General features: G+C 68.6%; 46 protein-coding genes (1 of these 46 running past the window's edge). 18 read left to right on the top strand and 28 right to left on the bottom strand.

Going from position 1 to position 51,807, the window contains the following annotated elements; genetic code table 11:
- Positions 1–193: 193 nt before the first annotated feature.
- Both QQK43_RS03645 and QQK43_RS03640 read right to left on the bottom strand, forming a co-directional pair.
- Positions 194–475, bottom strand: a complete 282-nt coding sequence (locus tag QQK43_RS03645) for a hypothetical protein (RefSeq protein ID WP_284306726.1) — start codon at positions 473–475, stop codon at positions 194–196.
- A gap of 79 nt (positions 476–554) precedes the next feature.
- Positions 555–1,610 carry an endonuclease/exonuclease/phosphatase family protein gene (locus tag QQK43_RS03640; protein WP_284306725.1) on the bottom strand — a complete coding sequence of 352 codons (1,056 nt, stop codon included), beginning with the start codon at positions 1,608–1,610 and terminating at the stop codon, positions 555–557.
- 186 nt (positions 1,611–1,796) lie between these two features.
- Between QQK43_RS03640 and fdhD the strand changes: the two genes are divergently transcribed.
- Positions 1,797–2,645, top strand: coding sequence for a formate dehydrogenase accessory sulfurtransferase FdhD (fdhD, locus tag QQK43_RS03635; RefSeq protein ID WP_234263432.1), 849 nt, complete (start codon positions 1,797–1,799; stop codon positions 2,643–2,645).
- Between the two features lie 105 nt (positions 2,646–2,750).
- On the opposite strand, the gene QQK43_RS03630 is transcribed toward fdhD, so the two are convergent.
- Complete coding sequence (locus QQK43_RS03630; RefSeq protein ID WP_284306724.1) at positions 2,751–4,505, bottom strand: DEAD/DEAH box helicase; 1,755 nt, start codon at positions 4,503–4,505, stop codon at positions 2,751–2,753.
- A gap of 278 nt (positions 4,506–4,783) precedes the next feature.
- On the opposite strand from QQK43_RS03630, the gene QQK43_RS03625 reads away from it, so the two are divergent.
- Together QQK43_RS03625 and ettA are read left to right on the top strand one after the other, a co-directional pair.
- Entirely contained in the window at positions 4,784–5,368 is a 585-nt protein-coding gene (locus QQK43_RS03625) for a hypothetical protein (RefSeq protein WP_284306723.1), read from the top strand.
- Positions 5,369–5,471: 103 nt separating this feature from the next.
- Positions 5,472–7,136: an energy-dependent translational throttle protein EttA gene (ettA, locus tag QQK43_RS03620; protein WP_234263429.1), complete on the top strand. Its 1,665-nt coding sequence runs from the start codon at positions 5,472–5,474 to the stop codon at positions 7,134–7,136.
- Here the strand turns inward: ettA and QQK43_RS23445 are convergent.
- Positions 7,037–7,867, bottom strand: a complete 831-nt coding sequence (locus QQK43_RS23445) for a sigma factor-like helix-turn-helix DNA-binding protein (RefSeq protein WP_370465212.1) — start codon at positions 7,865–7,867, stop codon at positions 7,037–7,039. The two genes, ettA and QQK43_RS23445, sit on opposite strands and share 100 nt — an antisense overlap.
- Before the next feature lie 27 nt (positions 7,868–7,894).
- Between QQK43_RS23445 and QQK43_RS03610 the strand changes: the two genes are divergently transcribed.
- Both QQK43_RS03610 and QQK43_RS03605 read left to right on the top strand, forming a co-directional pair.
- Complete coding sequence (locus tag QQK43_RS03610) at positions 7,895–8,449, top strand: DUF1415 domain-containing protein (RefSeq protein ID WP_284306721.1); 555 nt, start codon at positions 7,895–7,897, stop codon at positions 8,447–8,449.
- 120 nt (positions 8,450–8,569) lie between these two features.
- A complete protein-coding gene (locus QQK43_RS03605) occupies positions 8,570–10,657 on the top strand; it encodes a DUF1631 family protein (RefSeq protein ID WP_284306720.1) in 2,088 nt (695 codons plus the stop codon).
- A gap of 14 nt (positions 10,658–10,671) precedes the next feature.
- On the opposite strand, the gene QQK43_RS03600 is transcribed toward QQK43_RS03605, so the two are convergent.
- The 4 genes from QQK43_RS03600 to QQK43_RS03585 form a co-directional block, all read right to left on the bottom strand.
- The gene (locus QQK43_RS03600; protein WP_284306719.1) at positions 10,672–12,000 is read right to left on the bottom strand and encodes a TAXI family TRAP transporter solute-binding subunit; all 1,329 of its coding nucleotides are present in this window, start codon (positions 11,998–12,000) and stop codon (positions 10,672–10,674) included.
- A gap of 69 nt (positions 12,001–12,069) precedes the next feature.
- Positions 12,070–13,650 carry a methyl-accepting chemotaxis protein gene (locus QQK43_RS03595; protein WP_284306718.1) on the bottom strand — a complete coding sequence of 527 codons (1,581 nt, stop codon included), beginning with the start codon at positions 13,648–13,650 and terminating at the stop codon, positions 12,070–12,072.
- Between the two features lie 133 nt (positions 13,651–13,783).
- Positions 13,784–14,260, bottom strand: a complete 477-nt coding sequence (locus QQK43_RS03590; protein ID WP_284306715.1) for a DUF411 domain-containing protein — start codon at positions 14,258–14,260, stop codon at positions 13,784–13,786.
- Positions 14,261–14,300: 40 nt separating this feature from the next.
- Positions 14,301–14,600: a hypothetical protein gene (locus QQK43_RS03585; protein ID WP_234263420.1), complete on the bottom strand. Its 300-nt coding sequence runs from the start codon at positions 14,598–14,600 to the stop codon at positions 14,301–14,303.
- Between the two features lie 167 nt (positions 14,601–14,767).
- On the opposite strand from QQK43_RS03585, the gene QQK43_RS03580 reads away from it, so the two are divergent.
- Both QQK43_RS03580 and QQK43_RS03575 read left to right on the top strand, forming a co-directional pair.
- Positions 14,768–16,450, top strand: coding sequence for a long-chain fatty acid--CoA ligase (locus QQK43_RS03580; protein WP_284306734.1), 1,683 nt, complete (start codon positions 14,768–14,770; stop codon positions 16,448–16,450).
- 57 nt (positions 16,451–16,507) lie between these two features.
- Positions 16,508–16,777 (top strand): hypothetical protein, encoded by a 270-nt coding sequence (locus QQK43_RS03575; protein ID WP_284306714.1) that lies wholly within the window; start codon positions 16,508–16,510, stop codon positions 16,775–16,777.
- A gap of 7 nt (positions 16,778–16,784) precedes the next feature.
- Here QQK43_RS03575 and QQK43_RS03570 read toward each other — a convergent pair whose 3' ends face one another.
- Positions 16,785–17,666 carry a DUF2189 domain-containing protein gene (locus QQK43_RS03570; protein WP_284306713.1) on the bottom strand — a complete coding sequence of 294 codons (882 nt, stop codon included), beginning with the start codon at positions 17,664–17,666 and terminating at the stop codon, positions 16,785–16,787.
- Between the two features lie 88 nt (positions 17,667–17,754).
- The gene (locus tag QQK43_RS03565; RefSeq protein WP_284306712.1) at positions 17,755–18,198 is read right to left on the bottom strand and encodes a bacteriohemerythrin; all 444 of its coding nucleotides are present in this window, start codon (positions 18,196–18,198) and stop codon (positions 17,755–17,757) included.
- A gap of 144 nt (positions 18,199–18,342) precedes the next feature.
- Between QQK43_RS03565 and QQK43_RS03560 the strand changes: the two genes are divergently transcribed.
- Positions 18,343–19,086 carry a 2OG-Fe dioxygenase family protein gene (locus tag QQK43_RS03560; protein ID WP_234263413.1) on the top strand — a complete coding sequence of 248 codons (744 nt, stop codon included), beginning with the start codon at positions 18,343–18,345 and terminating at the stop codon, positions 19,084–19,086.
- A gap of 45 nt (positions 19,087–19,131) precedes the next feature.
- Here the strand turns inward: QQK43_RS03560 and QQK43_RS03555 are convergent, their stop codons facing one another.
- The 4 genes from QQK43_RS03555 to QQK43_RS03540 form a co-directional block, all read right to left on the bottom strand.
- Positions 19,132–19,407 (bottom strand): DUF1232 domain-containing protein, encoded by a 276-nt coding sequence (locus tag QQK43_RS03555; RefSeq protein WP_234263412.1) that lies wholly within the window; start codon positions 19,405–19,407, stop codon positions 19,132–19,134.
- 155 nt (positions 19,408–19,562) lie between these two features.
- Positions 19,563–20,747, bottom strand: a complete 1,185-nt coding sequence (gene bktB, locus QQK43_RS03550; RefSeq protein WP_284306709.1) for a beta-ketothiolase BktB — start codon at positions 20,745–20,747, stop codon at positions 19,563–19,565.
- An 88-nt stretch (positions 20,748–20,835) separates the two neighbouring features.
- Complete coding sequence (locus QQK43_RS03545; protein ID WP_234263408.1) at positions 20,836–21,585, bottom strand: FadR/GntR family transcriptional regulator; 750 nt, start codon at positions 21,583–21,585, stop codon at positions 20,836–20,838.
- Positions 21,582–22,523 (bottom strand): NAD(P)-dependent oxidoreductase, encoded by a 942-nt coding sequence (locus QQK43_RS03540; RefSeq protein ID WP_234263406.1) that lies wholly within the window; start codon positions 22,521–22,523, stop codon positions 21,582–21,584. Before QQK43_RS03540 ends, QQK43_RS03545 begins: the two co-directional genes overlap by 4 nt.
- A 63-nt stretch (positions 22,524–22,586) precedes the next feature.
- Here QQK43_RS03540 and QQK43_RS03535 point away from each other — a divergent pair, with 63 nt between their 5' ends.
- From QQK43_RS03535 to QQK43_RS03525, 3 genes are all read left to right on the top strand, one after another.
- Positions 22,587–23,372 (top strand): HpcH/HpaI aldolase family protein, encoded by a 786-nt coding sequence (locus QQK43_RS03535; protein WP_284306708.1) that lies wholly within the window; start codon positions 22,587–22,589, stop codon positions 23,370–23,372.
- A 222-nt stretch (positions 23,373–23,594) separates the two neighbouring features.
- Complete coding sequence (gene denD, locus QQK43_RS03530; RefSeq protein WP_284306707.1) at positions 23,595–24,587, top strand: D-erythronate dehydrogenase; 993 nt, start codon at positions 23,595–23,597, stop codon at positions 24,585–24,587.
- A gap of 47 nt (positions 24,588–24,634) precedes the next feature.
- Entirely contained in the window at positions 24,635–25,621 is a 987-nt protein-coding gene (locus QQK43_RS03525; RefSeq protein ID WP_284306706.1) for a Bug family tripartite tricarboxylate transporter substrate binding protein, read from the top strand.
- Positions 25,622–25,667: 46 nt separating this feature from the next.
- Here QQK43_RS03525 and QQK43_RS03520 read toward each other — a convergent pair whose 3' ends face one another.
- Genes QQK43_RS03520 through QQK43_RS03500 form a run of 5 tightly spaced genes read right to left on the bottom strand, consistent with a single transcriptional unit; the run spans position 25,668 to position 28,801 of the window.
- Complete coding sequence (locus QQK43_RS03520) at positions 25,668–26,435, bottom strand: SDR family NAD(P)-dependent oxidoreductase (RefSeq protein ID WP_284306705.1); 768 nt, start codon at positions 26,433–26,435, stop codon at positions 25,668–25,670.
- A gap of 22 nt (positions 26,436–26,457) precedes the next feature.
- Positions 26,458–27,108 carry an RluA family pseudouridine synthase gene (locus QQK43_RS03515; protein ID WP_284306704.1) on the bottom strand — a complete coding sequence of 217 codons (651 nt, stop codon included), beginning with the start codon at positions 27,106–27,108 and terminating at the stop codon, positions 26,458–26,460.
- Complete coding sequence (locus QQK43_RS03510; RefSeq protein WP_234263396.1) at positions 27,108–27,608, bottom strand: HugZ family pyridoxamine 5'-phosphate oxidase; 501 nt, start codon at positions 27,606–27,608, stop codon at positions 27,108–27,110. Before QQK43_RS03510 ends, QQK43_RS03515 begins: the two co-directional genes overlap by 1 nt.
- An 8-nt stretch (positions 27,609–27,616) precedes the next feature.
- The gene (locus QQK43_RS03505) at positions 27,617–28,222 is read right to left on the bottom strand and encodes an OmpA family protein (protein WP_234263395.1); all 606 of its coding nucleotides are present in this window, start codon (positions 28,220–28,222) and stop codon (positions 27,617–27,619) included.
- A gap of 51 nt (positions 28,223–28,273) precedes the next feature.
- Positions 28,274–28,801 (bottom strand): FecR family protein, encoded by a 528-nt coding sequence (locus QQK43_RS03500; RefSeq protein WP_284306703.1) that lies wholly within the window; start codon positions 28,799–28,801, stop codon positions 28,274–28,276.
- A 156-nt stretch (positions 28,802–28,957) separates the two neighbouring features.
- Between QQK43_RS03500 and QQK43_RS03495 the strand changes: the two genes are divergently transcribed.
- Together QQK43_RS03495 and gshA are read left to right on the top strand one after the other, a co-directional pair.
- Positions 28,958–29,923 (top strand): tRNA dihydrouridine synthase, encoded by a 966-nt coding sequence (locus tag QQK43_RS03495; protein WP_284306702.1) that lies wholly within the window; start codon positions 28,958–28,960, stop codon positions 29,921–29,923.
- Between the two features lie 178 nt (positions 29,924–30,101).
- The gene (gene gshA / locus QQK43_RS03490; RefSeq protein WP_284306701.1) at positions 30,102–31,667 is read left to right on the top strand and encodes a glutamate--cysteine ligase; all 1,566 of its coding nucleotides are present in this window, start codon (positions 30,102–30,104) and stop codon (positions 31,665–31,667) included.
- Positions 31,668–31,683: 16 nt separating this feature from the next.
- On the opposite strand, the gene QQK43_RS03485 is transcribed toward gshA, so the two are convergent.
- Entirely contained in the window at positions 31,684–31,971 is a 288-nt protein-coding gene (locus tag QQK43_RS03485; protein ID WP_370465211.1) for a 2Fe-2S iron-sulfur cluster-binding protein, read from the bottom strand.
- 359 nt (positions 31,972–32,330) lie between these two features.
- On the opposite strand from QQK43_RS03485, the gene ylqF reads away from it, so the two are divergent.
- Positions 32,331–33,314: a ribosome biogenesis GTPase YlqF gene (gene ylqF, locus QQK43_RS03480; RefSeq protein WP_284306700.1), complete on the top strand. Its 984-nt coding sequence runs from the start codon at positions 32,331–32,333 to the stop codon at positions 33,312–33,314.
- A 9-nt stretch (positions 33,315–33,323) separates the two neighbouring features.
- Here the strand turns inward: ylqF and QQK43_RS03475 are convergent, their stop codons facing one another.
- The 3 genes from QQK43_RS03475 to QQK43_RS03465 all read right to left on the bottom strand — a co-directional run bounded on the left by QQK43_RS03475 (position 33,324) and on the right by QQK43_RS03465 (position 40,515).
- Positions 33,324–34,313, bottom strand: coding sequence for a transglutaminase family protein (locus tag QQK43_RS03475; RefSeq protein WP_284306698.1), 990 nt, complete (start codon positions 34,311–34,313; stop codon positions 33,324–33,326).
- A gap of 4 nt (positions 34,314–34,317) precedes the next feature.
- Positions 34,318–36,906: a circularly permuted type 2 ATP-grasp protein gene (locus QQK43_RS03470; RefSeq protein WP_370465210.1), complete on the bottom strand. Its 2,589-nt coding sequence runs from the start codon at positions 36,904–36,906 to the stop codon at positions 34,318–34,320.
- Between the two features lie 102 nt (positions 36,907–37,008).
- On the bottom strand, positions 37,009–40,515 hold the full coding sequence (locus QQK43_RS03465) for a transglutaminase family protein (RefSeq protein WP_284306694.1): 3,507 nt from the start codon (positions 40,513–40,515) through the stop codon (positions 37,009–37,011).
- 175 nt (positions 40,516–40,690) lie between these two features.
- Between QQK43_RS03465 and QQK43_RS03460 the strand changes: the two genes are divergently transcribed.
- From QQK43_RS03460 to QQK43_RS03450, 3 genes are all read left to right on the top strand, one after another.
- Positions 40,691–43,144 (top strand): DNA internalization-related competence protein ComEC/Rec2, encoded by a 2,454-nt coding sequence (locus QQK43_RS03460; RefSeq protein WP_284306692.1) that lies wholly within the window; start codon positions 40,691–40,693, stop codon positions 43,142–43,144.
- A 130-nt stretch (positions 43,145–43,274) separates the two neighbouring features.
- A complete protein-coding gene (locus QQK43_RS03455) occupies positions 43,275–44,723 on the top strand; it encodes a circularly permuted type 2 ATP-grasp protein (protein WP_234263385.1) in 1,449 nt (482 codons plus the stop codon).
- A gap of 3 nt (positions 44,724–44,726) precedes the next feature.
- Positions 44,727–45,689: an alpha-E domain-containing protein gene (locus tag QQK43_RS03450; RefSeq protein WP_234263384.1), complete on the top strand. Its 963-nt coding sequence runs from the start codon at positions 44,727–44,729 to the stop codon at positions 45,687–45,689.
- Positions 45,690–45,767: 78 nt separating this feature from the next.
- Here the strand turns inward: QQK43_RS03450 and QQK43_RS03445 are convergent, their stop codons facing one another.
- The 5 genes from QQK43_RS03445 to QQK43_RS03425 are packed head-to-tail and all read right to left on the bottom strand — an operon-like array spanning position 45,768 to position 51,428.
- Positions 45,768–46,352: a DUF2062 domain-containing protein gene (locus tag QQK43_RS03445; protein ID WP_284306691.1), complete on the bottom strand. Its 585-nt coding sequence runs from the start codon at positions 46,350–46,352 to the stop codon at positions 45,768–45,770.
- A gap of 51 nt (positions 46,353–46,403) precedes the next feature.
- Positions 46,404–47,534, bottom strand: coding sequence for a lytic murein transglycosylase B (mltB, locus tag QQK43_RS03440; protein ID WP_370465209.1), 1,131 nt, complete (start codon positions 47,532–47,534; stop codon positions 46,404–46,406).
- Positions 47,534–49,537 carry a transglutaminase TgpA family protein gene (locus QQK43_RS03435; protein ID WP_284306690.1) on the bottom strand — a complete coding sequence of 668 codons (2,004 nt, stop codon included), beginning with the start codon at positions 49,535–49,537 and terminating at the stop codon, positions 47,534–47,536. The genes mltB and QQK43_RS03435 overlap by 1 nt, the downstream gene beginning before the upstream one ends.
- The gene (locus QQK43_RS03430; protein WP_234263379.1) at positions 49,531–50,511 is read right to left on the bottom strand and encodes a DUF58 domain-containing protein; all 981 of its coding nucleotides are present in this window, start codon (positions 50,509–50,511) and stop codon (positions 49,531–49,533) included. Before QQK43_RS03430 ends, QQK43_RS03435 begins: the two co-directional genes overlap by 7 nt.
- Positions 50,508–51,428: an AAA family ATPase gene (locus QQK43_RS03425; RefSeq protein ID WP_234263377.1), complete on the bottom strand. Its 921-nt coding sequence runs from the start codon at positions 51,426–51,428 to the stop codon at positions 50,508–50,510. The genes QQK43_RS03430 and QQK43_RS03425 overlap by 4 nt, the downstream gene beginning before the upstream one ends.
- Positions 51,429–51,455: 27 nt before the next feature.
- On the opposite strand from QQK43_RS03425, the gene QQK43_RS03420 reads away from it, so the two are divergent.
- On the top strand, positions 51,456–51,807 hold the 5' portion of the coding sequence (locus QQK43_RS03420; protein ID WP_234263375.1) for a histone deacetylase family protein. The gene runs 602 nt beyond the window's last position; 352 of the gene's 954 nt are visible here — the first part of the coding sequence; its start codon is at positions 51,456–51,458; its stop codon lies beyond the right edge, outside the window.

Raw genomic sequence — 51,807 nt, 5'->3', positions numbered from 1 at the left:
TTGCGCGAAGCGCTGCGCACGGGCGACATCGTGGCCGACGGCGACAGCGGCATGAAGCTCAACGAGCTCTTCCCCGGTCACTACCGCAACGTGCAGTGACGTTGGGTGGGCGCCTGAAAGGGCGCTCCTTTCCCTCCAAAAAAAAGAGAGCGGATGATCCGCTCTCTTTTTTTGCCTGACCGTTTCGAAGGGTTCAGGACTTCACAGCGTCGTGCGTTTCGTGGCGCTTCTTCGAGGCTGCCACGTGCTTCTTCTTGGCTTTTTTCTTGTGTTCCTGGGCCATCGGGGTAACCGCTTTGTGGGCGGGCTTCTCGGCCGCAGTCGGGACCGCCGGTGCCGGGGCGGCAGCGGTACTCGCCATCTCGGTCGCCGGTGTGGCCGGCGCCGTCGCGGCAGCCGGGGTGTTGGTGGCCGCGTGGGCGGCACCTGCGGTGAGCAGGGCAGCAGACAGCAGGGCGATCAGGTTCTTGCTCATGAGGACTCCTTGGAGGGTTGTGGATCGGTGGCAACCGCCACCGACGCCGCCATTCTTGGCGCCGACACTTAGAACAGGTTTAAACGTCCGGGACGGGCGCATCCAGCCGCAGACGCAACAGCGCGCGCACGAACCCATGGTCGCTGCGCCAGCGTTCACGGCCTTCGTGCAGGTGGTCGTTGAAAGCCTCCACGCGCCGCACATCGCCGATGCTGGCGCGGCTGGTGGCGACGAATTCTTCGCTGACCAGCACCTGGTCCAGCACCTCGGGGTAGCCCTGGTGGATGTGCGAGAAGGCCACGTCGCGGCGCAGGGCGCCTTCACCCTGCACATCCCAGGCGTTGTACAGCGCGGTGTCGCGCGCGCCCTTGTCGTAGGCCGCTTGCGAGGTGGCGGCGATCAGTTGCGTGGTGACGCTGTGCGGACTGTCGTTGAGATCGCCCATCACGATCAGTGGCAGCCGCGTGCGGTGCAGCAATTCCACCACCTTCAGCCGCAGCGCCAGGGCTTCGCCCGCGCGCATGATCAGCGATCGCAGCGAAGCCACCGCCTGCACCGCCGGGTCGTTGGGGTCTTCGAGCGGCCGACCTTCGGCGTCCTGCAGGAATTTCGGTCGCTTGCTCTTGAGGTGAGCGACCAGCACCGCCACGGGTTGTCCGTGTTTGAGGCGCAGGGTGGCCAGCAGGGGCGGGCGCTCGAACCGGCCATGGGCGCCCAGGCCGGGGACCTGCACGACGGCGGCGGGCGGAAAGTCGACCAGCGATTCGGTGTGCGCCACTTTCAGCCGGGTGGCCAGGCCGACGCGCGGCGTGCCCTGTGCACCGTGCTGCCCCGGACCGTTTTCAGCCCCGGGCACACCGACGAAGCCATATTGCAGCCCGCTGCGGGCGATGGCGGCGCGCAGGGCCACTTCGTCCCACACTTCCTGCACCGCCAGCACATCGGCATTGAGGGTGCGAAAGCGCTCGCCGAGCCAGTTCACCTTGCGCTCGAACTCATCCTGCCGGTAAGGGCTCTGGCCATCGTAAAAGTGGCGCCCGGGCTGCGCCAGGTTGAGTACGTTGGCCGTGGCCACCATCAGGGTGGCCCAGCGAGGAGGCAGGGATTCGTCGGGGGTGGGGGTGGCAGCGGGCATGCAAAAGGTGGTGAAAAGGGGCGGCGGGGCAGGCCAGCGTGCAGGGGCACTGGGTTACCCTATGCCTCACCAGCATACACACCCGCACTTTCGTGCCGGCGCGGTGTGCATGGCGCCGGCCGGGCATCGTGAAGAAGCCGTGCGGCGATCCTGGCGAGTGTCCCCGCGTCGATCACTGGAGACAGCATGACAACCCTTGAAGGCGCCCTCCCGGGCGAGAGCACGCCCGAAGGCGTCCGCGCAGCCCGTGTGGTTGCGTGGCGCGGTGGGCAGGCCGTTTCGCGCGGCGACTGGCTGGCCGAAGAGACGCCTGTGGCGCTGGTGTTCAATGGCATTTCGCACGCCGTGATGCTGGCCACGCCGGCCGATCTGGAGGCGTTTGCGCTCGGTTTCGCGCTGACCGAAGGGCTGGTGCGCGATGCGAGCGAGGTCTATGGCATCGAGGCAGAACCCACCTGTGATGGCATCGAGGTTCGGCTCGAGGTGGCTGCCGAATGCGAGTGGCGGCTCAAGGAGCGGCGTCGCAACCTGGCGGGCCGCACCGGCTGCGGCCTGTGTGGCACGGAAAGTCTTGACCAGGTCCGCCGCACGCTGCCAAGTGCATTGCCCCCTCTGGCGGTACCGCCCCAGGTACCGGGGCGGGCGCAGCGGTTGTTGCGCGAGCGCCAGGCACGCCAGGCGTTGACGGGTGCGGTGCACGCGGCGGCCTGGTGCGATGCCGAGGGCCACATCCTGCAGGTGTGCGAAGACATCGGTCGCCACAACGCGCTGGACAAGCTCGCCGGGGCGATGAGTCGCGCAGGTATCGACCCGGCCCAGGGCTGGGTGCTGGTGACCAGCCGTGCCAGTTTCGAGATGGTGCAGAAGACCGCCATGATCGGAGCCGGGCTGCTGGTGGCGGTTTCGGCGCCCACCACGGCGGCCGTGGACCTGGCCGAGCGGGCAGGGCTGGCGCTGGCTGGTTTTGCGCGGGGCGATGACTTTGTGGCCTACACCTACCCGGAGCGCTTCGGCCTGATGGCCGAGGCGGGTTGAGCGGCCAAGCCCGACGTTTTTTGGGGCGCCGTCAAGCCCTGGACCGAGATGGCCGGCGAGCGGCCGCCAGCAAAAATCCCCGCGAGCGGGGCTTTTTGAAGGGGGTCAGCCGATGCGGCCGTAGCTGGTGCGCAGCGGATCGGCACCGCCGCCGTTGCCACCCTGGCCACCACCACGGGGGCCTTTGTTGTTCTTCTTGTGCTTGCTGGTGCGCATCGAGTCGATGCTGGTGCGCAGCGGGTCGGGCTGACCGCCGGGAGCGGCCGCGCGGGGGCGCGGGTCGCGGATGCGCAACTGGCCCAGGTGGGCGTTGGGTCCGGGCTGGCGCTCGGGCCGGCCGCCTTCGTCGTCGTGGTCGCGCGGCGGACGCGGGGCACGATCCTGGCGTGGCGGGTGCTGGCTGCCGGCCTGGGTTTGCGGGCCCTGGCCCTGACCATTGCCTCCGCGGCGGCGACGGCGGCGGCGGCCTTCACCGCTGCCCTCGCCATGACCCTGCGGGCCCTGGGCATCCGGGTGGCTTTCGGCGGCCGCCTTGGGCGGTCGTTGACCGCGGGGCTTGGGCTGGCCTTCGGTGGCTTTCTTCTCGCGGATGCGCTGCATCATGTCCTGGCGAGCAGCCTTGGCGGCCGCGGCCATCACATCGCGGCTGGGCGGCTTGCCGGCACCACCCCACAGGGTCTGGCGGCCCATGGCGATGGGCTCGGCGCGTTCACCCTCTTCGGGCATGAACTGCTCGAAGATCTCCACCGGAATCTCCTGCTTGGTGAAGCGTTCGATTTCCTGCATGAAACCTTCTTCGTCCAGGCAGACCAGGCTGACGGCCTGGCCTTCCTTGCCGGCCCGGCCGGTGCGGCCGATGCGGTGGACGTAGTCCTCGGGGACGTTGGGGATTTCGTAGTTGACGACGTGCGGCAGATCGTCGATGTCGATGCCGCGGGCGGCGATGTCGGTGGCCACCAGCGCGCGGATGTCACCACTCTTGAAACCGGCCAGTGCCTGGGTGCGGGCGCCCTGGCTCTTGTTGCCGTGCAGCGCCATGGCCTTGATGCCGTTCTTCGTCAGGTAATCGGCCACGTTGTTGGCGCCGAACTTGGTGCGGGTGAACACCAGCACCTGGCTCCAGTTGTGCTGCTGGATGATGTGGACCAGCAGTTCCTTCTTGCGGCCGCGGCCCACCGGGTGGATCACCTGGGCGATGCGCTGCACGGTGGTGTTGCGCGGTGTGACCTGGATGCTCTGCGGGTCGCGCAGCAGGCTGTTGGCGAGTTCGCGGATGTCGTCGCTGAATGTGGCCGAGAACAGCAGACTCTGCTTGTCGCGGGGCAGCAGCGCCAGCACCTTCTTCACGTCGTGGATGAAGCCCATGTCGAGCATGCGGTCGGCTTCGTCGAGCACCAGCACCTGCACGGCTGACAGGTCCAGGAAGCCCTGGTCCTGCAGGTCGAGCAGGCGTCCGGGCGTGGCCACCAGCACGTCGACGCCTTTCTTGAGGGCGTTGATCTGCGGGTTCATGCCCACGCCACCGAAAACCACGGTGGAGTTGAGCGACAGGTGCTTGCCGTAGGTACGCACCGATTCTTCGACCTGTGCGGCGAGTTCGCGCGTGGGGGTCAGCACCAGGGCGCGGACACCGACACCGCCGAAGCGGCTGGTGGCGCGCTCACCTTGCGACAGGCGTTGCAGCAGCGGCAGGGTGAAGGCGGCGGTCTTGCCGGTGCCGGTCTGTGCGCCGGCCAGCAGATCGCGACCGGAGAGCACGGCCGGAATGGCTTCGCGCTGGATGGGCGTGGGGGTTTCGTAACCCTGTTCACGGACCGCTTGCACGATGGCCGGGGCCAGGTTCAGTTCTTCAAAGTTCATTGGCAGTTGGGGCGCCCGTCCAGGGCGCTGGGGGGCATCGGCCACTTCCGCAGGCGGGCTGCGGTCCAGAACGGGCAGATGAGGTTCGTCGTATCGGCCGCCGCCTTGGGTGGGGCAACAACCACAGCGTGTGCGCTGGTGCCGGGCCGACTGGAGGACCCGACAGGCGTTATTGTCGCACGGCTGGGGCCTTCCGGTCCGGCGCGCGTGTTTTTCGGCCTCTACACTGCGCTTCTGGACCACCGCATTGACCGGCTACCGGCAGAGAATCTCCCACCGTGACCACCACCACTTTCGGCTACGACGCCTTGCAGGACCGCATCTGGATGCGCTCGCACGACTTGGATCAGACGGTGTGGCTGACCCGCCGCATGGTGTCGAGCATGTTGGGCCCACTGCTCAAAGCGTTCGAGACCGCCACGCCCGGCCAGCAGGGGGGTGCACCGGCGGCGCAGCGGGTGGCCATTGAGCACCGGCTGGCGCTGCACGAGGTAGCGCCGGGTCAGCCGCCGGCGCGGCTGACGGCCTCGCGGGTCACGCCGGGTGCCAACGCCGATCCGCAGTTGCGCCTGTGCCAGCGCATCGTCACGCGCTCGGGCAGCCAGTCGGTGTTGCTGCGTTTTGAAACCGGGGCCGAGCCGCTGGAGCTGAAGCTGGGGCGGCGTGGCATGCACCTGTGGCTGCGCGGCCTAGCCATGGTGCTGCGCCAGACGCAATGGGGCCTGCCCCCTTTGCCGGACTGGCTCCATGAAGGCGTGATGCCGCCAGTGCTGCAAGGGCTGGTCGATCGGGCCGGTCAGTCGGCACCTCCGCCACCCGAGTCCGCGCCGCCTGCGTCCCCCGCGTCACCGGGCGATAATTGAGCCCAGCACGCCGGCACCGCCCGCACGGGTGGCGTCGCCGGACCGGCCGCCGGCCCCTTGGGCCCGGCTTCCTCGGCTTTCCGATTTCTCTTCTCAGACCGCCATGGCCCAATACGTCTTTTCCATGAACCGCGTCTCCAAGACCGTGCCGCCCAAGCGGCAGATCTTGAAAGACATTTCGCTCAGCTTCTTCCCTGGCGCCAAGATCGGCGTGCTCGGCCTCAACGGTTCGGGCAAGTCCACGCTGCTCAAGATCATGGCCGGCGTGGACAAGGAGATCGAGGGCGAAGCCATTCCGATGCCGGGCATCCAGATCGGTTACCTGCCGCAGGAGCCCCAACTCGACCCCGAGCAGACCGTGCGCCAGGCGGTGGAAGAGGGCATCGGCGGTGCGCTCAAGGCCAAGGCCCGCCTGGAAGAGGTGTACGCTGCCTATGCCGAAGAAGACGCCGACTTCGACGCGCTGGCCGCTGAACAGGCCGAGCTGGAGGCCATCATCGCGGCCAGCGGTTCCGAGAATTCGGACCTGCAGCTGGAGCTGGCCGCCGATGCGCTGAACCTGCCGCCCTGGGACGCGATGATCAAGAACCTGTCCGGGGGTGAAAAACGCCGCGTGGCCTTGTGCCGCCTGCTGCTGAGCAAGCCCGACATGCTGCTGCTCGACGAGCCGACCAACCACTTGGACGCCGAGTCCGTGCACTGGCTGGAGCAGTTCCTGCAGCGCTTCCCCGGCACCGTGGTGGCCATCACCCACGACCGCTACTTCCTGGACAACGCCGCCGAGTGGATTCTCGAACTCGACCGCGGCCACGGCATTCCCTGGAAGGGCAACTATTCGGAGTGGCTGGACCAGAAGGGCAAGCGCCTGGACCAGGAACAGAAGGCCGAAGACGCCCACCGCAAGGCCATGAAGGAAGAACTGGAATGGGTGCGCAAGAACGCCAAGGGCCGCCAGGCCAAGAGCAAGGCGCGTCTGGCCCGCTTCGAGGAACTGAGTGACGTCGAATACCAGAAGCGCAACGAGACCAGCGAAATCTTCATCCCCGTGGCCGAGCGCCTGGGGGCGCAGGTCATCGAGTTCAACGGCGTCACCAAATCCTTCGGCGACCGTGTGCTGATCGAAAACCTTAGCTTCAAGCTGCCGGCCGGTGCCATCGTCGGCATCATCGGCCCCAACGGCGCGGGCAAGTCCACGCTGTTCCGCATGATTCAGGGCGTGGAAAAGCCCGATGCGGGCGAGATCGTCATCGGTCAGACGGCCAAGCTGGCGTTTGTCGACCAGAGCCGCGAATCGCTGGAAGGCGACAAGAGCGTGTGGGAAGACGTCTCGGGCGGCTTGGACAACATCACCGTGGGCAAGTTCGTCATGCCCAGCCGCGCCTACATCGGCCGCTTCAACTTCAAGGGCAACGACCAGCAGAAGCTGGTCAAAAACCTCTCGGGCGGTGAACGCGGCCGCCTGCACCTGGCCAAGACCCTGGCCCAGGGTGGCAACGTGCTGATGCTCGACGAACCCTCGAACGACCTCGACGTCGAAACCCTGCGCGCGCTGGAAGAGGCGCTGCTGGAATTCGCCGGTTCGGCCATGGTGATTTCCCACGACCGCTGGTTCCTCGACCGCATCTGCACCCACATCCTGGCCTACGAGGGTGACAGCCAGTGGTACTTCTACGACGGCAACTTCACCGAGTACGAAGCCGACAAGAAGAAGCGCCTGGGTGAAGAAGGCGCGCGGCCCAAGCGCGCGCGCTTCAAGTCGTTGAAGTAACCGGCCTCAGCAGGCGACCGGCTGACGCGGGTCCGCCTCTTCCGGTGCCAGCGGCCAGGCCTGTCGCACCCTGCGGGGCACCCCCGGGCGGTCACCGGCGACGCCAGGATGGCGTACAAGGGCGCCGGACTGTGCGTCTGCAAGGCCCGCAGGCACAGGGCATGGAGCGCGTCGGCGGTGGCGCGGTCACCGGGCTTGTGCTTGCCAGGGACCGCTCGCAGGCGCGCCAGCGACCGGTGCACCGACTGCCGGCAGGCCGCGTCGCTTTTGCCGGTGCGCGCCGCGATGGCGGCATGGCTTTCGCCAAACACTTCCCGCAACAGCAGCAAGGCGGCGTCGTCGGGCGACAGCCGTTCCGACAACCAGCGCAGCGCGCGGCGGCTGTCTTGTACGCGTTCGGCCAGTTGCTGTGCCGACGGCGCCAGATCGGGCATGTCGGCGGCCCCGGGCTGCCCGGTGTCGCGCTGGTGTTTGCGCAGGGTATCGATGGCTACGTGCCTCAAGACGGCGGTGAGCCAGGCCGGTGGCACCTCGAGCTGGGCTGGCGCCGAGGTGAGGGCGCGCAGATAGGCTTCGTGCACCGCGCCTTCGGCATCCGCCGGATGGCCCGCAATCCGTGGGCGATGTTCAGCAGGTGGCGGTGATCGCCTGCCGAGCGCGGCAGGGGCGGCCAACTGGTGTCGCGCATCATCGAGCGCCGCTCGGACCTTCGGCACGGCGGGCAGTAACATTGCCTGCCTCATTTCTTGACTGGCCCCATGACCGCACCCGATGACACCCTTGTGATGGAAAACACCCGCCGCTGGATCGAAAAAGCGGTGATCGGGCTCAACCTGTGTCCGTTCGCGCGGTCGGTGTACGTGAAGAACCAGGTGCGCATCGTGGTCAGCCACGCGCGGCACCTGGATGCGTTTCTGGACGACCTCGATCGCGAGCTGGACCTGCTGGCGAACACGCCGGCTGAAGAGGTGGACACCACGCTGCTGGTGCACCCCACGCTGTTCCCGGACTTTTTCGTCTTCAACGACTTCCTGAACGTGGTCGACGATGTGGTGGCCGAGCACGAGCTGGAAGGGGTGATCCAGGTCGCGAGCTTTCACCCGGCGTTCCAGTTCGAGGATGCGGCCGCCGACGACATCGGCAACTTCACCAACCGCTCGCCCTATCCGACCTTGCACCTGTTGCGCGAAGACAGTGTGGAGCGCGCCGTGGCGTCCGAAGGAGGCGATGCCGATCAGATCGTGGCACGCAACCTGCGGACCTTGCAGACGCTGGGAGCGCCTGGCTGGGAGGCCTTGTTGGCCCGGGATTGAGCACCGAGCCTGCCCAAGGCGGCTCAAACTGCCAACTATTTGGTGATTTGTGGCAGTCTGGAGACGATTTTTGGTAAGAGTGTGAGAAGCTTCATGGTTTTGTGCTTGCCGCCATAGACCATGACCGCCTTGTCGCCCATTTACCAGAAGAGCCTCAACGAGGCGCTGGTGCTGGCGCGCGACTGGATTCCCGCCTGGCTGATGCAGTTGTATGCCGCGCTGGAGCAGCGGGAAGCGGCAACCGTTTCGCCTCTGGAGAAACAGCTGCTCGGTCAGTCCCGGCGGGCGCTGCAGCAGCACCGGGACATGGTCGCCACCCGTTTCCTGGAAGCCCTGGGGCGGGCACTGAGCGGCGAGCTGACCCCCCAATCCCTGCAGGGGCCGAGGAGTCTGCAGGCGCTCAGCTTCGACGAACTGGAGCTGATGGACGACCGGCAGGTCAACGACACGGTGGAACTGGCACGGGTGCAGCAACTTGTGCGCATGTCGGCCGACGAGGCGCTGGTCGCCCTGAGCGCCCGCCTGAGCGCGGCCCAGGGCCTGTCGGTCATCCGGCACGAGGCCAACCCCCTGCGGCCGGACGTGGTGGTGGCCGCGCTGATGCAGGCGTTGCGCACGATGCATCTCGACGAAGCGGTGCGCACGCGCTGGCTGCATGCCGGCGCGGTGTCGCTGGGGGAGCAGCTGCAGGCCTACTACCAGGAACTCTCGCGCCGGCTGGACCGCTGGGGCATCGAGCCCGCGAGTTACGCGGTCGTTCAGTCACCCGCGGCGAAGGCGGGTGTGGCGCGCGCCGCAGGCGTGTCGGCGAGCCCGCGCGCCGAGAGCGTGACGACGGCGGCCGTGCCGGGGCAGGCGCCGGTGCTGACCCTGGATCACCTGCACCAGTTGCTGGTGGGGAATCTGGAGCACCCAGACGCCGCGGGTGAAACCGGCAACGCCATGACGCGCACGCTCGCGGCCGAGGTGGTGTCGCAGCTGTTGCGCCGCATCGCCGACGACCACCGCCTGCTGCCAACGGTGCGCGAAATGATCGAGCGCCTGAAACCCGCCTTGCTGGAGCTGGCCCGCACCGATCCGCGGTTCTTTGCCGACCGCCAGAATCCGGCCCGGCGCCTGCTGGACCTGATCACCGCGCGGGGCCTGGCGTTCACCAGCGACCAGGATTCGACCTTCGCACCGTTTGCGCTGTCGGTCATGGCGGTGGTGCAGGGCCTGGAGGCGCCGGGAACGCAGCTGTCGCAGCGGTTTGCCCAGCAACTGCAGCAGCTGGAACAGGCGCTGGCTGCCGACGCAGGCAGCCGGGGGCGGGCCGTGCAATCGCTCGTGCGTGCCGAGCAACGCAACCTCATGGCGAAACGGGTGGCCCACGAAATCGAGGGGCGCAACGATTTCGCCCGCGCACCCGGGGTGGTGCGCCGTTTTCTGCAGGGCCCCTGGGCGCAGGTGGTGGCGCAGGCCCGTCTTGATGCCGAGATCGTCGGCGGTGCCTCGCCCCGAGGCGCCGCAGCGCAGCGCTACATGGACATCCTGCCCGATCTGCTGTGGTCGGCGCAGATCGTCCAGGCCAGCCGCAACCGGCCCCGCCTGATCAAGCTGATACCGGCGCTGCTGAAAACCTTGCGCGAGGGGCTGGAGAGCATCGACTACCCGCGGGCGCAGTCCGAGGGGTTCTTCCAGGCGCTGATGGGGCTGCACGAAGCGGCCTACAAGGCCGTGCCGACCGAGGCGGGCGACTCGATACAGAGCCGGCATTCCCACTCGGGCTATCCGGATGAAGCCTCCGCCTGGCTGCAGCCGGCCGAGGCCCGCGACACGGGGTTCATCGACGATCTGACCATCGAGACGCAGCCGGATTTCCTTGAAACCGAGCCCATGCCCATGCCGCGCGACCTGGCCGACGTCAAGGCCGATCAGGCGCGCGAACAAGGGCAGGTGCCACTGTCCGTGGGCGCCTGGGTCGATCTGCTGGACGGGGACCGCGTGGTGCGCTGCCAACTGACCTGGGCTTCGCCCCACGCCACGATGTTCCTGTTCCACGCGGTGGATGGGCGCACCATTTCCCTGACCCGGCGCGGCCTGGACCGCCTGCTGGCGTCCAGCCGCCTGCACGTGGTGGCCGACCACGGGGTGGTCGACGACGCACTGGACAACGTGGCGCGCCAGGCGGCGATCAATTCGGGGCAGTCGCGCAGCGGCCCGCACTGAGGCCGCGGCCTGCCTCAGGCCGGCGCCTGCTGCCGCAGCTTCTGACGCACCAGCTGGATGTTGTTGCGCAGCGCGTACAGCTCGTCGGCGTATGACAGGGGCACCACGATCTTGCCCACCCGCGCTTCCATTTCGGCCAGTTGTTCGAGCAAGGTGTCGGGTGCCGTTTCGCCTTCTTCGTGGCGCTGTTCGATGTCGCGCAGCTCGGCATACCAGCGGAACACCCGCGAGCGGATGCGGAAGGTGTAGAGCGGCGGCACGATGCGCGAGAGCGGTAGCGCCAGCGCGATGATCAGGCCCATGGCCACCCACATGCGTTCCACCAGATTGGCCAGCCAGAACGGCAGGTAACGCTGCAGGAACGGCGGGCCGTTGCGGATGGCGCGGACGGCCTCGGGCGAGAGCGGCACCTCGCTGTGTTCGAGGTTGGGGTACTCGCGGGCGCGGTTGAACCAACTGCCCCCGCCATGCAGTGTGGTGGCGGTCTGCGCAAACAGTTGCAGGATCGCCGGGTGGGTGCGGGCCCCGGCCAGCAGGCTGGTGGTCGAGGCCACCAGGTGCATGTCCTGCGCCGGGATGTCTTTGGCCAGGTCCACCACGCCCTGCGGCATGACCACGGGCGTCAGATAACCGAAGCGCCGGGCATAGGCTTCGCTCTGTGCGAAGTTGAGCAGCCGCACGCCCGGCGTCTGCAGCAGCATCTGCACCATGAGCGATTCGGGGGCCGAGGCGAACACCAGCGCGTCGATGCGTCCATCCAGAAAGGCCACGGTGGCGGGGGTCTGCTCCAGCTGGCTGAGGGTCAGGTCGCTGCGGTTGATGCGGTTGACGTCCAGCAGCGTGCTGAACAGCCGGGGCACGCCGCTGCCCGGCGTGCCCACATTGACATGCCAGCCGCGCAGTTCAGACAGGTGGTCGATGGTGTCGGCGCCGTGCAGGCGCCGCGCGGCCTCTTCGCGGTAGAACAGCCACAGGGGTTCGACAAACAGGCTGCCCAGCGAAACGATGGATTCTTCGTCGTCATAGCCGATGTCGGCGCTGCCGCCCTGCACGAACCCGATGTCGGCCTTGCCGCTGCGGATCAGCTCCAGGTTGGCCGAGGAGCCCTCCGAGGGCATCAGCTGCACGTCGATGCCATAGCGCGCCAGCGCGTCGGCGTAGCGTTTGCCGAAAGCCTCGTACGCGCTTTGCTCCGGGCCGGTGGCCAGGATCACGCGCTTGGGCGGGTTGGGGTCCAGCCACGCATAGGCCAGAGCGAGCAGGGCCACCGTCAGCAGCGCGAACGGGCCGATGGAGATCAGCAGATCGCGCAGCGACAGCAGCGTGTAACGGATGTGGGGCATGCGCGGACATTAGCACGCCCGCCTGTACCGGGCATGAACGGCCGGGTGGCGGCTTTGTGTCGGCTTGTGTCAGACGCTGGCCCGGCGGGTTTCGAGTTTGAAGATGCCGACCGAAGCCTCCAGGTCGCTTGCCCGCTGCTGCAGCGAGCTGGCGGCAGCGGCCAGTTCTTCGACCATGGCCGAGTTTTGCTGGGTCAGGCCGTCCATTTGGCTCACCGCCTGGTTGATCTGGGCGATGCCCTGCGCCTGTTCGTGGCTGGCATGGGTGATTTCGGCGATCCGCTGCTGCACCTGTTCAACCGCCTGCATCAGGCCACCCATGGTCTTGCCGGCGCTGTCGACCTGGACCCGACCGCGTGCGACCTGGTCGGTCGACGTGTCGATCAGCGTCTTGATTTCCTTGGCCGCCGTCAGGGTGCGCTGAGCGAGCTGGCGGACTTCGTTGGCCACGACGGCAAAGCCGCGCCCCTGCTCGCCGGCGCGCGCGGCCTCGACCGCCGCATTGAGCGCCAGGATGTTGGTCTGGAACGAGATGCCGTCGATCACCTGGATGATTTCCCCGATGCGATGCGACGAGCGGCTGATGTCGTGCATGGTGTCGATGACTTCGCTCACCGCCTGGTTCGAGCGGTGGGCCACGTCGGTGGCCTGGCTGGCCAAGCGCGCGGCCTCGCCCGCGGAGACCGTGCTTTGCTGCACCGTGCTGTTCATCTCGTCCATGGACGCGGCGGTCTGCTCCAGGCTGGATGCCTGTGTTTCCGTGCGGGCCGAAAGATCGTGGTTGCCGGCGGCGATCTCGCTGGAGGCGAGCTGCATGCCTTCGACCTCCGTGCGCACATCCGACACCACGGCCTGGAGGTTCACATTCAGCTGGTTCAGCGCGCGTGTCAGCTCGCCGAGCTCGCCGGTGTGCCGCTGCTCCAGGCGCACGGTCAGGTCACCGGCGGCCATGCGGTTGGCGAAGGACACGGAGGCCTGCATCGGTTTGATCAGCAGGTGGCGCATGAATGCCGCGGCCATGACCGCCACGACGACCGTCCCGGCCATCAGTGCGTGGCGGGTCGCTGGGCCGCGTCCCGCCGCCATCAGGCCCAGCCACTGGGCACCCAGGGCCAGCGCCACAGTCGTCGCGCTGAGTTGCTGGATCAGCGCCGCGCGGCGCCAGCGTTCCAGCCGGCCACGCCAGCCCGTGTGAACAGGCTGGCCCCGGTGCAAGGCCAGGCGCGGTTTGCGGCGACCGGCTTCTGCATGCAGCCGCGCATAGAGGGCTTCGGCGGCCCTGATCTGGGCCTGCGTCGGTTTGGTGCGCACCGACATGTACCCCACGGGCTGGCCGTTTTCGATCACGGGGGTGGCATTGGCCTGGACCCAGTAGAAATCACCGTTTTTGCGCCGGTTCTTCACCGCGGCCGACCAGGGGTGGCCGGATTTCAGGGAGTTCCACATGTCGCGGAAGGCCTCGGGCGGCATGTCCGGGTGGCGGATCAGGTTGTGCGGCTGCCCGATCAGCTCTTCCCGCGTGAAGCCACTGACCGCGATGAAAGCCGGGTTGCAGTAGGTGATGACCCCGCGAAGATTGGTTGTGGACACCAGCGTGGCGCCGTCGGGAATTTCGAATTCCTGCGTGGTGACGGGTAGGTTCTGGCGCATCGTGTTCCTCCTGGGATTTCTGGATACCCGCCTGGGCATCCCGGTATACCCATGTGAGCATCGTCACATTTGCACCAAAATTGAGTTTCTGGCGGACGTGCGGTATCCGCCAGAGAGGACCGATCGGTACCAGTCAACCGCCTGCCGCGCGCTGGCCTGGATAGCGCCGGTAGATCCGGCCGCTGCCATCGGCCTGGACCAACACCACGTCGTAGGCGTCCTGCCGGCCGCCGTAGACGGCGCCGTCCATGCCAGGGCTGCCGATCGGCATGCCGGGCACGGCCAGCCCGATCGCACGGGGTTGCTCGGCCAGCAGCGCATGGATGTCCCGCGCCGGGACATGCCCCTCGATCACATAGCCACCGACGCGGGCGGTGTGGCAGGAAGCAAATTGGGCCGGCATGCCCAGGCGTTGCCGCATCGCGGTGTTGCCAGTTTCGAACACCTGGGTCTCGAACCCCGATTGCTGCAGGTGGGCGATCCAGTCCTTGCAGCAGCCGCATTGCGGATCCTTCCAGACCTGGATGGTGGGCCGCTGCTTCGGGGTGGCGGCGCAGACCGGGGCGGAAAGGGCACTGGCGAGGGCAAGGAGAAAAGGGCGTCGCTGCATGGGTGCTCCGTGGGTTTTGAAAGGGGGGCGGACGGGTCGATCACGCCCCGGTCAACTGGTTCCGTGCCTTGTCCAGCCACAGTTGCAGGTTGTCTGCCAGATCACGTTGGCTGAACGAGCAGCTTTCTTCGGTGAAAAGGGCACCGGCTTCCAGGCGGTCGAGCAAGTGTTGCAGCACCGTATCGAAGCGTGCCGGCAGAGCAGCGCGCAGCGCGGACGATGCACGGGCCTGGTCGGTAAAGGCGTGGACCGGCAGATCGCCGGCCTGCAGCCGCTGCAGTGCCTGTTCGAGTTGCTGCCAGTCGTGCAACGCGGGCGAGATGGGTGGAGCCGTTTTCATCGCCCTGAGCGTAGCAGTGGGGGCCGTTCTGCGGCCCGATACCTGAGAGTCGCGAACGGCCGTCCCGGTGGCGACAAGGGCAGTTGGCCCGCAGAGGCACCCGGTCTATGCTTGATCCGCCTTCGGGCCTTGCAGAAATACCTACTAAGGAGACATCGCTCATGGACATGCCGGTCCGCGCCCATCACCGCTTCTGGCCCCTGCGACTGCCGCACGCCATCGAAACCCCGGCCACCTCGCTCTGGTTCAATCTGGCGGTGAGCGCACAGCGCTACCCCGACAAGCCGGCGCTGGTGTTCTTTGACCGGCAGACCTCCTACCGCGAGCTGCACGACCAGGCCGAACGGCTGGCGGCCCACCTGCATGCCCGGGGGGTGCAGGCGGGCGATCGCGTGATCCTGTTCATGCAGAACTGCCCGCAGTGGATCGTGGCCTACTACGCCATCCTGCGGGCCAACGCGGTGGTCGTGCCGGTCAACCCAATGAACCGCGCCGAAGAACTCAAGCACTACATCACCGACCCCGATGCGCGGGTCGCCATCTGTGCGGCCGATCTGGCGGGCGACCTGCTCAAGGCCAGTGCCGATCTGCCACCGGTGCAGCAACTGACCCACCTGGTGGTGGCGCACTACCACGATGCCATCGGGCCGCAGGCCGACATTCCCCCGGCCTGGGCCGAGTGGCTCGGGACACGGCACCCACTCCCGTCGTGGACGGGTGGCAGCGCGACCGACTGGGCCGAGGCGCTCGCCTGCACCGAGCCCGCGCCGGTGCACGACCGCCAGCCGTCCGACCTGTGCGTGCTGCCCTATACCAGCGGCACCACCGGCCTGCCCAAGGGCTGCATGCACACACACGCTTCGCTCATGCACAACGCGGTGGCCTGCCAGCTCTGGACCGGCGGGTCGGCGGCCAACGTGTCGCTGGTGGTGGTGCCCATGTTCCACATCACCGGCATGGTGGTGGGCATGCACTCGGGCATCTACACGGGGGCCACCCTGGTGCTGATGCCGCGCTGGGACCGCGAACTCGCCGGCCGGCTGATTTCGGCCTGGAAGGTCACACACTGGAGCAACATCCCGACGATGGTGATCGATCTGCTGGCCAGCCCGCGCTTTGACCAGTACGACCTGTCCAGCCTGGTTTTCATCGGCGGCGGCGGTGCGGCCATGCCGCAGGCCGTGGCCCAGCGCCTGCTGGAACAGTTCGGGCTGCGTTACGCCGAAGGCTATGGCCTGACCGAGACGGCTGCCCCCTCACACAACAACCCGCCCGATGCACCCAAGCAGCAGTGTCTGGGCATCCCGTTCCTGAGTGTGGACGCGCGGGTGGTGGACCCGGACACCCTGCAGGAGATGCCGGTGGGTGAAGCCGGGGAGATCATCATCCGAGGCCCCTCGGTCTTCAGCGGCTACTGGAAGCGGCCCGATGCGACCGAAGCCGCCTTCATCGAATTCGGCGGTCAGCGCTATTTCCGCTCGGGCGATCTGGGGCGGGTGGACGAGGATGGCTACTTCTTCATCACCGATCGCCTCAAGCGCATGATCAACGCCAGTGGCTTCAAGGTCTGGCCGGCCGAGGTCGAAGCGCTGATGTTCCGGCATCCGGCGATTGCCGAGGCTTGTGTCATCGGCACGCGCGACGCCTACCGAGGCGAAAGCGTCAAGGCCGTGGTGGTGTTGCGCGACGCGGCGCGGGGGCAGGTGACCGAGCAGCAGATCATCGACTGGTGCCGCGAGAACATGGCGGTCTACAAGATGCCGCGCGTGGTGCAGTTTGTCGACGCGCTGCCCAAGAGTGGCAGCGGCAAGGTCATGTGGCGCCTGCTGCAGGAGCAGGAGCCGGCCTGAGGCCGTGCCCCATCGGCGGCCGTGCCACACGCGCGCGCTGATGGCGACAATCGGGGCATGTCCGAGCTGATGATTGCCCTGCGCCGCTTCTGGCAACCCCGCCACCCGCTGTTCTGGCTGGCGGTGACGCTGCAACTGCTGTCGTCCTTCATGACGACGGCGCTCTACGTCCGGGACATCGAGGGGCCGCTGCGCTGGGTGCTGTCCGTGTGTGCTTTGATCAACACCCTGGCGAGCTGGTGGCTGTTCGCGCGGGTCTGGCGCGAAGCAGCGCCGAACGCCGCAGAGTCCGGCATGGTGGAGCCGGGCGATCGGCCGCCGAGATAACGTCGGGTTACCGCCCCGGTGCCGGGCTGGTGGCGCCCTCGGACGGCACGATATGGCGGTAGGCATGCCAGGTGGCATGCCCGATCACCGGGCCAACGATGATTAGGCCCAGGAACGCCGGCAGCATGGCCAGGCCGATACTCAGCGTGACCAGGGCACCCCACTGCAGCATCACGCCCGGGTTCTGCAGGCAGGCCCGGATGCTGGTCAGGCCGGCCGACACCGCATCCACCTGCCGGTCCATGATCAGGGGAATGGAGATCACGCTGGTCACGAAGATCAGGCCTGCGAAAACGGCACCCACCACGGCGTAGGTGATCAGGAAACCGATGTTTTCCGGGTCGACCAGCATGGCCAGCAGATTGGCTTTTTCCGGCATGGTGTTGAAGCTCACCGCAAACACCACCAGCGCCGCACGGCCCCAGAGCATTTCCAGGATCAGCAGCACCCCCGCGAAAATGGCCATGGTGCCCTTGGTGGGCCGCCAGGCGGCGAGCGATGCCCGCAGCGATGGCCGGCGGTCGTGCGTCTGCATGGCCTTGCTGGCGTCGTACAGGCCCAGGCACAGGAACGGGCCCATGAGCAGGAACCCCGCACTGAGGGCCAGCACATACTCGGGTGCTTTCTGGAACACCGCCAGCAGCGCGTGGCCCATGGCAAAAAAACACAGGCCGTAGAAAAGTCCGATACGCGGGCAGCGGCGAAAGTCTTCCCAGCCCAGTTGCAGCCACCGCCAGGGGTCGCTGGCGCGCAACTCGGCCAGCTTCCAGTGGAACACCGAGTTTTCGTCGACGGTGGGGGGGGAAGCCGGGTCGCTGGCGGGCCCGGGGACGACGGTGTCAGGTTCGCGATCAGGCACGCCCGGCACGGCGTGGATGGCATCGGCCATGGCAATCTCCTCTTGCAGGAGCAATATAGCCAGCGGCGGAGCCGGGTTTCACATGGTTTTCCCCATGCCGAGAGCGAGCAGATAGCGGTCAGGCGGCGTCGCGCCAGCCCGAGTCTTTCGCCGGCGAGGCCTGGTTGACTTTGGTGGGCTGGACGCGGCGCATGTGCAGCGCCAGGGCGGCGTCCAGCGACTGGGTGTGTTTGGCGAACCAGACAGCCAGTTCGCCCGCCATTTCGCGCACCGATGCATAGTCGGCAGCGCGGGCCAAAGCGGTGCCCTCCCGCAGCACGTTGAGCACCACACGGTGCTGAACGATGTGGTTGTCGGCGTTGGGGAAGCGGGTGCGGCGCATCCAGTCGTCTTCCATCTTGAAATGCGCGGTGGTGTGTTCGACCACGGCGCTCCAGGTATTGACCAGTTCATCATCCGGGGCTGCCTGGGCGCGCGCGAGCAGGTCCACGAACCCCCGGTGGACGGTGTCCATCGGTTCGTATTCCAGCAGCAGGGCATCGGTCCATTGCACGGTGTTCATGGCAGTCTTCTCTCGGTACGGCCCCAAGCTTGACAGCGGAGTGCTGTTGCGCTTTTGATCCAGCGCAGAAACTGCGTTCTGAAGGGCCGGTACCGGAGAGGACCCGGTCTGCGGGGGCGCGAAGCCGTCGGTACACTGCAACACATGCACGCCCAAGAGTTCCAGCCACCGTACACCCCGATCGCCTATGGCGTTACCACCCTTCGCCAGAATGGATATGCCTTGCTGCATGCTGCCGATGTCCAGGCGTGGCTGGCGGCGACCGCGGACGAACTGGGGGCGGTGCACGCGGGCTGGAACGCATTGCCGGCCGATGCCTATCTCAAGGATGGGGGGCGCTACCGCCGCCGCCGGCACAGTTCGTTTGTGGTCGAGGGCGAGCAGGTTCGGCTGGTGCCACACCGGGCGCACTGGCAGCCGCTGGAATACAACGCCTTGCACGGCGGCATGCAGCGCTGGTTTGAACCCATGCTGCCGCAGACGGTGGCGTTGCCGGTCTGGTCGCGCTTGCTCGCGCGTGTCGGTGAAACCGTGTCGGCCCTGCATGGTGAGCGCCCGTGGTTTGTCGAGGCGCACACCTTCCGCATCGACACCGCAGGGGGCATTGGCCGGCCCACCCCCGAAGGGGCCCATCGCGACGGGGTGGATCTGGTGGCGGTGTTCATGCTCGACCGCCATGCCATCAAGGGCGGCGAGAGCCGGGTGTTCGAGGCCAATGGTCCGGCCGGGCAGCGGTTCACCTTGAGGGAACCCTGGTCGCTGCTGTTGCTCGACGATGCCCGCGTGATCCACGAAACCACGCCGATCCAGCCCCTGTCGCCGGATGAACTGGGCTGGCGCGACACCCTGGTGCTGACCTACCGGCGCGACGGCTTCCAGGAAAGCTGACGCCGCGGTTCCGGGCTGGCCGGAGCGCCCGCTTCGGGTCTTGGATCAGGCTTCGGGGGTGCTTGCAGCGGGCGCGACGATGTGCGCGGGCAGGCGTCCCAGCAGCCAGCGCAGGGCCAGCGGCACCAGGACCAGATCGTCCACCACCCCGATGACGGGCAGCATGTCAGGCAGCAAGTCCAGGGGCGACAACAGGTAGAGCACGGCGAGCACCACGCCCCCTTTGAACCAGGTGGGTGTGTCGGGATGGCGCAGCGCGCGCCAGAGCCGCCGGGCGTCGGCGCGCAAGGTCATGCCGATCAGCATCGCTCGTTTCCACATGGCAGGGTCTCCGTGATGTCAACCAGAGGTGGACGGTAGACCGTCCCTGCGAGAAGGGGTTCCTTCGGTGGCCGGTGGGAGCCGGGCGGGCATGAAAAGACGCACAGCGCCTTTCGGGGCTGTGCGTTCGTTGTCGGGCCGCGAGGGCCCTGGCCTTACAGGCGCTCGAAGATCGCTGCGATGCCCTGGCCGCCGCCGATGCACATGGTCACCAGCGCATAGCGGCCTTGCACGCGCTGCAGCTCGTACAGGGCCTTCACGGTGATCAGCGCGCCAGTGGCCCCGATCGGGTGACCCAGCGAAATGCCCGAGCCGTTGGGGTTGACCTTGGCCGGGTCCAGGCCCAGTTCTTTGGTGACGGCGCAGGCCTGGGCGGCGAAGGCCTCGTTGGCCTCGATCACGTCCAGGTCGTTGACCGACAGGCCGGTCTTCTTGAGCACGGCCTGGGTGGCCGAGATCGGGCCCACACCCATGATCTTGGGGTCCAGGCCGGTGTGGGCATAGCCGACCAGACGGGCCAGCGGCTTGGCGCCACGCGCCTGGGCCACTTTCGAATCCATCAGCACCACGGCGGCTGCGGCGTCGTTGATGCCCGAGGCGTTGCCGGCGGTGACGGTACCGTTTTCCTTCAGGAACACCGGCTTGAGCTTGGCCATGTCTTCCAGCTTGCAGCCGGGGCGGAAATGCTCGTCGGCCGCGTAGGCCACCTCACCCTTCTTGCTCTTGAGCATGACGGGCACGATCTGGTCCTTGAAGCGGCCTTCGGCAGTGGCGCGTTCGGCGCGGTTGTGGCTTTCCACGGCCAGCGCGTCCTGCATCTCGCGGGTGATGCCGTATTTGGCGGCGACGTTTTCGGCGGTCACACCCATGTGGATGTTGTGGAACGGGTCGTGCAGGGCGCCGATCATCATGTCCACCATCTTGGTGTCGCCCATGCGGGCGCCCCAGCGCATGTTGAGGCTGGCGAAGGGTGCACGGCTCATGCACTCGGCACCACCGCCGATGGCGATGTCGGCATCGCCCAGCTGGATGGTCTGGGCTGCCGACACGATGGCCTGCAGGCCCGAGCCGCACAGGCGGTTGACGTTGAAGGCGGGCGTGCCTTCGCCAACGCCGCCATTGATGGCGGCCACGCGCGAGAGGTACATGTCCTTCGGTTCGGTGTTGACCACGTGGCCGAACACCACATGGCCGATGTCCTTGCCGTCGGTCTGGGCGCGGGCCAGCGACTCGCGCACCACCAGGGCGCCCAGCTCGGTGGGGGGGGTGTCCTTGAGGCTGCCTCCGAAGGTACCGATAGCGGTACGGACAGCGCTGACGACGACGACTTCACGGCTCATGGCGGGCTCCTTGGATCGGGATGGGGAAACACGGTCGTGCTGCAGTGCACCACCCACAATGGTAAACCGCCCCCGTTCCCCGGACGCGTCAACTGCGCGATAGCGGGCGCTCGGGGGGCGCTGTGCTGGCAGCCTCGGCGGCCGGCAGGCAGCGGTGCAGGCAATGGTCCATGTGTGCCTGGGCTGCTGCCTTGGCACCTTCTGCATCGCGCCGGAGCAGGGCTTCCATCATCGCGCGGTGTTCGGCCATGACTTCGTTCCGGTGCGTGCTCCAGGCATCGCCTTCGCGGGACGCCTGGATGGTGCCCCGGATGTGTTCCGAGAGGAAGTCCAGGAAGCTGGCGAACAGTTCGTTGCCGGAGGCCTCGGCGATGCGGCGGTGGAACAGCACATCGGAGCCCACGCTGTCGTGGCCGGCGGCGATGTCGGTCTCCATGGCGCGGTAGGCCTCGGCGATGGCTTGCAGCTGTGCGTCGGTGGCGCGCTGCGCCGCCAGGAAGGCGGCCTGGACCTCGACGCCTGTGCGCAGTTCGAACAGCTTTTGCGGGCCGGGTGCCGCCGACGGGGCGTGCGTGAGCCGGAAAGGCCGCGCCATGGTGGTCGGGCTGACAAAAGCCCCCGAGCCTTGCCGGGTCTGGATGAGCCCTTCGGATCTGAGCGAGGACAGCGCTTCGCGCACGACGATCAGGCTGACGCCGAAGTGCCGGGCCAGCTCCTGCCCGGTGGGCAGTTGCTGGCCGGGCTTGAGCGCGCCGCTGCGGATCTGGTCACCCAGCCGCTGGGCCAGGCGATCGGTCAGGGTCAGCTTGGCGAGATCGTCGACGGGAAGTTCGTTCATTGTGTGGTGGATGATGCCACGCCATTTTCCCGGTCGGCCACGTCGAGCAGGTGGGGGACAAAGGCGTCGCCCAGTCCCTGTTCGTTGGCCAGGGTGTAGGCCGACAGGGCCGCCTCGCTGATCCGCCGGTTCGCGCCGGCGGCCTGCGCCATGGCGCCGTGGTAGCGCATGTCCTTCAGCGCGTTGGCCAGCGAAAAACGGAACGACCGGTCGTTGCCTTCTTCCACGTAGGGCCGCAGGCGCTGGAAGGCGGTGCTGTTGGCGCCGCCAGAGGCGATCACGTCGCCCAGCACGGTGGTGTCCACGCCGGTCTTGCGGGCCAGCGAGAAGGCTTCGGTCAGCACCGCGGCGTTGGAGAGCACCACGAACTGGTGCAGGAGTTTGACGGTGTGGCCGGAGCCGGTGGGGCCGCAGTGATAGAGGTTGCGGGCCCAGCAGCGCATCAGCGGTTCGAGCGCAGCCAATGGCGCCGGATCGCCCCCCAGCAGCAGGTTGATCGAGCCCGTTTCGGCGTCGCTCGGGGTGCCGGTCATGGCCGCGTCGACGAAGCAGGCGCCATGGCCGGCCAGTGCGCCGGCGCAGCGCAAGGTCGTCTCGGGCAGCGAGGTGGACAGGTCCACCACGGCCAGGCCGGGACGGGCGGAGCGGTGGATGCCCTGGTCGCCGAGCACGATGTCTTCGACCTGGGGGGCGCCGGTCACGCAGATCACCACCACGTCGCTCTGGGCCGCCAGTTCTGCCGGTGTCTGGGCCGTTTGGGCGCCCTGGGCCAGCAGGTCGGCCATGGCGACGCGGTCCTGTTCGCGGTGCACGAGCAAGGTCAGCGGGTACTTTGCCTGGAAGGTCTGGCGCGCCAGGGCGCCGCCCATCAGGCCCAGGCCGATGAAACCGACGCGCGGCAGGGTGGGATGGTGGTCGGGCTTGTTTTCGGTGGTCATGGTGAAATTTAAAGCATGTAACATGGTTATAATAAGACTAATTCGAGCCCACGGAGACACTTCATGCTCAACCGACTCAAACAAAAACTGCTGGCGCGCCAGGCGGGGCTGCTCAATGGCTGGCTGGTACTGGGCAGTCCGGCTGTGGCCGAGGTGATGTCCCGGCAGCCCTGGGATGCTTTGACGGTGGACATGCAGCACGGCCTGTCCGACTACGAAACGACCGTGGCCATGCTGCGGGCCATGAACGGCAGCGACGTGACGCCCATGGTGCGTGTGCCCTGGCTGGAGCCCGGCATCATCATGAAGATGCTGGACGCCGGGGCGCTGGGGCTGATCTGTCCCATGATCAACACCCGTGAGCAGTGCGAACAGTTCGTGGCGTGCTGCCGCTATGCACCGGCCGGTGCGCGCAGTTTCGGCCCGACCCGGGCCCCGCTGGCGCACGGTGCGGACTACTGGAAGCACGCCAACGAGCAGGTGCTCACCTTCGCGATGATCGAAACCGAGCAGGCGGTGAACGACATCGAATCGATCCTGTCGGTGCCCGGCCTGGACGGGGCCTACATCGGCCCGTCGGACCTGAGCCTCACGCTGGGTCTCGACCCGCTGACCGACTTGTCGCACCCCCAACTGCTGGCCGCGATCGGGCGCATCCGCGAGGTGGCCGACGCCCTGGGCAAGTTCACCATCATGCATTGCTCACCAGTGGACTACGCGCTGAAGATGGCCGGTGGCGGCTTCTCCATGCGCACCGTGTCCAACGACGGGCGCCTGCTTGCACAGGCCGCGGCCGACCTGTTTCGCCAGGTCCGCGAGCCGTCGGCCAGCGGCAGCGCCGGCCACTGACGCCGGGCGATCTCGTAATGGCTGCGACGCGCCCGGTGCTGGGCATCAACACCGACATGTTTGCGCGCGTCTCGAACCTGGGGCGCCTGGTGGTGCATTTTCAGACGCGTTTGCAAGGGCTGGCGCGTCGGGCTACGACGGCTTCGTCGGATGTGAATACCGCCCACCCGTCAGCAACGCTGTCGGGCCGAGGTGGTTGAGGAACTGAAAAGAGGGACAAGCATGAAGATACTGATCACGGGTGGTGCCGGCTTCCTGGGCACCCGCCTGGCCAACGCCTTGCTGGACCGCGGCGCCCTGGGTGGGCGGACCATCGAATCGCTGGTGCTGGCCGACCTGGTGGCGCCCCGCGACCCCCGCCTGCTCGGGGATGCCCGCGTGCGGGGTGTGAGCGGAGACCTGCTCGGGCAGATTCCGGCGCTGTTCGGGCAGCCGTTCGATGCGGTGTTTCATCTGGCGTCTGCCGTGTCCGCCGAGTGCGAGGCCGATTTCGAACTGGGTCTGCGGTCCAACCTCGACAGCACCCGCGCGCTGCTGGACGCTTGTCGCCGCCAGCGCACGGGTGGCGGGCCGGCACCGCTGTTCTTCTTTTCGAGCTCGGTGGCGGTCTATGGCTCCGATCCGGCGCTGCCGTTGCCGGTCGTGGTGGACGACCGCACCCTGCCGACGCCGCAGTCGAGCTATGGCGTGCACAAGTTCGTCTGTGAGCAACTGGTGGCCGACTACACCCGCAAGGGCTTCATCGACGGGCGCACCGCCCGCCTGATGACGGTGTCCGTGCGGCCGGGCAAGCCCAATGGCGCGGCGTCCAGCTTCCTCTCGGGCATCATCCGCGAGCCGCTGGCCGGGTTGGTATCGGTCTGCCCGGTGGCGCCCGAGACCCCGGTGGCGCTGGCCTCGCCCGACACCACCATTGCGGGCATCCTGGCTGTGGCCGAAGCCACGCGCGAGGCTTTCGGTGGCCGTACAGCCATCAACCTGCCGGCCCTGACCGTGACCGTGCAGCAGATGCTCGACGCGCTGGGCCGCGCGGCGGGTGCGGAGGCGGTGGCACGGGTGCGTTTCGCGCCCGATGAGGCCATTGCCGTCATCGTCGGGGGCTGGCCCTCGCGTTTCGAGAGCGCGCGGGCCAAGCGCCTGGGCCTGCCCCGGGACGCCGATTTCGACGCGGTCATCGCGCAGTACCGCGAACAGGTGGCCCGCACCGCGGTCTGACCGCGCCCGTTCCTTTCCCTTTCCGTTCCACTCCAGGAGACATTGACATGCACGCTTCGCTTCCCCGCATTGCCCGCCGCGCCCTGCTTGCCGGCGTGGCGGCCCTGGCGGTTTCGCCGGTTTTCGCGGACAACTACCCCTCGCGGCCGGTGCGCCTCGTGGTCCCGTTCCCGCCCGGCGGCGCGGTGGATCTGTATGCGCGCCATGTGCAGCCCGAACTGCAGAAGCGCCTGGGGCAGCCCGTGATCATCGACAACCGCACCGGGGCCAGCGGCATGATCGGTGCGGAAAACGTCGCCAAATCGGCACCGGACGGCTATACGCTGCTGCTGGGCAACATCGCGGTGCTGGCCATGAACTCGGCCACGCTGCCCAAGGTGCCCTACGACCCGCTCAAGGACTTCACGCCGGTGATGCAGACGGTGATGGTGCCCTACGTGCTGGTGGTCAATCCGTCCACCCCGATCAAGACCGTGGCCGACCTCGTGGCACAGGCCAAGACCGCGCCGGGTCAGCTGACCTATGGTTCGTCGGGTGCCGGCAGTGCGCAGCACATGGCGGCCGAGTTGTTCAAGTCGCGCACCGGCGCCGAAATGACGCATGTCCCCTACAAGGGCGTGGGGGCTTTGGTCACCGACCTGATTGCGGGCCACGTCCAGGTGGCGTTTGCCGATCAGGCCAGCATGATGCCCCACGTGAAGGCCGGCAAGCTGCGCCTGATTGCCGTGGCCCGGGCCACGCGGGTGCCGAGCCTGCCCGATGTGCCCACCATCGCCGAAGCCGCCAACCTGCCGGGATTTGAAATCACCGGTTGGCAGGGGGTGGCAGCGCCGGCCGGGACGCCCGACAGCGTGGTGCGCACGCTCAACACGGCGTTCAACGAAGTGCAGGCCCTGCCGACGATCAAGGAGGCCATGGAAGCGGCCGGCCTGACCCTGGTCGGTGGCAAGCCCGAAGATCTGCGCCAGCACATGCAGAAAGAGATGGATCTCTGGAGCAAGGTGGCGCGCGACACCGGCGTCAAGACCAACTGATGCCGCAATCAGCCCGGAAGCCGCAGGCTGGTCGCCGCGGCCGCGGTCACTGACGCACGTCGGCGACCGGCTCCTGGCCAAAGTCGGGGCGGTGCAGCCAGCCCAGCACCTGGCTTGCCGCTTCGTCGGGGCTGCTCAGCAGGCCGCGGTCCTTCAGGTCCAGGAATCGCTGCAGGTCCGGGAAGGCACCGGGGTCACCGGTCCGCAGATGCTCCTGCATGTCGGTGTCGACCACACCCGGCGCGAGCGACACCAGGCGGGCGCCTTGGGGGTATTGCACCTCTTCCAGCGCGCAGCAGCGCGTGAAATGGTCCATCCCCGCCTTGGCGGCGCAGTAGGGCGCCTGCGCCGCCATGGGGCGGCGCCCCAGCCCGCTGGAGATGTTGAGGACTTTGCGCGGCCCTTGCCAGCCGCTGTCGACCCAGGTCCGTGTGGCGTGGAGGAAGGCCGCGGTCAGTTGCATGGGGGCTTCCAGGCCGACGCGCAGCGCCTGTGCCAGTTCGCCGGGCGGGCAGTTGGCCAGCGGGGCGATGCGGGGAATCACGCCCGCGTTGTTGATCAGCGTGGCACTGGCGATGCTCGGTGCATCGAGCTGCCCGAGCCAACGCGCAAGGCGGTCCGCCACCGGAGCGGGTTCCGCCAGATCCACTGGCCAGTGCAGCAACGTGGCGCGCCGTGCCACAGCCAGTTCGGCCAGATCCTCACCCCCGTTTCGCGACAGGCACAGCAGCACGAGACCGGGGGCGAGCAACTGGCGCGCCATGGCCAGGCCCAGTCCGCGTGAAGCGCCGGTGAGGATGACGAGGTCGTGCATGGACTGGGGTCTCGGGTCAGGGTCAGAAGGGGCAGGGGGCCGCGAAGCGCAGGGGCTCGCCCGTGACGGGGTGGGGGATCTCCAGCGTCAGGGCATGCAGCAGCAGACGGGGCACGAGGGCCTGCTGGGCCGGTGTGGCGTACAGCGGGTCGCCGAGGATGGGGTGGCCGATGGCTTGCAGGTGCACGCGCAACTGGTGCGAACGGCCGGTGACTGGCTCCAGGTCGAGCCGGGTGCCGCCGGCGGGGGCGGGGCCATCGCCGAGCCGCCAGCGGGTCAGGCTGGGTTTGCCCAGTTCGGGGTGCACGATGCTGCGCGGCCGGTTGAGCCAGTCCACCAGCAACGGCAGGTCGATGGTGTTCCAGCCGTTGTCGGGTTGCGGGTTGGGCAGGGTGCCGGCGACCACGGCCACGTAGCGCTTGTGCACCTGCCGGCGCTCGAACGAGCGGCTGAGGGCGCGCTGGGCCTCGATACCGCGCGCCATGACGACCAGGCCCGAGGTGGCCATGTCCAGCCGGTGCACCACCAGGGCGTCGGGCCAGGCGGCCTGGGCGCGGGTGCTCAGGCAGTCCTGCTTGTCCTCGCCGCGCCCGGGCACGGCCAGCAGGCCGGCCGGTTTGTCGAAGACCAGCATCGCGTCGTCGGCATGGAGGAGGTTCAGGACCGGTGTCATCAGGAACCTGCGTCGGGGGTGGGGCCCAGGGCCTGCAGCAGTTCGGCGGTGTCGAGGCTGCGCGCCGCCCCGAAGCCGGCGATCTGGCGGGCCTGCTGCACCCGCACGCGCACGAAGCGGAAGTCGCCCAGTTCGGTCATGGGCTGGGCTTCGGGGAAGCGGGCGAGGTACACGGCGCAGCAGGCGGCGGCATCGGCCTCGTCGGGGTCGACGAAGCGGGCCTGGCCCTGCAAGGTCACACGGGGCAGGGCGTGCACGGGTTCACCCGGCTGTTCCGGCTCGGCCACCAGCAGCGAGACCTGGGAGTGCCGCCGCAGGTTGCGGGTATGGGCGGCAAGCCCGCTCACGTGCAGCACGAGTTCGCGGGTGTGCGGATCGATGGCAAACGGCACGCGGGAAACGAAGACCGAGGCGTCGGCCTCGTCCAGCGTGCCCAGGGCAGCGGTGCGCTGGTGGTTCAGGAGGCCGCGCAGCGCCCGCGTCAGGCTGTGCTCTCCCATCGCCGTGATCAGCGGACGATGATGTCGGCGCGCCGGTTGCGGGGCTCGCTCACTTCATCGTCCGTGGGCACCAGGGGTTCGCGCTCGCCCCGGCCGACGGGCTCGATCCGGTCGCCCTGGAAGCCCTGTTCGATCAGCAGGTCTCGGATGGCGTTGGCGCGCTGCAGCGAGAGGCGGTCGTTGGTGTCGGCCGGGCCCTGCCGGTCGGTATGGCCCACGACGATGATCTCGCCACCCGCGCGGGAGCGGGCCGTTTCGATCACGGTCGGCAGCAGGGCACGCGACTCGGGGGTCAGCTCGGCGGTGCCGGTCTGGAAATGCAGGGTGAAGGTCTGGCCGGCTGCTGGCTGGAGCCGGAGCAGGGCCGGATAGTCCTCGGCCACTTCGGCCGCGGTGGTGAGGCCGCTTTCCACGCTCCCGCGGGGCGACACCGCGACGGTCTGATAAGGCCGGTTCAGTTCATTGACCTGCTGGCCCATGGTGACCGTGACCGCGCTGGGCCGACCGCCCTCCTGGGGCAACAGCACCACCTTGCTGGCCGGCGCGCAGGCCGTCAGCAGAGCAAGCAGGGCGACAGGGAAGGGCCGGAACAGCCAGGCAGACAGGGGTGTCAACGTTCGACAGCGCAAGCGCGAAAAAATGCGCGCGAACGTGGTGCGCGCGCGTCACCGGCGAAGTCTACTATGGTCCTTGTAGTGTTTGCGCAGGTAGACGTGCAGCGGCTCGATCGGTGGGTTGGCTTCCACAATGAAGTCGGTGCCCCGCACGCCCACCACGGACGTGGGGGTCTGCACCTTGAAGCGCTCGGGGTTGACCTTGGCCAGCAGCCCGGTGACGACCCGCACCGATCCCTGCAGCAGGTCGAGCAGGAAGTTGCCTTCCTGCGTGGTGCTGTCGTACTGGAAGCGGCTGAGGTCCATCACGGTTTCAGGGCCTGCGGTCAGCACGGTGCCGTCCTTGAGGATCACGCTGGCCGCGCCGCCCGGGCCGGTCTGGATGCGGCCGGCCTCGGTCACGGGGTCGCCCGAACGCACCGGCGCGCGCACCCCGTCGCGCACCAGCCAGACCTCGCCTTCGATCTGCTTGAACGTGCCGACGCGTTGGCCCGTCGGCTCGGCCGAGGCGCAACCCAGGGCCAGGCCTCCCGACAAAACAAGGGTGGTGGCCAGATGGCGAAGGCGAAAGGCAGACATGGCAACTCCGGATGGACGGCAGGGGCAGGGCACGACATGGTAGGCGGGTATCGCAGGGTCCCGCAAGGGAGAGGCGGCCGTTCTAGAATCCCCGCGTTAAATCCATCATCTCCCGTGCCGGGTTGTTTGGCACGGCGACAACACCGCCACCCCTTGATGACTTTGCTGCTGGCGCCCATGGAGGGCTTGCTCGACGCGACCCTGCGCGACGTGCTGACCCGCACCGGAGGCCTGGACCGCTGCGTGAGCGAGTTCATCCGCGTCACAAACACGCTGCTGCCGGATCGGGTGTTCCTGCGCGTGGTGCCCGAGCTGCTCCAGGGCGGGCGCACGCTGGCCGGCGTGCCGGTGCGGCCCCAATTGCTGGGGTCCGACCCGGTCTGCCTGGCCGACAACGCGGCCCGCTTGGCCACGCTGGGACCGCCCGGTATCGATCTGAACTTCGGCTGTCCGGCCAAGACGGTGAACAACAGCCGGGGCGGTGCCGTGCTGCTCGATGAGCCCGAGTTGGTGGGCCGCATCGTGGCCGCGGTGCGGCGGGCCGTGCCGGCGCATGTGCCCGTGTCGGCCAAGATGCGGCTGGGCTTCAACGACGACCGGGTGGCCGAAGACTGCGCCCAGGCCATCGCCGAGGCCGGTGCCGACGAGTTGGTCATTCACGCCCGGACCAAGGCGCACGGCTACCGGCCGCCGGCCTACTGGGAGCGCATCGCCCAGGTGCGCGAAGCGGTGCCGGCGCTGCGCCGCATGCCGGTGATCGCCAACGGCGAGATCTGGAGCGTGGCCGACGCCCGGCGCTGCCGCGAGGTGACCGGCTGCGACGCGCTGATGATCGGACGCGGCATGGTCGGCGACCCGGGGCTGGCGCTGGCCATTCGCGGGCAGGATGGCGTGCCCTGGTCACAGATCGAACCGCTGCTCGGCCTCTTCTGGGACCGCGTGAGCGCACGCGTGGAGCGCCGCCACCGCGCGGGCCGGCTCAAGCAGTGGCTCAACTACCTGCGGCGCACCTATCCCGAGGCGCAGGTCGCGTTCGACCAACTGCGCCTGCTGCACGACCCGGTGCTCATCGAGGCCTGGCTGGCACCCCGGCGCGCGCCGGCCTCGCCGCAGCCGGCCTGAGCGGGCGCCGTTTCGGACCGGTGCCGTCCGGCCGGTTCCGCTGCCTGCCTGCTTTCCCGGTTTTCTGCCGCCGGCCCGCACGGAGGGCAGGCGGCGACAGGGCTGTGCGGTGCGCGCCAGCACAAACACGCCAGCCGTGTTAAGTTCCGGCCCCAAAAAGACCCCTCCCGACGCCCCTATGAGCACACTGGAACAACGGCTGAGCGCCCTTTCGCAAGAGCGTTTGAGCGGCATGCGTCGCGGCCTCGAAAAAGAAAGCCTGCGCGCACAGCCCGACGGCAAGCTGGCCCTGACCCCGCACCCGCCGGCGTTGGGCAGTGCGCTCACGCACCCGCACATCACCACCGACTATTCGGAATCGCAGCTGGAACTCATCACCGGCGTGCACGCGTCGGTGGACCAATGCCTGGCCCAGCTCACCGAAGTTCACCAGTTCACCCTGCGTAGCATCGCGGCGCAAGGTGGCGCGGCCGGCGAAGAGATGCTGTGGGCGTCCAGCATGCCCTGCGGGCTGCCCACCGACGAGACCATTCCGTTGGGCCGCTACGGCAGCTCCAACGTCGGCCGGGCCAAGAGCGTCTACCGCATGGGCCTGGGCCATCGCTACGGCCGGCGCATGCAGACCATCAGTGGCATCCACTACAACTGGTCATTGCCCGGCATCGACAACGAAGGCTACTTTGCGCTGATCCGCAACTTCCGCCGCCACGCTTTCCTGCTGCTGACCCTGTTCGGCGCTTCGCCGGCCGTGTGTTCCAGTTTCGTCGAGGGCCGGCCGCACGCGCTGCAGCCGCTGGGCCAGGGTGGCACGCTGCACATGCCGCACGGCACCAGCCTGCGCATGGGCCGGCTGGGTTACCAGAGCGAGGCGCAGGCCACGCTGGCGGTGAGCTACAACAGCCTCGAAGGCTACGCCGCCTCGCTGCACGACGCGCTCACGCGGCCCTGGCCGGCGTATGAGGCGGTGGGCATCCGCAATCCGGGGGGCGACTACAACCAGCTGGCCACCACGCTGCTGCAGATTGAAAACGAGTTCTACGGCACCATCCGGCCCAAGCGCGTGATCTTCCAGGGCGAGCGACCGCTGCACGCGCTGCGCGAGCGCGGGGTGGAGTATGTGGAAGTGCGCCTGCTCGACCTCAACCCCTTCGAGGCGGTTGGCGTTGACGCCGCCACGCTGCGCTTCATCGACGTGTTCCTGCTGCACTGCCTGCTGGCCGACAGCCCGCCCGACACGCCCGACGAGATCCGCGAAATCGCCCAGAACCAGCACATGACGGCTGCGCGCGGGCGCGAGCCTGGTTTGCAGCTGCTGCGCCAGGGGCAGTCGGTGGCGCTGGCCGACTGGGGGCTGGACATCATCGATGCCCTGGTGCCGATCGCCGCCGCCCTGGATGCCACCCACGGTGGCCACGAGCACCGCGACGCCGTGGCGGCGGCCCGTGCCGCGCTGCTGGCGCCCGACACGCTGCCGTCGGCCCAGGTGCTGGCGGCGATCCGTTCGCAGCACGCCGACTCCTTCGTGGCCTTTGCGCGGGAACGCTCGCAGCGCATCCGCGACCACCTGCTGGCGCTGCCCTGGGAGGCCGACGCGCAGGCCCGCTACGAAGCCATGGCCGCCCAGTCGCTGCAGGACCAGCGCGCCATCGAAGCGGCCGACACCATGCCCTTCGAGGTCTACCGGCAGGAGTACGTTTCGCCGGCGCGCCTGGGCCAGCCGCGCGCCGCGACTGCCGCGCACTGAACCGCCAGCGGCGGCATCAACCGTCGACCGGCGGGGCGAGCGTCACGTCGCTCGCGGGGTGCGCCACACAGGGCAGCACCGCACCACTGGCTTTTTCTTCCGGCAGCAGGCCTGGCCAGGCCACGCTGTAGCGCACGGCACCGTGGACCAGTTGGCCGATGCAGGTGCGGCAGGTGCCATTGCGGCACGACGCAGGCCAGACCTGCCCGGCCGCGTGCAGCGATTGCAGCAGCGTGCGCTCGGCCGGCGCAGGCACGGTTTCGCCCGAGTCCGCCAGATGCAGTGCAAAAACTGCCGGATTCACGGCATTTCCCGCGGTATCTGGTCGCTGCGGGAAGTGTTTTCCCACTGCCTGTTGAATAAGCAGGTCAAAGAACGTCCTTTGGAATCAATGGGTTACGGTGTTCGTACAGACATGGTCATGGGTTATGCACAAAGTTGTCCCGGATTTCGAGGGAAAAGTGGACAACTTGGGATCCCGAGTGCCGGTTTTTTGGGCAGGTTGTTGAACAGCCTAGGGCCACAAGCACTTGCGCACGCCGTACAGACATGCCCCGGAATTATTCACAGGGTTGTCCAGAGAAGCTCGGGACAACCGCGAGCGCCGGAAAGCGGGCGGACTTTGGGACAATGGCAGATGGTTTTTTCTCAAGCGATCGTTTCATGAGCATTCAATGGTTTCCCGGTCACATGCACCTCACGCGCCAGGCGATCGCCGAGCGCGTGAAGGCCATCGACGTGGTGATCGAGATGCTCGATGCCCGTCTGCCCGGCTCCAGCGCCAACCCGCTGATGCGCCAGCTCACCAGCGGCAAGCCGACGCTGAAGATCCTCAACAAGCAGGACATGGCGGACCCCGAGCGCACCGCGCTCTGGCTGGCGCACTACAACGCCCAGCCGGACACGCAGGCGATTTCGCTCGACGCCAGCGTGACGGCGCCAGCGCGCGCGCTGATCGACGCCTGCCACTGGCTGGCGCCACACCGGGGTGGCATGTTCAAGCCCATGCGCGTGCTGATCTGCGGCATCCCCAACGTGGGCAAGTCCACGCTGATCAACACGCTCAAGGGCCGCAAGGCGGCCAAGACCGGGGACGAGGCCGGCGTCACGCGCACCGAAGCCCGCATCGTGCTGGCCGACGATTTCTACCTCTACGACACGCCCGGCATGCTGTGGCCGCGCATCATCGTGCCCGAGAGCGGCTACAACCTGGCCGCCAGCGGGGCAGTGGGCAAGAACGCCTACGACGAAGAGGAAGTGGCCTACGAGCTGTTGGCCAAGCTCAAGACGGACTACCCGGCGCTGATGGAGGCGCGCTACCAGGCCGGCCTTTCACCCGAAGCCTGGGCGCAGGCCACGGACGACGCCTTGCTCGAAGCCATTGGTCGCAAGCGTGGTGCGCTGGCCGCCGGAGGCAAGGTCAACATCCAGAAGGCGGCCGAGCTGGTGATCGCCGACTTTCGCGCCGTGCACATCGGCCGCATCACGCTGGAAACGCCCGAACAGTTTGCACGCTGGCTCAAGGCCGGCCAGCAGGCCGACAAGGAACGGGCCGAACGCAAGAAAGCGCTGCGCGAAGCGGGCCTGATCGGCCCGGCACGGGGCGGCGCCCGGCGCCCGGGCAAGCCGCGCCCGCCGTCGCGCTGAAGGGGCGCCTCAGCCGGCTTCGGGCTGTTGCAGCGCTTCCAGCTCCTGGGGTGGGGCGACGGTGACCGCCACGTCCAGCGCATGGCCGCTGCTGCCTTGGATGACGCCGCGCATGGGCGAGACGTCGGCGAAGTCGCGCCCGGTGGCCAGGGTGATGTAGTCCTCGCCGGGGCTGCCCCAGCCGCAGCGGTTGTTGGTGGGGTCGAAGTCGAACCAGGCGCCCAGCGCCGGTTCCGTTTCGGGCGTGTCGCCGTCGTCGGAGCGGACGCCGGAGTCGGGCGGCAGTGGCACATAGACCGACACCCAGGCGTGCGAGGCATCGGCGCCGATCAGGCGCGGCCGGCCCGGTGGCGGTTCGGTCAGCAGGTAGCCGCTGACATAGCGCGCGGGCAGGCCCAGGCTGCGCAGGCAACCGATCATGATGTGGGCGAAGTCCTGGCACACGCCCTTGCCTTGTTCCAGCGCCTGCAGCGCGGGGGTATTGACCTCGGTGCTGGCGGTTTCGTAGGTCAGCCCGGTGTGGATGCGTTCCATGAGCGCCCGAGCGGCCTGCAGCATGGGCAGGCCGGCGGCGAACGCCGGCCGCGCGAAATCGGCGAAGGCATCGTCGCGCGGCACGTGGGGCGAGGCGAACAGGAATTCGCAGGCTGGGTCGTAGGGCGCGCCGGCGCGGTAATGGAAGCGACGGCGCACGTCTTCCCAGCCCAGGCGTTGCCACGCCGGGCTGTCGGGCAGGGGGGCGGGCGCGCTGGTGCGCACCAGGCTGTCGGCTTCGACGGTGAGCACTTCGTGCGGGGTCTGCAGCGAAAAAAAGGTGCTCTGGTTGCCGAAGGCGTCGACGCGGCGCGTGCAGGTGGCGGGTTCGGGGTCGATGCGCAGCGCATGGGCCACCAGGGTCTGCGAAGCGGTGTCGGCGGGCGTGAGGTGGACCATGTGCTGGGCCAGGTCGACGTTGCCGTGGTAGCGGTAGGTGGTGGCGTGCAGGACGCGCAGCAGCATGGTGTCAGGCCCCGAGCGAACGCCGCCGCTGGTCGGCGTGGCTGAAGTGCAGCCGGGTGATTTCGTTGGACAGGTCGGCAGCGGCCAGCTCGCAGCCGTCGAGCAGCTGTGCCAGTTCGCCATAGACGAGCTGGCCGTCTTCTTCGCGCCGCTGCCAGTGGCACAGCTCGGTGAGCACCCAGATGTCGGGATCGGGCAGGCCCATGGCCAGCACGGCGTCGCGCGGGGTGGCGCTTTGCGACAGCTTGGCCAGGCGCGAGCGCAGGGTCTGTACCACCCAGGCCAGCGAGCGCGGGTTGTCGCGGTCCATGACCAGCAGGTCGATCAGGGCCACCATGTCGCGGCGCTGCTGGTACATGGCGTGGAAGGTGATGGTGCTGTCGAACAGCGCGACCATGGCCTCGAACCCGGCGGGATCTTCCATGCAGCGGTGTTCGAGCCCGAGTTCGAGCGCGCGCGCGAGCGTGATCAGGCGTTCGATGTGCCGGCCCACGGAAAGCAGTCGCCAGCCGTTGTCGCGCACCATGCGGTCGGTCTGTGAGCCGGTGATGGCGGCCAGCAGCTCGCTGGCGTTGTGCAGGGCGGCGAGCGCCTCGGCGGTGCCGTATTCGGCATCGGCCGCCATGGCGGCGCAGTCGTGGGCGAACTCGGCCTCGGTGCGCTCGATCAGGTTCCAGTGTTCGGGCGAGAGCCGGTCGCGCACCTGGGCGGCCGCGTTCTTGAGGGCGCGCAGGTTGTAGCCGACGCTGAAGCTGCGCGCATGCAGGGGAGAGTCGGGCGCGGGCGCCAGACCGGCCATGAGCGAGCGCGCGAACACGCGTGTCGAGTGTTCGGCGGAAGGCACGTCGGCCAGCACCAGCGCGTGTTCGCGCGCCAGCTCCGACAGCCAGGCCAGCAGCGGGCGCGAACTGGGTTCTTCGCCTCCCAGGTGGTCCAGCACGATGCGGGCAAGCCGGATGCCGTTTTCCGCACGTTCGGTGTAGCGGCCGAGCCAGAACAGGTTTTCTGCCGCGCGGCTGGTGACGGGCCGTTTCTGGTGGGCCAGCGCCAGGGTGCTGGGCGCCGACTGCAGCAGGCTGGTCTTGTCGACCTCGCCATCGGTGCGTACCCAGCAGTCGGCGCTGCTGCCCCCACGCTGCATGGAGGCCATGAGCTGGCCACGCGGGGCCAGCCGGACCAGGCCGCCGGGCAGCACGCGCCAGGCGCCACTGCCGTCGGCCAGGGCGAACACGCGCAGCATGGCCGAACGGGGGATGAGGTGTTCACCCGTCCAGGTCGGGGTCTGGGACAGCGGCAGCCAGTCCTGCACGGTGTAGTCGTCGGGGTGGCGCGCCATGCGGCCCGACCACTCATCGAGTTCGCGGGCACCGAGGCTCTGGCCCATGACGGTTTCCAGGCCGGAGCGGGGATAGGTCGGGCGGATCACGCTGCCCTTGAGCAGGGGCAGCACTTCGCGCAGCGCGGCGTCTTCGCCGCACCACCAGGTGGGCAGCGAGGGCAGGCTGAGTTCTTCGCCCAGCAGGTGCCGGCCGATGGCCGGCAGGAAACCCAGCATTGCGCTCGACTCCAGCGGGGCCGAGCCGGGGGCGTTGGCCAGCAACAGATTGCCAGCCCGCAGCACCTGCAGCAGGCCCGGCACGCCCAGGCTTGAATCGGGGCGCAGCTCCAGCGGGTCGAGCCATTCGTCGTCGACGCGTTTGATCAGCGCGTGCACCGGTTCCAGGCCTTTGAGGGTCTTGAGGTACAGGCGCTGGTCGCGCACCGTGAGGTCGTTGCCTTCGACCAGGGTCAGGCCCAGGTAGCGGGCCAGGTAGGCGTGCTCGAAGTAGGTTTCGTTGTACGGCCCCGGCGTCAGCAGGGCAATGCGGGCGTGTTCGCCTTCCGGCGCCTGGGCCTTGATGCCGTCCATCAGCGCGCGGTAGCTGGCCGCCAGCCGCTGCACCTTCAGGCCGGCGAAGGCCTTGGGGAACTGGCGCGAGATCGCGATGCGGTTTTCCAGCAGGTAACCCAGGCCCGAAGGCGCCTGGGTGCGCTGCCCCACCACCCACCACTGGCCGTCGGGGCCGTGCGCGAGGTCGAGCGCGACGATGTGCAGCCAGGTGCCGCCGGCCGGTTGCAGGCCCTGCATGGCGCGCAGGTAACCGGGGTGGCCGTGCACCAGGGCCGAAGGCAGCAAGCCCTGGCGCAGCAGGGTCTGCGGGCCATACAGGTCGGCCATCACCGCGTTGAGCAGGCGGGCGCGCTGTTGCACGCCGGCTTCGATCCGGGCCCATTCCTCGGTGCTCACGAGCATGGGGAACAGGTCCAGCGCCCAGGGCCGTTGCAGGCCGCTGGCGTCGGCGTAGACGTTGTAGGTGACGCCGTTGTCGCGGATCTGGCGCTGCAGGTTGTCGGCGCGGCGGTTCAGGTCCGCCAGGCCGTCGGTCCCGACATGGCCGAAAAAGTCGTCCCAGTCGGGCACCAGGGCGCCAGCCGGATCGCGCATCTCGTCGAGATGCCCGGGGCTGGCGGCCAGGGCGAGGGACAGCGCCCATTCACCGGGGTGGGCGGGGCTGGTGTCTTCAAAAAGGGAATGGGGCGCTTCAGGGCTCACGGCACCGGAGTATGCCCGCGGAACCCGGGTGGGCGGCGGGGTAGGGGTGTTCGGTGGGGGTGGGCCCTGTTGCATCCTTCACGGTCCGGCGGCGCGTGCGCCTCAGGTTCGCAGGTCCAGCGTGAACGGGAATTCACGGCTGGATTGTGGATCGGTGGCCGACAACTTGCCCGGGGTGTGGCCCATCTGGAAGAAGCGTGCCAGGCGGCGGCTTTCGGCCTCGTAGGCGTTCACCGGGAAGGTGTCGTAGTTGCGTCCGCCCGGGTGCGTGACGTGGTACTGGCAGCCGCCGAGCGATTTCTGCATCCAGTTGTCGACGATGTCGAAGGTCAGCGGGGCGTGCACGCCGATGCTCGGGTGCAGCGCGCTGGGCGGGTTCCAGGCCTTGTAGCGCACACCCGCCACCATTTCACCGGCGGTGCCGGTCGGCTGCAGCGGCAGGGCGCGGCCGTTGCAGGTGATCACGTAGCGGCTGTCGTTGTAGCCCGAGACCTTGACTTCGAGCCGTTCCAGCGACGAGTCCACGTAGCGCACGGTGCCGCCGACGGCGCCTTCTTCGCCCATCACGTGCCAGGGTTCCAGCGCGTTGCGCAGCGTGAGTTCGATGCCACGGGCGGCCACCTGGCCCACCAGCGGGAAGCGGAACTCGAAATGCGGTTCGAACCACGCCCGGTCGAACTGGTAGCCGAAGTCGGCCAGCTCGGCGAGCACGTCTTCGAAGTCCATGCGCACGAAGGTTGGCAGCAGGAAACGGTCGTGCAGCTCGGTGCCCCAGCGGGCCAGGCGGCCGGTCCAGGGCTGCTGCCAGAAGCGCGCGACGAGGGCGCGCAGCAGCAGTTGCTGCGCGATGCTCATGCGGGCGTGCGGTGGCATTTCAAAGGCGCGCAGTTCCAGCAGGCCCAGGCGCCCGGTGGACGAGTCGGGCGAGAACAGCTTGTCGATGCAGAACTCGCTGCGGTGCGTGTTGCCGGTGACGTCGACCAGGATGTTGCGCAGCGTGCGGTCGACCAGCCAGGGCGGCATGTCCTGGCCGTAGACGGCGCGGTTCTTTTCGATCTGGTTGAGCGCGATTTCCAGCTCGTAGAGCTGGTCGTTGCGCGCCTCGTCGACGCGCGGGGCCTGGCTGGTCGGGCCGATGAACAGGCCCGAGAACAGGTACGACAGCGAGGGGTGGTTGTGCCAGTACGCGATCAGCGAGCCCAGCAGTTCGGGTTTGCGCAGGAAGGGCGAGTCGGCCGGGGTGGCGCCACCGAGCACGAAGTGGTTGCCGCCGCCGGTGCCGGTGTGGCGGCCGTCGGTCATGAATTTCTCGGCGCACAGGCGCGTCTGGTAGGCCGCGTCGTAGAGGAATTCGGTGCGTTCGACCAGTTCGTCGAAACTGCTGCTGGGGTGGATGTTGACCTCGATCACGCCCGGGTCGGGGGTGACCTGCAGCATCTTCAGACGCGGATCGCGCGGCGGCGGGTAGCCTTCGAGCACCACCTTCATGTCCAGCCGTTCGGCGGTCGCTTCGATGGCGGCCAGCAGGTCGAGGTAGTCCTCCAGGCGGGGCAGCGGGGGCATGAACACGTACAGATGCTGGCTCTTGCCGCCGCTGTGCGTTTCGGCCTTGGGGCCGTTGGCGCGCTGCGGGTCGCGGGCTTCCACGCACAGCGCGGTGCGGGTGAGCCAGGCGGCCGATTCGCCGCGCTGCGGGAAGCGGGCCGACAGGGCCTGGGCCGGCGCTGCGCCCGGCAGGGGCTGGCCGGGGCGCAGGCCCAGGGCGGCGGCTTCGCCGTCCTCGAACCAGTCGGTGCCCTGCAGCGAAACGGTGCCACCCTCGGCAAAACCACCGCCCACGGTGTGCGGGTGCACCTGGTGGCGCAGGGCCGTGCCCGAAGGCAGCGGGTCGCGTGCGGAATGCGGGTCCTGCTCGATGTGATAGGGGTAATCGCCCTTGGAGACCCAGGGCAGCGAGTCCAGCGGCAGGCGGTAGCCCATGGGCGAGTCGCCCGGGATCAGGTACATGCGCTCGTCGCGGAAGAACCAGGGCCCGGTCGACCAGACGGTGCCGGCGACGCGGTGGAACTGGCTCTTGCCGTTGCTGGAGAGGGTGCCGTGGCCCGATGCCTGCAGCGGCAGCACGTAGCCGACCACGGCTTCCAGGCCCTGGTCGAAGACGCGGCGCAGGCGCACACGCTCCAGCTCGTCGTCGAGCTTGCTGTTGAACGGGTCGACGTTGACCGGCAGGCGGCGCTCGCGCCAGAGGTAGTACCAGGTGTCCTCGTAGCCCGGGGTGATGTACTGGGTCGACAGCCCCAGCCGGCGTGCCAGTGCCTGCGTGAAGCGGCGGGCGTCGTCGTCGGTGTAGTGGGCGTCGTCGCGCTCGTCGGCCAGCAGCGCCGGGTTGAACCAGCACGGCTCACCGTCGGCGCGCCAGAACACCGACAGCGCCCAGCGCGGCAACTGTTCGCCCGGGTACCACTTGCCCTGGCCCATGTGCACGAAGCCGCCGTCGCCATAGCGCTCGCGCAGGCGGCCCAGCAGTTCGGTGGCGTAGCCGCGTTTGGTCGGGCCGAGTGCGTCGGTGTTCCATTCGGCCGCGTCGCGGTCGCTGGTGGCCACGTAGGTGGGTTCGCCGCCCTGGGTCAGGCGCACGTCGTGCTGCATCAGATCGGCGTCGACCTGCGCGCCGAGCTTGAGCACGTCGGCCCACTGGTCTTCGGTGTAGGGCTTGGTCACGCGTGGCGATTCGTAAACACGCGTCACGCCCATGTGGTGCTCGAACTCGACCTCGCACTTGTCCATCGCGCCTTCCACCGGCGCGGCGCTGGAGGGCGTCGGCGTGCAGGCCAGCGGGATGTGGCCTTCGCCGGCGAGCAGGCCGGAGGTGGGATCGAGGCCGATCCAGCCGGCACCGGGCAGGAAGACTTCGCACCAGGCGTGCAGGTCGGTGAAATCGACTTCGGGGCCGCTGGGGCCGTCGATGGCCTTGACGTCGGGGGCGAGCTGGATCAGGTAGCCCGAGACGAAGCGCGCGGCCAGGCCCAGGTGGCGCAGCAGTTGCACCAGCAGCCAGCCGGAATCGCGGCAGGAGCCGCTCTTGAGCGTGAGGGTCTCTTCGGGCGTTTGCACGCCCGGCTCCATGCGGATGGTGTAGGCGATGTCGCGCTGCAGGCGCTGGTTGATCGCCACCAGGAAGTCGATCGTGCGCTGCTCGTTGCGGTCGGTTTCGTCCAGGTACCGCTTGAGCAGCGGCGTGAGCGGCGCGGCCGCAAGGTAGGGTGCCAGTTCCTGCTTCTGCGCCTCGTCGTAGGTGAACGGGAAGGTTTCGGCGCGCGGTTCGAGGAAGAAATCGAACGGGTTGTAGACCGCCATTTCGACCACGAGGTCGATGGTGACCTTGAATTCGGTGGTGGGTTCGGGGAAGACCAGGCGGGCCTGGTAGTTGGCGAAGGGGTCCTGCTGCCAGTTGATGAAGTGGTTACCGGGCTCGATCTTCTGCGAGTACGACAGCACCTTGGTGCGGCTGTGGGGGGCGGGGCGCAGACGCACGACCTGCGGGCCGAGTTTGACCAGGCGGTCGTACCGATAATGGGTGATGTGGCTCAGGGCAACGTGGATGGCCATGCTCGGGCTTTCAACAGGGAGAACAACGATGACACCGCAGAATTTCCGGAGGCTGCCACGGTGCTTACGCACCCTAGCAAGTCCCGCGCCATCATCGCATGCCGGCGTGACAGCCGGGCGTGTTACCTGCCGGTCGAGATGGCCGACCCTGCACTAGGGGCCGGCCTTGCGGTGGATGGCCGTCTGGCCCCTGGCCGCGCTGGCGGGGGTGCTGGGTGTCTGGGTCCAGCTTCAGCAGGCGTCGCTGAACCCGGTCGGAATCTGGGCCGCGGCGGCGCTGGGTGGCGTGTTGGGGCTGGCCGCGTTGCGCGGCTGGGCGCGTGTGCCGGTGCGCCGGTATCGCCGCCAGGTGCTGATCGTGGTGAGCATGATCGCCGCCGCGGCGCTCGCGTTCGGCTGGACCGGGTGGCGGGCGCTGGCGCAGGAAGCGCAGCGGCTCGATCCGTCCCTGCAGGGACAGGATATTCGGGTCACGGGGCAGATCGAAGGGCTGCCACAGCGCGGTGAGCGCGGGCCGCGCTTCGTGCTGCTGGTCGAGTCGGCCACGCCTGCCGGGGATGCCCGCGCATTGGTGCTGCCCGAGCGCCTGCTGCTGACCTGGTACCCGACGGAGCCGGTGCCGGCGCCCGATCTGCGCGTCGGCGACCGCTGGCGCCTGACGGTGCGGCTGCGCAGCCCGCACGGGGCGGCCAACCCCCATGGGTTCGACCGCGAGCGCTGGTTGTGGGAACGCGGCATCGGGGCCACGGGGTACGTGCGCACCGGCGCCCGGGTCGAAGCGCCGCAGCCCTTGCCTGGCGGCGCGTGGCACCCGGTGGCTGTGGCCCGGCAGGCGGTGGCCGGGCGCATCGCAGACGCCGTGCCCGACCCGCGCCGCGCGGGGGTGCTGGCGGCCCTGGTGGTGGGTGAGCAGAGCGCCATCGACCGCAATGACTGGGCCCTGTTCCGGGCCACGGGTGTCGCCCACCTCATGAGCATTTCGGGCCTGCACGTGACGGTGTTTGCCTGGCTGGCGACGCTGTTGATCGGGGCACTCTGGCGCCGCCTGGCGCGCTGGCGTCCCCAGGTGTTGCTGGCGGTGTCGGCGCCGGTGGCCAGTGGCCTCGGCGGCTTGGCGCTGGCCTGGGGGTATGCGGTGTTCTCAGGCTGGGGCGTGCCGGCCCAGCGCACGGTGCTGATGCTGGCGATCGTGGTCGGCCTGCGCCTGCTGGGGCGGCAATGGCCCTGGCCGGTGACCTGGCTGACGGTGATGGTGCTGGTCCTGCTGATGGACCCGATGGCGCTGATGCAGCCGGGTTTCTGGCTGAGCTTCGTGGCGGTGGCCGTGCTTTTTGCCACCGACCCGGCCGGCGGGCGCCGCGCCGGGCCGAACGATGCGAACACCGGGGGCTGGCGCGCGGCTGCCCGGCGGGTGGGGACGCTGGTGCGCGAGCAGGCCGTCATGACGGTGGCGCTCGCCCCGCTGACGCTGCTGCTTTTCGGGCAGTTCTCGGTCGCGGGCCTGCTGGCCAACCTGGTCGCGATTCCGTGGGTGACCCTGCTGGTCACGCCCCTGGCGCTGCTCGGTGTGGGGCTGCCGCCCCTGTGGTCGCTGGCGGCCTGGGGTGTGCAGATCCTCGACCTCTGGCTGCAGTGGCTGGCGGGTTGGTCCTGGGCGGTGGTGTACCGGCCCATGGTGCCCTGGCCCCTGGCGCTGGCGGCTGTGGCCGGTGGCGTGCTGCTGGTGTTGCGCTGGCCGCCCTGGTTGCGCCTGGCGGGTTGCCTGCTGCTGTGGCCGGCGCTGACCTGGGCGCCGGCCCGCCCGGCGCCGGGCGGATTCGAACTGCTGGCGCTGGACGTGGGCCAGGGCGGCGCGGTGCTGGTGCGCACGGCCTCGCACAGCCTGCTCTACGACACCGGGCCGCGTTATTCGCCGGGCAGCGATGCCGGCGACCTGGTCATCCTGCCCACGCTCCGCGCGCTGGGCGAGCAGCCCGAACGGGTGGTGGTCAGCCACGGCGACAGCGATCACGCCGGCGGGGCGGCCTCGCTGGCCCGGGCCTGGCCGGCGGCGCAGTGGCTTTCGTCGGCGGCACCGCATCCGCGCTGCGAAGCCGGCCAGCGCTGGGAATGGGACGGGGTGGTGTTCGAGGTTCTGCACCCGCGGGCTGCGCTCTATGGCGATCCGGCCGGGGGGCGGTCTTTGTCTTCCAACGCGCTGTCCTGTGTGCTGCTCGTGAGCAATGGCCGCCAGGCCGCGCTGCTGGCCGGTGACCTGGATGCCGCGCAGGAAACCCGCCTGGCGCTGGCCCGGCCGTCCTTGCGGGCCGACGTGCTGCTGGCTCCCCACCACGGCAGCCGCAGCTCATCGAGCCCGGTGCTGCTGAACACGCTGCGGCCCGCCTGGGTGCTGGTGCAGGCCGGTTATCGCAACCGGTTCGGGCACCCGGCGCCCGAGGTGCTCGACCGCTACCGGGCCCGGGGCATCCGCTGGGCGGCCACGCCCGAATGCGGCGCCATCACCTGGCGCAGCGACCACCCCGACGGCGTGGCCTGCGAGCGCGCCCGGGCACCCCGCTACTGGCAGTACCGCGCGGAGCCGACCGATCCGGCGGGCGCCACGGCTGTGCCGGAAGGGGACGCGGGTTGAGGCGGTGCGAAGGCGCTGGCGCGCGGTGGCCACGCGCCTGTCCACTTTTCGACGCGAAGGCCCTCGGCATGGGGGTGGTAGCTTGCGGCTGGCCCGGTCCTTGCTATGCTGTGGTCAGGAGAAAAAGCCCATGAGCCGACCGATGTTTGACGAAATGAACGCCTCGCCCAGCGAGGTTCGGGCCCACTACCTGAAATACGCTCGGTGGCTGTCGGAACAACCGGAAGAGGTGATGCTCTCCCGGCGCGAAGAGGCGGAAATGATCTTCCGCCGCGTCGGCATCACCTTTGCCGTGTACGGAGCCAAGGACGAAGACGGCTCCGGCACGGAACGCCTGATTCCCTTCGACCTGATTCCGCGTGTGATTCCCGCGCACGAATGGCGGCGCATGGAAGAGGGCCTGGTCCAGCGCGTCACGGCGCTCAACCGTTTCATCCACGACGTCTACCACGACCAGGAAATCATCAAGGCCGGCATCATCCCGGCCGACCAGATTTTCCAGAACGCGCAGTTCCGCCCCGAGATGATGGGCGTGGACGTGCCCCAGCAGATCTATTCCCACATCTCCGGTATCGACATCGTGCGCGCGCCGGTGCCCGGCGGTGACGGCACCGAGGCCGAGTACTACGTGCTCGAAGACAACCTGCGCGTGCCCTCGGGCGTTTCTTACATGCTCGAAGACCGCAAGATGATGATGCGGCTGTTCCCCGAGCTGTTCACCGAAAACCGCGTGGCGCCCGTGGCGCACTACCCCGACCTGCTGCTCGAAACACTGCGCGCGGTCAGCCCGGCCACCACGGCCGAGCCCACGGTGGTGGTGCTCACGCCCGGCATGTACAACAGCGCCTATTTCGAGCACGCCTTCCTGGCGCAGCAGATGGGCGTGGAACTGGTCGAGGGCCAGGACCTGTTCGTCAAGGACAACTTCGTCTACATGCGCACCACGCGCGGCCCCAAGCGCGTGGACGTGATCTACCGCCGCGTGGACGATGATTTCCTCGATCCGCTGGTGTTCCGCCCCAATTCCACGCTGGGGTGCGCCGGCCTGCTCAGCGCCTACCGCGCCGGCAACGTGGCCATCTGCAACGCCATCGGCACCGGCGTGGCCGACGACAAGTCGATCTACCCCTACGTGCCGAAGATGATCGACTTCTACCTCGGCCAGAAACCGATCCTGAACAACGTGCCCACCTTCATGGGCCGCGACCCGGAAGACCTCAAGTACATCCTCGCCCACCTCAAGGACCTGGTGGTCAAGGAAGTGCACGGCGCCGGGGGCTACGGCATGCTGGTCGGCCCGGCGGCCACCGCGGCCGAGATCGAGGAATTCCGCCAGGCCGTGGTGGCCAAGCCGGAGGGCTACATCGCCCAGCCGACGCTCAGCCTCTCGACCTGCCCGACCTACGTCAAGAGCGGCATCGCCCCGCGCCACATCGACCTGCGGCCCTTCGTGCTCAGCGGCAAAGAGGTGCAGATGGTGCCCGGCGGGTTGACCCGGGTGGCGCTCAAGGAGGGCTCCCTGGTCGTGAACTCGTCACAGGGTGGTGGCACAAAAGATACCTGGATCCTGGAGAACTGAAGCATGCTCTCGCGTACCGCCGATCACCTTTTCTGGATGTCCCGCTACACCGAGCGGGCCGAGAACACCGCGCGCATGCTCGATGTCAACTACCAGACCTCGCTGCTGCCGCAGTCGGCCGCCGTGGCGCAGGTGGGCTGGGAAGGCCTGCTGACCATCAGCGAGCTCATGCCGGCATTCCGGGCCAAGTATGGCGAAGATGGCATGACGCCGCGCAACGTGCTCGACTTCATGGTGCGCGACGAGAACAACCCCTCGTCCATCATCTCCTGCCTGCGCGCGGCGCGCGAGAACGCCCGTGCGGTGCGCGGCGCGCTGACCACGGAACTGTGGGAGACCCAGAACCAGACCTGGCTGGAGCTGACCCGCGTGCTCAAGAGCACCGGTTTCGAGCGCGACCCGAGCGAGTTCTTCGAGTGGGTGAAATTCCGCTCGCACCTTTCGCGCGGCGTGGCCATCGGCACCATGCTGCAGGACGAGGCTTTCCACTTCTACCGCATGGGCACCTTCCTGGAGCGCTCGGACAACACCGCACGGCTGCTGGACGTGAAGTTCCACGCCGTGCAGAGCGACTTCTTCGGCGCCGCCAGTGAGGAAGACCAAGAGTACGACTTCTACCACTGGAGCGCGATCCTGCGGTCGGTCTCGGCCTTCGAGGTCTACCGCAAGGTCTACCGCGACGTGATCACGCCCGAGCGGGTGGCCGAGCTGCTGATCATCCGGCCCGACATGCCCCGCAGCCTGGCGGCCAGCCTCAACGAAGTGGTCAACAACCTGGCGGTGGTGGGCAACGACCATTCGCAGGAAACCCAGCGCCGGGCCGGCAAGCTGCGCGCCGACCTGCAGTTCGCGCGCATCGACGAAATTCTGGCCACCGGCCTGCATGCGTTCCTGACCCAGTTCCTGGACCGCGTCAACGATCTCGGCTGGCGCATCAGCCAGGACTTCCTGGTGCCGACGCACTGAGCGCCGGGCGCCGATCGTCCGCGAATGCCACCGGGGCCCCTTGAGGGCCCCGGTGCTTTTGGGCGGGCAACGAGGGGGTCAGGCTTTGGCCGTGCCCAGGCGGGCCGAGACGCGGGCATGGCGCTGGCGGCGCACGCGCCAGGCGAGTACGGCGCTGCTGAGCCAGTACGTGAGCAGCCCGCAGGCACAGGCCAGCACCGCCAGCCCCAGGACCAGCGGTTTGCCCACCGTGGAGGCGTAGTCGACCACGGCGCCCAGGGCCGACAGCCATCCGGTGCCGGACGGGTCGGCCGCTTCCAGCGGCACATCCATGGGCGGAATCTCGTCGTCGGCGTGGGCCGGATCGCCCAGCATCCAGCGGCCAAGGCGGTAGGCGGCGTAATAAATGGGGCCGAAGGTGACCGGGTTGGTCACCAGGGTGCTGGCCATGGCGGCGGGCAGGTTGGCGCGCAGGACGATCGCCGCGGCGGCGGAGCAGGGAATCTGCGCCAGGGGGATCAGCAGGCCGAAGAACACGCCGAGCGCCAGGCCGATGGAGGTGCCCCGGCGGCTGAATCGCCACAGGCGGGGCTGCAGCAGGGCGGGGCCCATCCAGCGCAGCCAGCGGTTGTGCTGGAGCTGTTCAGGTCGGGGCAGAAGGCGCTTGAGTCGGTCCATCAACATGGCGCAGAAAGTTCGGCTTGAAGCTATGGAGTCGCGGAGCCGGCGCCAGGTTCACGGCGGCGGCAGCGACGCTTCGATCGCCTGCCCCAGCTCGATCACGGCCAGCGCGTAGTAGCTGCTCCAGTTGTAGCGGGTGACGACGTAGAAATTCTCGGTGCCGGCCACGTAGCTGCGTGGGGCTTGGCCATTCTCCAGTTCCACCAGCGCCAGCTTGCCGGTGTGGCGGGCCGCGCCGACGTCGACCAGCGCGCCCTTGGCCGCGAAGCTGTCGAGGCTGAAGCTGGGCAGGATGTCGGGAGCAAGCAGGGTGGACAGGTCCAGCCGGCTGTCGTCGAAACGCACCGGGTAGTGCGTGGGCAGGCCGGGCTGCCAGCCAAAGGCCTGGAAGTAGTGGGCCACCGAGCCGATCACGTCCGCCGGGCTGTTGAACAGATCGATGCGGCCATCGCCGTCGAAGTCGATGGCGTAGCGCGCCCAGCTGCTGGGCATGAACTGCGGCCAGCCCATGGCCCCTGCGTAGCTGCCGAGCAGGGCTTGCGGGTCCATGCCCGTGCGCTGGGTCAGACTCAGGAACTGTTCCAGCTCGCTGCGGAAGAACTCGGTCCGCGCCGCAGCGCGCGGGTGCTGGGGCGGGAAGTCGAAGGCCAGGGTGGTGAGCGCGTCGATCACGCGGAAGGTGCCGGTGTGCTGGCCGTAGAGCGATTCGACACCGATCACGCCGACGATCAGGCTGGCGGGCACGCCATAGGTCTGCTCGGCCCGTGCCAGGGTTTCGCGGTGAGCGAGCCAGAAGGCCTGGCCCGCGCGCAGGCGCACCGGTTCGATGAAGCGCGCCCGGTAGGCGGCCCAGTTCTTGGGCGTGCCGCCGGGCGCCGGCTGCACCAGGCGGATCGCACCGGGCAGGCGCTGCGCGGCGCCGATCTGCGCCCGCACCCAGGCGGGGTCGAGGCCGCGGCGCTGGGCCAGGTCGTCCGCGAAGGCCATGGCGGCTTCGTGGTGGTCGTAGGTGAAGGTCGCGGCGGGTGCGGCCACCGGTGTCTTGCCGGCGCTGCCGCGCGGCGTCTGCGCCTGCGCCTGCGCCTGCGAAGTTTGACCGGTGAGCGTCAGCAGCAGGGCCAGCAGGCCGGCCTGGGCCGGTCGCCAGGCGGGAAAGGGGGGCAGGGAAGCGGACAGGGTTGGCATCAGTCGGGGGCCCGGGAAGGCCAGACGATCTGGCGGTAGGCCTGGCGCAGTGTACCGAGCGAGTCCGCGCTCTGCGGGGCATAGCGCAAGGCCTCCAGGCGCATCAGCCATTGCGTCACGCTGCGGCTGAAATCGGTGTCGCCAAAATGCCGCGCCACCAGCTGGGCGATGGTGCGCGGGGGCATGTGGTCGGCCGTTTCCAGCCCCAGCCGCTGCAGGCGCTGGCGCAGTTGGCGCAGCAGGCGCAGCCAGGGGTCATGCTGCTGGCGTTCCCAGAGCTGCCAGCCGGCGCCGGCCAGCGACACCAGCACCAGCAGGCCGGCGAGCACCGTCACGAGATCCTGCCAGTTCGGGGTCTTGAAGCCGAGCTGGCGCAGCAGGTCGAGCTGGCGGCCCTGGGTGTAGTTGAGCACCCACTGGTTCCAGCGGTTGTTGACCGCTTCCCACATGTTGCGCCACTGGGCGGCCAGGGTGGGGTTGAGACTGCGCAGCGCGCCAGTGAAGGCGTTTTCGGGGGCCAGCAGGCGGTCGAAGCTGCCGGTGCGACCGGGCGCGACCGCGCTGGTCGGGTCCACGCGCACCCAGCCGCGGCCGGATTCCCAGACCTCGGCCCAGGCATGGGCATCGCGCTGGCGCACCGTGAAGTAGCCGTCCACGGTGTTGATCTCGCCGCCCTGGTAGCCCGTGACGATGCGGGCCGGAATGTCCAGCGCGCGCATCAGGATCACGAAGCTGGAGGCGATGTGCTCGCAGAAGCCGGCCTTGCGGTCGAACCAGAATTCATCGGCCGTGTGGGTGCCGTAAACCCCCGGTTCCAGGGTGTAGGTGTAGCCGCCCGTGCGCAGGTGGTCCATCACGGCGGCCACGGCGCGGCGGCTGAAGTCGGGGCCCTTGCCCACTTGTTCGCGCAGCGTCTGGGCCCAGGCCAGGGTGCGCGGGTTGTAGCCGGGAGGCAGCTCGACAAAGGCTTGCAGCCCTAAGCTGGCCTGCAGGGGGCCGTGGCGGAAATCGGGGTAGCTTTCTGCCCGGTAGCGCAGCCGTTCCATGATGGGGCGTTCGGTGACCCATTGCAGGCTGTGCAGCATGCGGGCCTGGTCGCCTTCCAGGGTGGGGGCTTCGGGCGTGGCCTCCAGCACGAACAGCCAGGGGCGCTGGTGGGGTTCGAGCGTCACCTCGTAACGCACGGGCGGGCCGCTGACCTGCAGATCGGCGGCGGCCGGGGTTCGGGCCGGGAAGGGCATGCGCAGCGCGCGCCAGCGTTGGCCGTCGAAGTCGCTGAGCACCGGGCCGCGGAAATAGAGCGCCTGCTGGGGGGGCGGCCGGCCGTCAAAGCGGATGCGGAAGGCGATGTCGTCGTTGAGCGCCAGGCTGGCGACCTCGCCGACCCGCATCTCGCCCGACAGGCCGCTGCGCCCCGTCATGGCGTCGTTCGGCATGCCCCAGAGTGGTGCCATGCGCGGAAACAGCAGGAACAGCACGAGCATGATCGGGGCGCCGAGCAGCGCCATGCCGCCGGCCGTGCGGGCCGATTGCCACAGCGGCGGACGGCCCACCGGCAGGTGCGCATTGACCAGGGCCGTCAGCAGACCGAGCAGGGCGATGAGGATGCCTGCCGCTGTGAGCAACGACTGCGAGTAGAAGAAGTGCGTCAGCAGCGTGAAGAAGCCCAGGAAGAAGACGACGAAGGCGTCGCGGCGGGCGCGCAGTTCCAGCGTCTTGAGCGCCAGCAGGGTCACGATCAGCGTGACGCCGGCATCGCGCCCCAGAAGTGTGCGGTGCGTCCACCAGGTCGCGCCCAGAATCAGTGCGAGCAACAAGACGCGCCAGGTCCAGCGTGGCAGGGGGCGCTGGTACCAGGTCAGTACCGCGCGCCAGACCAGCACGCCGGCGGCAATGGTGGAGGTCCACCAGGGCAGGTGGGGCACCTGCATGAGAACGATCCAGCCGATGACGGCCAGGATGAAAAGCGTATCCCGGGTGTCGCGGGGAAGCAGTTTCAGCACAGCGCCAGCGCCTCCAGGCAACGGTTGCGGTGGGGGGTGCCCTGGCCTGGGGGGATTTCCCGGCCGGGGATGCGCAGGCCGTAGTCCAGCCCCAGGCGGTCGGCCAGCAGCACCCAGGCGGTCAGGCGCGAGAGGCGGGCTTCGAGACCGGCCGCGCCGCACTGCTCGCTGTCCAGCCACAGCTGGTGCTGCTGGCTGGTCTGGGCGTCGCGGCTGACGAGGTCGTTGCGGCCGGCCGCAAACGACTGGGCGGCTTTTTTCCAGACCACGGTTTTCAGCGGGTCGCCACGCCGGTAGGCCCGCACGCCGTCGAATTCGCCGGCCGGCTGGGCGTGGGTGCTGCCACTCTGGCCGGGCTGGGGCAGGCTGGGTGGCAATGGCGGGGGATGGGCTTCGGGCGCCGGGTAGACGAGCACGGGCGACGCCGGCCGCCAGACCGTCCAGACGCGGAAAGTGCCGAGGGGAAACAGGGTGATCGCGGTCAGGGCCGGCAGCGGCTGCCAGCCGCGTGCGGGGGTGGGCCAGGCCACCTGGAGCTGGGCGCTGCCCTGGGCCGGCACGTCGATCCAGGCCCAATGGTCGCGGGTGGCGTCGTCGCTCACGCCCAGCGCGATGCCGGGGCGCGGGCTGCGGCGGTCGTTGGTCAGGCGGATGTCCAGCAGCGCCGCCTGGCCGGCGTGCACCGCGGCGGGCGGTTGCAGGTGCAGGGTCAGTCCGCGCAGGTTGCTGTGGGTCACGTGCATGGCGACGGCGGCGCAGCCGGCCAGCAGGAAGGTCAGCAGGTAGCCCAGGTTGAGCTGGTAGTTGATGCTGCCGATCAGCAGCAGCACCAGCGTCAGGGCCAGCATGCCGCCGGCCCGGGTGGGCAGGATGTAGACCTTGCGCTGCGTCAGCGTCAGCGTGTCGGTACGCGGCAGGCGTTCGTGGAACCAGGCGCGCAGGCGCGCCCGCCAGGCAGGCCGGGGCAGCTTCACGGCAGGGGGACCGCCTCGATCATGGCACGCACCTGTTCGAGGGCGCCGCGCCCGGCGTCGCTGACCGGCACCAGCCGGTGCGCCGTGGTCTGCGGCAGGATGGCCGCGATGTCGTCGGGGGCCACATAGTCGCGCCCTTGCAGGAAGGCCTGCGCCTTGGCGGCCCGCATCACGGCGAGTGCCGCCCGCGGCGACAGACCCTGGACGAACCAGCGGCCGCTGCGGGTGGCGTTGACCAGATCCTGCAGGTAATCCAGCACCGGATCGGCCGCGTGCACCGCCAGCACCTGCTGCTGCAGCCGGGCCAGCTCCGCCGGGGTCAGCACGGGCGGTAGGCGGTTCAGCAGTTCGCGCCGGTCTTCGCCCCTGAGCAAGGCCCGTTCGGCGGCGCGATCGGGATAGCCCAGCGACAGCCGCATGTGGAAGCGGTCGAGCTGCGATTCGGGCAGGGCGTAGGTGCCCAGCTGATCCTGCGGGTTCTGCGTGGCGATGACGAAAAACGGCTCGGGCAGCGGGCGCGTTTCGCCTTCCACCGTCACCTGCTTTTCTTCCATGGCTTCGAGCAGCGCGCTCTGGGTCTTGGGGCTGGCGCGGTTGATCTCGTCGGCCAGCAGCACCTGGGCGAACACTGGCCCCGGATGAAAGACAAAACCTTCGCGTCCGCGTTCGTAGATCGACAGGCCCACCAGGTCGGCCGGCATCAGGTCGGCGGTGAACTGCACCCGGGCAAACTGCAGGCCGAAGCTGCGCGCCAGGGCATGCGCCAGGGTGGTTTTGCCCACGCCGGGCACGTCTTCGATCAGCAGGTGGCCGCCCGCCAGCAGGCAGGCCACACAGTCGGCCACCTGCGCTGTTTTGCCCACAATCACCGTGTTAAGCTGGCTCAGGAGATTGCGGATGTTGTCGTTGGCGGTCATGGCTGCCAACCTTACCTGAAAACGACCATGGGACAAGCAACGGGCTACTACACCCACAAGGATTGCTGGCGTCATGAGATGGGGGCCGGTCACCCGGAATGCCCCCAGCGGCTGGACGCCATCGAAGACCGCATCCTCATCACCGGGCTGGACGCCGCGCTGGAGCGCCGTGAGGCCACGCCAGCGCCGCTGGCCGACCTGGAACTGGCGCACGGGCGCATGCATCTGGCGGCCTTGCGCGGGTTGTGTGAAGCGTTGAAGGCGGACATCAATGCCGGGGGGCCTCCGCATGCGCACATCGATACCGACACCTCGGTCAACGTGCATTCCTGGAACGCCATCCTGGCGTCAGCGGGTGCCGCCATCGATGCCACCGACG

The organism is Hydrogenophaga electricum (genome assembly GCF_030160815.1).
Lineage (GTDB): Bacteria > Pseudomonadota > Gammaproteobacteria > Burkholderiales > Burkholderiaceae_C > Hydrogenophaga > Hydrogenophaga electricum.
This window is presented reverse-complemented; position numbering and strand designations above follow the sequence as displayed.

What these genes read in the sequence shown, in the direction of transcription:
- QQK43_RS03475 (WP_284306698.1), bottom strand. Translation starts at nt 34,313, where the DNA reads ATGCTGCTGCGCGTCCTGCACGCCACCACCTACCGCTACCACGGCAAC.
- QQK43_RS03500 (WP_284306703.1), bottom strand. Translation starts at nt 28,801, where the DNA reads ATGTCTGCCTTTCGCCTTCGCCATCTGGCCACCACCCTTGTTTTGTCG.
- QQK43_RS03610 (WP_284306721.1), top strand. Translation starts at nt 7,895, where the DNA reads ATGACCGCACCCGATGACACCCTTGTGATGGAAAACACCCGCCGCTGG.
- bktB (WP_284306709.1), bottom strand. Translation starts at nt 20,747, where the DNA reads ATGAGCCGTGAAGTCGTCGTCGTCAGCGCTGTCCGTACCGCTATCGGT.
- QQK43_RS03580 (WP_284306734.1), top strand. Translation starts at nt 14,768, where the DNA reads ATGCCGGTCCGCGCCCATCACCGCTTCTGGCCCCTGCGACTGCCGCAC.
- QQK43_RS03520 (WP_284306705.1), bottom strand. Translation starts at nt 26,435, where the DNA reads ATGCACGACCTCGTCATCCTCACCGGCGCTTCACGCGGACTGGGCCTG.
- QQK43_RS03645 (WP_284306726.1), bottom strand. Translation starts at nt 475, where the DNA reads ATGAGCAAGAACCTGATCGCCCTGCTGTCTGCTGCCCTGCTCACCGCA.
- QQK43_RS03600 (WP_284306719.1), bottom strand. Translation starts at nt 12,000, where the DNA reads ATGCCCCACATCCGTTACACGCTGCTGTCGCTGCGCGATCTGCTGATC.
- QQK43_RS03555 (WP_234263412.1), bottom strand. Translation starts at nt 19,407, where the DNA reads ATGTGGAAACGAGCGATGCTGATCGGCATGACCTTGCGCGCCGACGCC.
- QQK43_RS03585 (WP_234263420.1), bottom strand. Translation starts at nt 14,600, where the DNA reads ATGAAAACGGCTCCACCCATCTCGCCCGCGTTGCACGACTGGCAGCAA.
- QQK43_RS03465 (WP_284306694.1), bottom strand. Translation starts at nt 40,515, where the DNA reads ATGGCCATCCACGTTGCCCTGAGCCACATCACCCATTATCGGTACGAC.
- QQK43_RS03575 (WP_284306714.1), top strand. Translation starts at nt 16,508, where the DNA reads ATGTCCGAGCTGATGATTGCCCTGCGCCGCTTCTGGCAACCCCGCCAC.
- QQK43_RS03510 (WP_234263396.1), bottom strand. Translation starts at nt 27,608, where the DNA reads ATGGGAGAGCACAGCCTGACGCGGGCGCTGCGCGGCCTCCTGAACCAC.
- QQK43_RS23445 (WP_370465212.1), bottom strand. Translation starts at nt 7,867, where the DNA reads ATGTTACTGCCCGCCGTGCCGAAGGTCCGAGCGGCGCTCGATGATGCG.
- QQK43_RS03605 (WP_284306720.1), top strand. Translation starts at nt 8,570, where the DNA reads ATGACCGCCTTGTCGCCCATTTACCAGAAGAGCCTCAACGAGGCGCTG.
- denD (WP_284306707.1), top strand. Translation starts at nt 23,595, where the DNA reads ATGAAGATACTGATCACGGGTGGTGCCGGCTTCCTGGGCACCCGCCTG.
- QQK43_RS03640 (WP_284306725.1), bottom strand. Translation starts at nt 1,610, where the DNA reads ATGCCCGCTGCCACCCCCACCCCCGACGAATCCCTGCCTCCTCGCTGG.
- QQK43_RS03560 (WP_234263413.1), top strand. Translation starts at nt 18,343, where the DNA reads ATGCACGCCCAAGAGTTCCAGCCACCGTACACCCCGATCGCCTATGGC.
- QQK43_RS03545 (WP_234263408.1), bottom strand. Translation starts at nt 21,585, where the DNA reads ATGAACGAACTTCCCGTCGACGATCTCGCCAAGCTGACCCTGACCGAT.
- QQK43_RS03535 (WP_284306708.1), top strand. Translation starts at nt 22,587, where the DNA reads ATGCTCAACCGACTCAAACAAAAACTGCTGGCGCGCCAGGCGGGGCTG.
- QQK43_RS03455 (WP_234263385.1), top strand. Translation starts at nt 43,275, where the DNA reads ATGAGCCGACCGATGTTTGACGAAATGAACGCCTCGCCCAGCGAGGTT.
- QQK43_RS03515 (WP_284306704.1), bottom strand. Translation starts at nt 27,108, where the DNA reads ATGACACCGGTCCTGAACCTCCTCCATGCCGACGACGCGATGCTGGTC.
- ettA (WP_234263429.1), top strand. Translation starts at nt 5,472, where the DNA reads ATGGCCCAATACGTCTTTTCCATGAACCGCGTCTCCAAGACCGTGCCG.
- mltB (WP_370465209.1), bottom strand. Translation starts at nt 47,534, where the DNA reads ATGCCAACCCTGTCCGCTTCCCTGCCCCCCTTTCCCGCCTGGCGACCG.
- QQK43_RS03565 (WP_284306712.1), bottom strand. Translation starts at nt 18,198, where the DNA reads ATGAACACCGTGCAATGGACCGATGCCCTGCTGCTGGAATACGAACCG.
- QQK43_RS03525 (WP_284306706.1), top strand. Translation starts at nt 24,635, where the DNA reads ATGCACGCTTCGCTTCCCCGCATTGCCCGCCGCGCCCTGCTTGCCGGC.
- QQK43_RS03570 (WP_284306713.1), bottom strand. Translation starts at nt 17,666, where the DNA reads ATGGCCGATGCCATCCACGCCGTGCCGGGCGTGCCTGATCGCGAACCT.
- QQK43_RS03495 (WP_284306702.1), top strand. Translation starts at nt 28,958, where the DNA reads ATGACTTTGCTGCTGGCGCCCATGGAGGGCTTGCTCGACGCGACCCTG.
- fdhD (WP_234263432.1), top strand. Translation starts at nt 1,797, where the DNA reads ATGACAACCCTTGAAGGCGCCCTCCCGGGCGAGAGCACGCCCGAAGGC.
- QQK43_RS03595 (WP_284306718.1), bottom strand. Translation starts at nt 13,650, where the DNA reads ATGCGCCAGAACCTACCCGTCACCACGCAGGAATTCGAAATTCCCGAC.
- ylqF (WP_284306700.1), top strand. Translation starts at nt 32,331, where the DNA reads ATGAGCATTCAATGGTTTCCCGGTCACATGCACCTCACGCGCCAGGCG.
- QQK43_RS03445 (WP_284306691.1), bottom strand. Translation starts at nt 46,352, where the DNA reads ATGTTGATGGACCGACTCAAGCGCCTTCTGCCCCGACCTGAACAGCTC.
- QQK43_RS03540 (WP_234263406.1), bottom strand. Translation starts at nt 22,523, where the DNA reads ATGACCACCGAAAACAAGCCCGACCACCATCCCACCCTGCCGCGCGTC.
- QQK43_RS03425 (WP_234263377.1), bottom strand. Translation starts at nt 51,428, where the DNA reads ATGACCGCCAACGACAACATCCGCAATCTCCTGAGCCAGCTTAACACG.
- QQK43_RS03630 (WP_284306724.1), bottom strand. Translation starts at nt 4,505, where the DNA reads ATGAACTTTGAAGAACTGAACCTGGCCCCGGCCATCGTGCAAGCGGTC.
- gshA (WP_284306701.1), top strand. Translation starts at nt 30,102, where the DNA reads ATGAGCACACTGGAACAACGGCTGAGCGCCCTTTCGCAAGAGCGTTTG.
- QQK43_RS03590 (WP_284306715.1), bottom strand. Translation starts at nt 14,260, where the DNA reads ATGCAGCGACGCCCTTTTCTCCTTGCCCTCGCCAGTGCCCTTTCCGCC.
- QQK43_RS03450 (WP_234263384.1), top strand. Translation starts at nt 44,727, where the DNA reads ATGCTCTCGCGTACCGCCGATCACCTTTTCTGGATGTCCCGCTACACC.
- QQK43_RS03460 (WP_284306692.1), top strand. Translation starts at nt 40,691, where the DNA reads ATGGCCGTCTGGCCCCTGGCCGCGCTGGCGGGGGTGCTGGGTGTCTGG.